We start from the raw sequence: 56,888 nt of genomic DNA on the forward strand, positions 1-56,888 counted from the left end.
CGAGTGAGTAAGATCCCTCAGAGACGATGAGGTTGATAGGTTCGGTGTGGAAGCGTGGTGACACGTGGAGCTTACGGATACTAATCGATCGAGGACTTAACTAAATTCTTTATTTGATGTCTTGTTTTCTCTTATTTAGTTTTTAAGGTATAAATTTAAAAAAACCTTGCATTTTTATTCGGAAATGCATATAATAAAACTTGTCCTTGTTTTTGAGGATTGTCTGGTAGCAATAGCGAAGAGGCCACACCTGTTCCCATGCCGAACACAGAAGTTAAGCTCTTCAGCGCCGATGGTAGTTGGGGCTTTGCCCCTGCAAGAGTAGGACGTCGCCAGGCAGATGAAAAAGAGTTAAAATACAGATAATGTATTTTAACTCTTTTTGTATATCTATAATAAATTATGGCTTGCTAACTTTTTTCAATAAAAAGGTAAGGATGTATATAGATAACGATGATATTGAAATGAATAAGTGCAATATCATCGTTTATTTTTATCTTCTATAGATATCAATAGAAGCAACTTACAAAGTAGGAACTTGATGGATACTATAAGGCGGTTTCTTGAATCCGGAATAATGGATTTAGAAACCTATAAAATAATTCGATTTTATTGTAAGAGATCATTGTAGTTACGGTGAATATATTGAAGACATGGTGGCTAGAGATAATACTGGAGTTCTGCGTGTAGAAATATATAGGATGCTGTAGAAATACCATTTAAAATCTCCTATTTAGTTTTTTTCGACATAAAACAACTTATTTTATCTTTGCTAAGTTAAAATCCGGTAAAGTTTGAGCTTTTCAAGGAGCGTGTCAAATCTTATACAAGTTTGGAAAAAGCAAGTCGTTTTACTGTTTTAATTTTATCCAGAAAATCTCTTTCATCATTATGAATTGTTTTCATATAGTTAATAAAAGGTTTAACAATCTTTTTAACAAGGAATAAACTCGAGAAGGGTATTTCCATAAAAAATTCTTATATAAGATTAGAAAATCGTGATGAAACGATTTATATATAGAAACAGATAGTAATTCTTAAAGGGGGGATAAACTTTGCAATCATGGGCAGATCAGCTATTAGGGGAAGACTTTTTATTAATTATTACAAGATTGCTTGTTGCATTAGTATTATCTGGTTTAATTGGTTTTGAACGGGAGATTAATAATCACTCTGCTGGGTTCCGCACGCATATTCTTGTTGGTGTAGGTGCTTGTTTAATGATGATTTTGTCCCTATTTGGGTTTAGTACATTTAATGAAGTAAATGATAATATTCGATTTGATCCTGCGCGTATCCCCTCTTATGTTATTAGTGGAATTGGATTCCTTGGAGCAGGAACGATTATTGTTTATGGTGGAACAGTCCGTGGGCTGACAACAGCAGCTTCTATCTGGGCTGTAGCTGGAATTGGCCTTGTTGTAGGATCAGGTATGTATAGTGTTGCTATTTTCACAACGCTTATTATATTAATCAGTCTGATTTTCCTCAATCATATTGAAAGAATATTTCCTAGGTCAAGGACTACCACGTTTATTGAATTGGTTGTTGATGAAACGATTCAAATCAATCAAGTAGTAGAGGTAATCGAAAAACAGCAATTTTCTATAACAAATATCGAGATTATAAGGCAAGAAAGCAGCTTAAGGAAATTCTATATAAAAATGGGTCGGAAAGATAAACAGAGTCTGATTACCATTTTTGAAGAGATTTCCCGATTTCAGGGAGTAAAAAACATCTCTGAATTAACGAAATAATGTCATTTCAAAAACCTTCCACAGATAATTTGTGGAAGGTTTTTGGTTTCGTTTTTGTTAATTTTGTCTAAGATATATACATAAGTTGTTTGCATCTCCTTCATTTTGGCGTATAATGAAACTATAGTCAAAGATAGTCAAAGTCAAAAGACAACGTGCTGGATAATTCATACAGAAAGGTGTAGGGCAGATGAGCAATATTTCGGATGTAATTGAACAGTATCTGAAAAAAGTTCTACAGGCGAAGGGGCAGAATGCAATTGAAATTAAGCGAAGTGAAATTGCAGATCAATTTCAGTGTGTTCCCTCGCAAATAAATTATGTAATTAATACGCGTTTTACTGTAGAAAAAGGGTATATAGTAGAAAGTAAGCGGGGTGGTGGAGGTTATATTCGTATCATGCGAATTAAGCATCAGGATAAGTCCGAACTTATTGATGAAATTATCCAGATGATTGATGGCTCTATTTCCCAGCGATCGTCTATTGATGTTTTAGAACGTTTATTAGAAGAAGCCATCATTACAAAGCGCGAGGCAAAGATTATGCTTAGTGCAATGGATCGTACGACATTAGCTTTTAAACTTCCATTACGAGATGAATTACGTGCTCGTATACTATCAAAAATGCTTTTGACCTTAAAGTATGCAGGTGAGTAAAGCAGTATTTTACAGATGATTTTGTAAAGAGGTTGTATGTAAAGGGGGAATAGATATTGGAATGTCAGGAATGTCATGAACGGCCAGCTACACTTCATGTAAAACAGGTAATTAATGGACAAGAAACTAAAGTAAGTATGTGTGAGACATGTGCTAAGAAAAAGGGGTATATCACTTATCCAGAGGAAGGCTATTCTCTTCATGATTTACTAACTGGTTTATTTAATTTTGACACGATAAAGATGACGAGCATGAGTGATAATCAATTAAACCAGGTAAAAGAATTGCAATGCTCGAAATGTGGAATGACATTTTCAAAGTTTAAGCAAGTTGGTAAGTTTGGCTGTGCCCATTGCTATGAGTCTTTTGCTTCCAAGCTAGAGCCAATTTTTCGTAGAGTACATTCCGGCAATACGAAGCATTTTGGCAAAATACCAAAACGTGCTGGAAGTGGCTTACAATTAAAAAAACAACTGAAAAGCTATCGAGAAGAGTTGCAACAATTAATTGAAGCAGAAGCTTTTGAAGAAGCTGCAAAAGTTCGGGATAAAATAAAAGCATTGGAAAAAGGGGATAAAGAGCCGGAAGCAGGTGATGGATCTTGAGCTTAGAGCATTTTATCAAAGAAGCACTTAGCCCCTGGATGCACGAACAAGGGCCTGATAATGATATTGTGATGAGTAGTAGAATTCGCTTAGCACGGAACTTTGCAAATGTTACGTATCCAATCCTTGCTGAACAGGAGAAATTGGATGATATTCGTAGTTTTTTTAAGAAGGAATATGAACATCAAACCTTCCAAAACTATAAGAATTTAGAATTTGTCTCAATTAAAGATTTGACACCTGTAGAAAAAAGCGTGCTTGTTGAAAAGCATTTAATTAGTCCTCATTTAGTAAAGCACGATGAGCATGCTGCTGTTATGATTTCACAAAATGAGCAAGTTTCAGTCATGATAAATGAAGAGGATCATATTCGTATTCAGCTTTATTTTCCTGGTTTACAGTTAAAAAAGGCATTGGAAGAAGCTTTTGATTTCGATGATTGGATTGAAGAGAAGGTAAATTATGCATACGATGAAACAAAAGGTTATTTAACTAGCTGTCCAACAAATGTAGGAACAGGAATGCGAGCGTCTGTTATGATGCATCTTCCCGCCTTATCGATGACAAAGCAAATTAATCGAATGATCCCAGCGATTAGTCAGCTTGGCCTTGTTGTTAGAGGGATTTATGGAGAGGGCAGTGAAGCGCTTGGTAACATTTTCCAAATATCCAACCAAATTACGCTTGGAAAGTCTGAGGAAGATATTGTAGAGGACTTAGAGAGTGTTGTGAATCAGTTAATCGATCATGAACGAGTCGCACGAAATTATATTATGAAGCGATCAGGTATAGAACTCGAGGATCGTATCTTTCGTTCCTACGGTGTACTGCAGTATAGCCGGAAAATTGAATCAAAAGAAGCTGCAAAATGTATTTCTAACGTGCGATTGGGCATAGACTTAGGTATTATAGAAAATACATCAGGAAATATACTAAATGAATTGATGGTTCTTACACAACCGGGTTTTCTTCAACAATATGCGAATAGAACTTTAAATGCAGGTGAACGTGATGTATTGCGTGCATCGCTCATACGCGAACGATTAAAATTGGAAAACTAGGAGGGAAATCCAGATGATGTTTGGACGATTTACAGAAAGAGCACAAAAAGTATTAGCATTATCACAAGAAGAAGCAGTACGACTTGGTCATAAGAATATTGGTACAGAACATATTTTATTAGGACTTGTCCGTGAAGGTGAAGGAATTGCGGCAAAAGCACTGCAGTCCCTAGGCCTTGAAGTCTCGAAAATTCAAGAAGAGGTAGAAAAATTAATCGGTGTCGATAAGCAGCCGATGCAATCGATTCACTATACCCCACGTGCAAAGAAGGTCGTTGAGTTATCACAGGATGAGGCAAGAAAGCTAGGCCACTCTTACGTAGGTACAGAGCATATTTTACTTGGGCTTATCCGCGAAGGTGAAGGTGTTGCTGCACGCGTATTGAATAACCTCGGTGTGAGCTTAAATAAAGCAAGACAGCAAGTGTTACAGCTATTAGGAAGCAATGAATCACAGGCGGGAAGACAAGGGCGTTCTGGACAACAATCGAGTGCAAGTACACCTACATTAGATTCGTTGGCACGAGACTTAACCGTTAGCGCAAAAGAGGGTAAAATTGACCCTGTAATCGGGCGTGCGAAGGAAATCGAACGGGTTATTCAAGTGTTGAGCCGTCGTACGAAAAATAATCCGGTATTAATTGGTGAGCCAGGTGTCGGTAAAACGGCTGTAGCTGAAGGTTTGGCACAGCAAATTATTGATAACGAGGTTCCAGAAACCCTTCGTGATAAGCGCGTGATGACATTAGATATGGGTACAGTTGTTGCGGGTACGAAATATCGTGGTGAATTTGAGGATCGTTTGAAAAAGGTGATGGAGGAAATCCGCCAAGCTGGAAATATCATTTTATTTATTGATGAACTTCATACATTAATTGGCGCTGGTGGAGCAGAAGGTGCAATTGATGCATCAAACATTTTAAAGCCATCCCTAGCTCGAGGTGAATTACAGTGTATCGGTGCAACAACACTTGATGAATATCGTAAATACATTGAAAAAGATGCTGCATTAGAACGAAGATTCCAACCGATTCAAGTCGATGAACCAACATTGGATGAAACCATTCAGATTCTGCACGGATTACGCGATCGCTATGAAGCACATCACCGTGTAACGATAACGGATGAAGCAATTGAAGCAGCAGCAACACTTTCTGATCGTTATATTACGGATCGGTTCCTTCCAGATAAGGCAATTGATTTAATTGACGAAGCAGGCTCTAAAGTACGCCTGAGCTCTTATACTGTTCCACCGAACTTGAAAGAACTTGAGCAGAAGCTTGAAGAAGTACGAAAAGAAAAAGACGCTGCTGTACAAAGCCAAGAATTTGAAAAGGCAGCATCTTTACGTGATTCAGAACAACGTTATCGTGAACAACTCGAAAAAACGAAAAATGAATGGAAAGAAAAGCAAGGACAAACCGATTCAGAGGTTACTGTTGAAGATATTGCAAGTGTTGTATCGATCTGGACGGGAGTACCTGTAGCGAAGCTAACGAAGGATGAGAGTGAGCGTCTCTTAAACATGGAAGAGATCTTGCATAATCGTGTGATTGGCCAAGGAGAGGCAGTAAATGCGATTTCGAAGGCTATTCGCCGAGCGCGTGCGGGCTTAAAAGATCCGAAGCGACCAATTGGCTCCTTTATTTTCCTAGGACCTACAGGTGTTGGTAAAACAGAACTTGCTCGAGCTTTAGCGGAAGTGATGTTTGCAGATGAAGATGCGATGATTCGTATAGACATGTCTGAATACATGGAAAGGCATGCGACGTCTCGTCTAGTTGGATCCCCTCCAGGATATGTTGGTTATGAGGAAGGTGGTCAGCTAACAGAAAAGGTGCGACGTAAGCCATACTCTGTCGTGCTTTTAGATGAAGTTGAAAAAGCACACCCTGAAGTATTTAATATTTTATTACAAGTGCTTGAGGATGGTCGTTTAACAGATTCCAAAGGAAGACTTGTTGACTTCCGTAATACGGTAATTATTATGACATCCAACGTTGGAGCAAGTGAGCTAAAACGGAATAAATATGTTGGCTTTAATATTGCTGATGAAGGAAAAGAATATAGCGATATGAAGTCAAAAGTAATGGAAGAATTGAAAAAAGCATTTCGTCCTGAATTTTTAAACCGAATTGATGAGACGATTGTATTCCATTCATTAGAGAAGAAGCATATGAAGGATATTGTGACACTTATGCTCGAACAATTGCAACGTCGCCTGAAGGATCAAGATATTCATTTATCATTGACTGATAAAGCGGTAGAAAAGGTTGCAAATGAAGGGTTCGATCCGGAATACGGTGCCCGTCCATTGCGCAGATCGATTCAGAAAAATATCGAAGACCTTCTATCTGAAGAGTTGCTGAAAGAAACAATTGATAAAGGGCAAGAGGTAAAAATCGGTTTAAATAATAAAGGAGATTTCATCGTCCTCTCGTAATGAGGAAAGCATAAAAGCGCGAATGCCGGTTAGTGAGGTAAAAACTGCGCACCGTAATGTTGACCTGTTTACGTTGTTATGGTAACTAAAGGTATCCAGGTAATTCAATTTTTATAAATTCAAGAGAAAGTAAAAAGCTAGAAGAGCAGTATCTTCTAGCTTTTCCTTCCATATTGAGGGGTGTTCTAAACCCTCTTTACCCTACTTTAAACACCCAATTCTAGTGGAAAGGGTACTAAACGACCCAGTTGTGGCATAAATAAGGAAATATGTTTCATAAATTGATAGGAAGCTGTAACCTATTTGGGCCAAAAATGTTTTACAATAGTAAGAGAAGGGGATAGTGATTTGGCTAAGCGAAAAACGAAGTATGTTTGTCAAGATTGTGGATATGAATCTGCGAAATGGATGGGCAAATGTCCTGGGTGTAATAATTGGAATACGATGGTGGAAGAAGTTGAAGCAACCACTGTCAGAGGAAAACAAGTAAGTGGTACACATGTCGTTAGTAAGCCAGAAAGGATTACTTCGATCGAGTCACAGAAAGAACCGCGTATCACCACAACGATGAAGGAATTCAATCGTGTGCTTGGTGGCGGTATTGTTCTCGGATCGCTTGTTTTAATTGGTGGTGATCCTGGGATTGGCAAATCTACCTTGTTATTACAAATCTCTTCACAGCTTGCAGGGAAGCAATTGCCAGTTCTGTACGTTTCTGGTGAGGAATCGATCCGCCAAACAAAGCTGCGTGCTGATCGACTAGGAGTAAAAGAGGATCTGCTATATGTCCTTTCTGAAACGAATTTGTTTGATATTCAAAAACAAATTGAGGAGATTCGCCCCTCATTTGTCGTAATTGACTCCATTCAAACGATTTTTAAGGAAGATGTAACGAGTGCTCCTGGTAGTGTTTCACAAGTACGAGAATGTACTGTTGATTTAATGAAGGTCGCAAAATCAAACGGCATTCCGATATTTATAGTTGGTCACGTGACGAAAGAAGGAGCGATAGCTGGTCCAAGACTGCTCGAGCATATGGTTGATGCCGTATTGTATTTTGAAGGAGAAAGGCATCATACGTATCGAATATTACGAGGTGTGAAGAATCGCTTTGGAAGTACGAATGAAATGGGTATTTTTGAGATGAAAGAAGAAGGCCTTCGAGAAGTAATGAACCCTTCGGAGATTTTTCTAGAAGAGCGTTCAGAAGGATCAGCAGGCTCTACTGTCGTTGCATCGATGGAAGGGACAAGACCTGTACTCGTTGAAATTCAAGCATTGATTTCTCCAACTAGCTTCGGTAATCCACGCCGCATGGCCACAGGAATTGATCATAACCGTGTTCCTTTATTGATGGCAGTTCTCGAAAAGCGTGTCGGCCTTATGCTGCAAAACCAGGATGCCTACATTAAGGTAGCTGGTGGTGTGAAGCTTGATGAACCTGCAATTGATCTAGCGCTAGCTGTAAGCATTGCTTCAAGCTTTCGGGATAAGCCGACGAATCCAGATGATATATTTATTGGAGAAGTTGGGCTTACTGGGGAGATCAGACGTGTGTCGCGTATCGAACAGCGTGTTCAAGAAGCAGCTAAGCTTGGCTTTAAACGTGTCATTTGTCCGGAAAACAATCTGGATGGCTGGACATACCCGAAAGGAATTCAAGTACATGGGGTTCGTACCGTACAACAAGCATTAGATATAGCGATGGCCCAGTGATTCTTAGCGATTTTTATCATAAAAATGACATATTTATACTGTGATTTGTGAAATACAATGCTTTTTTCGCCCATTTATGAGGGTTAAATTATAAATTTCTAGGCAATACTAAACATTAGGAGGTGACGATGTTGCTCAAAAAAATAGTGCATTTATTTTTTATTGTTCTAGGCGGTACTATAGGTTATCTATATGTACCAGAAATAATTCGGTTATTGAACATTACAAATTTGGATTGGGCAAGATCCCCATATTTAGGCATGATCATCGGTGCAATTATATTCTTTATTCTTTCTTATTGGCTGGCAGATTATATTGTTGACTTTTTGAGGTGGGTGGAAGACGCACTGATAAAGCTCCCAGCAGTTGATTTATTCTTTGGTAGTATCGGTTTAATTGTCGGATTGGTTATTGCTTACTTTGTTAACATGCCCTTACAAGATATTAATATTGAGGTTGTATCACAGGTTCTGCCACTCTTTATTATGATTGTTCTTGGTTACCTTGGTTTCCAAGTGGGTTTCAGGCGGAGAGATGAATTTGTCAATCTAATGAAAACAAATAAAAAGGACAAACGCCGACCTATTGAAGGTGACGATGTAGATGCAATCGTACCAAAGGCAAAAATTCTGGATACAAGTGTTATTATTGATGGTAGAATCGCAGATATTTGCCAAACGAACTTTTTAGAAGGAACCGTTATAATACCGCAATTTGTACTCGGGGAACTGCAGCATATTGCCGATTCCTCAGATACACTCAAACGTAATAGAGGCCGCCGTGGACTAGATGTATTGAATCGCATCCAAAAGGAATTGCCAGTGAAAGTCGAGATTTATGAAGGAGACTTTGAAGAAATTCCAGAGGTTGATAGTAAGCTAATTAAACTTGCGAAGGTAATTGATGGTATTGTTGTAACAAATGATTTTAATTTGAATAAAGTTTGTGATTTACAGGGTGTTAACGTGTTGAATATTAACGATCTTGCCAATGCTGTGAAGCCGGTTGTACTTCCAGGTGAAGAGCTAATTGTACAAGTAATTAAAGATGGGAAAGAGCATAATCAAGGGGTTGCCTATCTTGATGATGGTACAATGATAGTTGTGGAAGAAGGTCGGGATTATATCGGAAAAACGATCGAAGTAATTATTACAAGTGTACTGCAAACATCAGCTGGCCGGATGATCTTTGCAAAACCAAAATTACTTGAAAAAGCACTGTAAAAGAGGTATAACTGATTAAGGTGAAGTAAAGTGATAACATGAATGATATGTTATCACTTTTTCATATAGAGTGCGTGTTCAAAAGGGAGGATGAAAAGGACCGAGAAGTTAGAGGCGGCGTAGCTTTGAGCAGCGGAACGTATGGGTTTAATACGTGAGCAGTGGAAAAGCAAGCCAACGAAGAAATTCGATGTGTCATTTTTACCGGACTTTTTGAACAACCTTATAGACGTAAATTTATACTTATATCGGAATCCATAATTAAGAGAGGAGCAACACCATGAGTAAGGAAGTTCGTGTGCGTTATGCGCCAAGTCCGACAGGCCATCTGCATATTGGGAATGCACGTACAGCTTTATTTAACTATTTATATGCAAAACATTTTAACGGAAAGTTTATTATTCGTACAGAGGATACGGATGAAAAACGGAATGTAGCGGGTGGAGAAGAGAGCCAGTTGAAGTTTTTAAAATGGCTTGGATTAGAATGGGATGAAGGTGCTGATATTGGTGGTGACTATGGTCCATACCGTCAAACAGAGCGCTTAGATTTATATAATAAATATGTTAATGAACTACTGGAAAGAAACCTTGCCTATAAATGCTATATGTCAGAGGAAGAGCTTGAGGCTGAACGTGAGGAGCAACGTGAAAAAGGACAAGTACCTAAGTATTCTGGAGCCCACCGTAATTTAACGGAAGAGCAAATCGCGGCTTTCGAGGCGGAAGGTCGTAAGCCGAGTATCCGTGTTCGTGTTCCAGAGAACAAAACGTACATGTTCCAAGATATTGTTCGCGGCGAAATTACGTTTGAATCGAGTGATTTCGGTGACTGGGTTATTGTGAAGAAAAATGGTATCCCGACGTATAACTTTGCCGTAGCCATTGATGACCATCTGATGGAAATCACACATGTATTGCGTGGTGAGGAGCATATTTCCAACACACCGAAGCAAATGATGGTCTATGAAGCATTTGGCTGGGAAGCGCCAAAATATGGCCATATGACCCTGATTTTGAATGAGGAGCGTAAAAAGCTAAGCAAGCGTGATGAGCATATCCTTCAATTTATTGAGCAATATCGCAATCTAGGATACTTACCTGAAGCAATGTTTAATTTTATCAGCTTATTAGGCTGGTCTCCAGTTGGAGAGGAGGAGATCTTTTCTCAAGAAAAGCTAATTGAAATTTTTGATCCGGAACGTCTATCTACATCTGCAGCGATTTTTGACCAACAAAAACTGAAGTGGATGAACAACGAATACATCAAAGCGGCTGACATAGAAACGGTGATTGATCTAGCGATGCCGCATTTGATTGAATCTGGTAAATTACCGGAGGATATGGATGCAGATAAAAGAACGTGGGCAGAAAATGTGATTAGCTTATATCGTGAACAATTACGTTATGGTGCGGAGATTGTGGAACTAACGGAACTATTCTTTAATGACGAGATTTCCTATGATGACGAAGCGATGGAGGTCTTAAAAGGGGAACAAGTACCAGAAGTATTGCAAGTTTTTACAGATAAGCTGATCCATTTAGATGAGTTTAATAAAGATACAATTAAGGCACAATTTAAAGCAACACAGAAGGAAACTGGTCACCGTGGAAAGAAACTATTTATGCCAATCCGGATTGCGACAACTGGACAAATGCACGGTCCAGAGCTACCGTTTGCGATTGAGCTTTTAGGAAAGTCTGTTATTATCGCAAGGCTTGATAAAGTATTGAAGCAATTAGGAGCGTAATGGTTCACATTTCGCCGATTGTATAATATAGTATTACTAAATAAGTGAACGTTGAAAAGGGAAAGTAAGAATCGATCTGCTTATTCAGAGAGAATCACCAAGGGCTGTGAGTGATTTTAAGCATCGTTTCTGAAGTGCCCCTTGGAGTCTGTTATGGAAAATGAGTAGTCTTTAGTACATGACAGCGATACTCTCCCGTTACGAGAGCCAAAGTTGGAAGGATACGTCCTTCAAACAGAGTGGAACCGCGCTAATCTAGCGTCTCTGTGTATAAACTACACAGGGACGCTTTTTATTTTGGCAAAAAGTAAGGTATAAACGTTCCTTTCTGCGTAAGGCGGGATAAGGCATTCACTCTGGAATTAGCCAAAATAAAAAAGATTTTATGAAAGTAGAGAGCCCCATCTAAAAATCCCTTTTACGAAAGCCAATTTTACTAACTATAAAGGAGGAAGGCACATGGGAATTTTCAAAACAATGAAGGAAGATATGGATGTTGTGTTTGAACAGGATCCTGCTGCACGTACGTATATCGAAGTGATGCTAACGTATTCGGGTCTTCATGCCGTATGGGCACATCGAATTGCGCATCGTTTTTTCAAAAGAAGGCTTTTCTTTATTGCACGCGTCATTTCTCAGGCTAGCCGCTTCTTTACAGGAATTGAGATTCACCCAGGAGCAAAGATTGGGCGACGTCTTTTTATCGACCATGGTATGGGAGTAGTTATTGGAGAGACGTGTGAGATTGGGGATAATGTTACCATTTTTCAAGGAGTAACGCTTGGCGGTACTGGTAAAGAAAGAGGGAAACGACATCCAACAGTGAAAGATAATGCACTCATTTCTACAGGGGCAAAAGTGCTTGGGGCAATAACAATCGGTGAAAGCTCGAAGGTCGGAGGCGGTTCTGTTGTGTTAAAGGATGTGCCTGATCATTCAACGGTAGTTGGTGTTCCTGGGAGAGTTGTAATCCAGAATGGGGAAAGAGTAAGAAGGGACCTTGATCATCATAAGATTCCTGATCCTGTAGCTGATCGTTGTGAACATATGCAGGTGCAGATTGATGAACTGAAGGCTGAAATTGCAAAATTGAAACAAGGGAGTGTAAAACAATATGTCGATTAAGTTATATAATACATTATCGCGCAAGAAGGAAGATTTCACACCATTAGAAGAAGGAAAGGTTCGTATGTATGTATGCGGACCGACTGTATATAACTATATTCATATCGGTAATGCACGTCCGGCTATTGTTTTTGATACAGTAAGAAGGTATTTCGAATACAAAGGCTTTCAAGTTGACTATGTATTAAACTTTACCGATGTCGATGATAAAATAATTAAAACAGCAAATGAATTAGGGGAAGATGTTCCTGAGATAGCAAATAAATTTATACAGGCTTATCTAGAGGATGTTGGAGCTTTAGGTGTGAAAGAGGCAACACATAATCCACGTGTTATGGAAACGATGGAGGATATCATTCGTTTTATTGATGTGCTCGTTCAGAAAGGGTATGCCTATGCAGCAGAAGGAGACGTCTATTTTAAACCGAGAGCGTTTGAAGGATATGGAAAATTATCCCATCAGTCAATTGATGAGCTTCGCTCTGGTGCGCGAATCCAAGTTGGAGAGAAAAAGAATGATCCGCTTGATTTTGCATTATGGAAAGAAGCAAAGTCTGGAGAAATTGCTTGGGATTCACCGTGGGGGAAAGGCCGACCAGGCTGGCATATCGAATGCTCTGCAATGGCTAAGAAATACCTTGGAGATACGATTGACATTCATGCTGGTGGGCAGGATTTAACATTCCCGCATCACGAAAATGAAATTGCTCAGTCTGAAGCCATGACAGGTCATACATTTGCGAATTATTGGATGCATAATGGGTATATAAATATTAATAATGAAAAAATGTCGAAATCACTCGGAAATTTTGTTTTAACAAGAGATTTAATTGCAAAGCATAATCCGGAAGTGCTACGTTTCTTCATGCTAAGTGTGCATTATCGTAATCCGATTAATTTTACAGAGGAGCTTCTGGAAAGTGCTAAAAATAGCTATGACCGAATTAAAACGGCATACGAAAACTTAGAGCATCGCAAACCGACGAGTATGAACCTTGTTGATAATACAGAGGAATGGTTAACGAAAATAGCGGAAATGAAACATCGCTTTGAGCTGGAAATGGATGATGATTTCAATACAGCGAATGCAATTTCTGTCCTGTTTGATTTAGCAAAAGAAGCAAATGTCTATTTACAATCCAACCAAACATCAACAGAGGTAATTGATACATTTCAGGAAGTGCTCAAGACTTTACTAAATGTACTTGGGATTACTCTTGATACAGCAGATGAACTGTTAGACGAAGCGATTGAAGCGTTAATTGAAGAACGGAATGAAGCAAGGAAAAACCGTGATTTCGCTCGAGCAGATGAGATAAGAGATTTGTTAAAAGACAAAAATATCATATTGGAAGACACACCTCAAGGGGTTCGCTGGAAAAGAGGCTAATCATGAAGTTGGATCCAAAGCAATTGAAAAGCCTAGCACTCGCGTATATGGGAGATGCTATATATGAAACCCACGTCAGGGAGCATTTGCTTCAAAAAGGAACCGTAAAGCCGAACCAGCTACATCAAGAAGCGATTACTTTTGTTTCTGGAAAATCCCAAGCGGCTGTCATTCTTAACTGGGCAGCCAAAGCGGATTTTTTAAATGAGGAAGAACGGGCTGTTGTAGGGAGAGGGAGAAATGCTAAGTCTGGTTCTATTCCGAAAAACACAAGTGTACAAACCTATCGTTATAGTACGGCATTTGAAGCATTAATCGGCTATCACTATTTATCTGGAAACGAAACACGTCTTAAGGAACTGTTAGAAAGTGCGATTGAATTTGTAGAAGAGAGGAGTGGATAACATGGATCAAGAGTTAATAATTGGAAAAAATCCAGTAATGGAAGCATTAAAATCCGGCCGTTCTGTTAATAAAGTGGTTATATCGGAGCAATTGAATCCGAATGTGCAAAAGAAATTGCAACAAATGGCGAGAGAAGCTGGAACGATTGTACAAAAAGTGCCGAAATCAAAGCTTGAACAACTTGATTCCGGTAATCACCAAGGTGTGATTGCTTATGTTGCGTCCTATCAATATGCAACACTTGAAGATTTATTTCAGCGGGCAGAAGAAAGAAATGAAGACCCCTTCTTCATCATTTTGGATGAATTGGAGGATCCACATAATCTAGGATCTATCTTGCGGACTGCGGATGCAACAGGGGCGCATGGAGTCATCATTCCGAAGCGGCGCTCGGTAGGTTTAACCGCAACTGTTGCGAAAACAGCTGCAGGAGCGATGGAGCATATTCCAGTAGCGCGGGTGACGAATATCGCCAATACAATTGATGAATTAAAAGAAAGACAGGTATGGGTTGTCGGTACAGAAGCAGAAGCAACGGAGGACTATCGCAAGTTGGACGGGGCATTGCCAATCGCTCTCGTAATTGGCAATGAAGGAAAGGGTATTAGTCGTCTTGTTCGGAAGAAGTGTGATTGGACAGTAAGCTTACCAATGAAGGGAGCAGTATCTTCCTTGAACGCCTCAGTTGCCTGTAGTTTGCTTCTCTATGAGGTATATCGTAAAAGATACCCATTGGGTGATGTATAGATGGTCGTTCTTATTGTAGATGGCTATAATATTATTGGAGCATGGGAAGAGCTGCAACAACTAAAGGAAAAAGAAATTGGACAAGCTCGTGACCGTCTGGTTGAATGGATGGCTGAATACCAAGCGTATTCCGGCCATCGTGTCATTATCGTATTCGATGCGTACTATGTTAAAGGGATTTCAAGTAAATTAAAGCAATATAAAGTTGAAGTAATTTATACAAAGGAAAAGGAAACAGCTGATGAATGTATCGAAAAGCTTGTGAAAGAAGTAAAAAATGTGAAGACACAAGTATATGTAGCTACATCTGATTATGCAGAGCAGCGTACGATTTTCGGACAAGGAGCTCTTCGTAAGTCTGCTCGTGAACTATTTATTGAAATGCAGGACATTGAAAAGGAAATTGAAGTTAGCATTGAACTGCATAAAAAAATGCAACCACAATCTAAAATTAAGTTGGACGAAGAAATCCTTCAGAAATTTGAAAAGATGAGAAGGGGAGAAATATAGCATAAAAATAGTGTTCAAAAAGGGGGATGAAAAGACATGTCGGAAATTAGTCGAATGCCCTATTTCTCGGGGTGTTATTTTCGCCGGACTTTTTGAACAACTAAAAAGTTTGATTTTTGCGCTATTTCGACATATTTTGCATGTAAACGCTTCTTATTCATGTTGACGGTTCTGAAACGAGTACTGTATACTATGTCCTAAGTGACAACCGAGATAGTCAGGGGGCAATCTTAATGAGCGTCGAGCAAATAGTAAAAGACAATCGAAGTATTAGTAAGCTTGAAGATGACGATTTGCTGCAACTTGTTCGTCGAGGCGACAGTCGAGCGCTGGACATATTAATTAACAGGTACATTAATTTTGTCCGAGCAAAAGCACGAACGTATTTTTTAATTGGCGCAGATAAAGAGGACATCATTCAAGAAGGAATGATCGGATTATATAAAGCAATTCGCGATTATAATGGGGACAAGCTATCTTCATTTAAAGCATTTGCTGAGCTCTGTGTGACGCGTCAGATTATCACTGCAATTAAAACAGCGACAAGACAGAAGCATATTCCACTTAACTCCTATGTTTCCCTCGATAAGCCAATCTATGATGAAGAATCAGATCGCACATTGTTGGATGTAATTGCAGGATCGAAAGAGATTGATCCTCAAGAGCTTCTCATTAACAGAGAAAATTTCGGAGATATGGAAATGAAATTATCCGAATTATTAAGCGAGTTGGAAAGACAAGTGCTCCATTTGTATTTGGACGGAAGGTCATACCAGGAAATATCGATTGAATTGAAACGACATGTCAAATCGATTGATAATGCTTTGCAACGTGTAAAACGAAAGCTCGAACAACTGATGGATGTGACTGAAACACCATAAATAATCAAGATTTAGATTGGGAGAATAACAGAAAGCTAACCTTCACCGTTTTTGTTTAAAACATTTGATATTATTTGGCTCGCGGGTTGTTGAGACGTTGACACGTTATGGCAAAACGTGCTAAATTAGAACAAAAGGAAAATACCCTATGTGTGGGGTGAAATAGATGAGTAATAAAATCACGTTAGCGTGTGCAATTTGTTCAAGCAGAAATTATTCAACGAATAAGAATGTATCCACAAAGGCTACGAGATTAGAAGTACGTAAATATTGCAAAACATGTGGGCAACATACATTGCATCGTGAAACAAAGTAAGTGCGCATTTTAAGCGGAGTTTTTGGGGGGTACAAGCATGTTCAGATTCTTTAAAGATGTATCTAGAGAAATGAAAAAAGTTAGCTGGCCAAAAGGTAAAGAGCTGACCAATTATACCATTATCGTTATTTCAACCGTAGTATTTGTAGCACTATTCTTTTTTATTGTTGATTTAGGTATTTCTCAAGTTTTAAACTTATTTTGAATAAATGTGTTTAATTATGCTATAATGAAAAATAATATACCCTTTTAAAAACCCGGTCAAAGCGGGTTTTTTAAATTGGAGAAAATGGTAGACGATTCGTGATTGAATGATAAATCAAGCTGCTATAAAGTGTGTGTTCAAAAGAGGATAAAAAGGACCGAGAAGTTCGAGGTGTTGTAGCTCCTGATAGCGGAACGTATGGGTTTAATACGTGAGCAGACGTTCTTGCACGCGGGAAAAGTGTTTTTCTTTTGCAAGGAATGGAAAACCAAGCCAACGAGCTTCCGCAGGATGTGGTGACTTCGATGTTCGACACAGGACGTGTCGGTATTTAATCGAAGGTCTACTGTTCTCGATGTGTCATTTTTACCGGACTTTTTGAACAGCCTTATAAGGGAGGGAGCCCTGTATAAATGGAGAAAAATTGGTATGTTGTTCATACGTATTCCGGTTATGAAAATAAAGTAAAGATGAACTTGGAGAAACGTGTAGAAACAATGGGAATGGAAGATAAAATCTTCCGTGTAATCGTTCCAGAAGACGAGGAAACAGAAATTAAAAACGGTAAAAAGAAAGTCATGAAAAAGAAATCATTCCCTGGTTATGTATTAACAGAAATGATTATGACAGACGATTCCTGGTATGTTGTAAGAAACACGCCTGGCGTAACTGGTTTTGTTGGATCTAGCGGGCACGGTGCAAAACCGACACCATTACTTCCAGATGAAATTGATGTTGTTTTAAAGCGTATGGGTGTATCAGAACCGACCGTACAGGTTGATTTTGAAATCAAAGAAAATGTACGAGTTGCTGACGGCCCATTCACTGATTTCACAGGATCAATTGAGCACATTGATATGGACAAGCAAAAACTAAAAGTTCATGTTAATATGTTTGGTAGAGAAACCCCAGTTGAATTGGATTTCTCGCAGGTTGAAAAGCTGTCTTAAAATGAACTTCTAAAAAAAGAGACAATAAAACCTTGCATTATTTAGCATTTCATGCTAAAATTTTTTTGTTATTTATGCCCTGGATAGGGCGTTGATAAATGGAGTGGGAGGGTATACCAATACAATCATAGGACCCTATTACCACATCACGGACTTTAAGGAGGTGTGTCTCGTGGCTAAAAAAGTAATCAAGTTAGTGAAATTGCAAATCCCAGCTGGTAAAGCAAACCCAGCACCGCCAGTAGGACCGGCACTAGGTCAAGCAGGTGTTAATATCATGGGATTCTGTAAAGAATTCAATGCTCGTACACAAGATCAAGCGGGTTTAATTATTCCTGTTGAAATTACGGTATTTGAAGACCGTTCATTTACATTTATTACAAAGACTCCACCAGCAGCTGTTCTTTTGAAAAAAGCAGCAGGTCTTGAATCTGGTTCTGGTGAGCCTAACAAGAACAAGGTCGCTACATTGAAACGCGATCAAGTAAAAGAAATTGCGGAATCTAAAATGCCTGATTTAAACGCAGCTGATGTTGAAGCGGCAATGCGTATGGTTGAAGGTACTGCACGAAGCATGGGAATTGTTATCGAAGATTAATTTTTGCAAATAGGAAAGTGTAAAACTTTGCTATTTGTACAAGTGCAACTAAGGCATTTGCCTAACGCTTGGCGATTGCTGAGTTTTCTAATACGGTATAGGTTGCGGTTGGCTGACCATTCGCAACCTTTTTCGTGGGTGTGATGGACCTAGTTTTAGGTTCGTTACACGCTTTATAAAAGCTGTTTGCTTTTATAAGTGGGAGGTATTACCGTTATAACCACAATAGAGGAGGAAATAAAATGGCAAAAACAGGTAAGAAGTATCAAGAAAATGCAAAGCTTGTTGACCGTACAAATTTGTATGAAATTAAAGAAGCTGTTGCATTAGCGAAACAAACTGCTAAAGCAAACTTTGACGAAACAGTTGAAGCTGCATTCCGTCTTGGAGTAGATCCGAAGAAAGCAGATCAACAAATCCGTGGAGCAATGGTATTGCCACATGGAACTGGTAAAACACAACGCGTGCTTGTGTTCGCTAAAGGTGAAAAAGCAAAAGAAGCAGAAGCTGCAGGAGCAGATTATGTAGGAGAGACAGAATTCATTGAGAAAATCAACAAAGGTTGGTTTGAATTTGATGTTATTGTAGCGACTCCTGATATGATGGCTGAAGTAGGTAAGCTTGGACGTGTGTTAGGACCAAAAGGTCTAATGCCAAACCCTAAAACTGGAACAGTTACTTTTGAAGTAGAAAAAGCTGTTAAAGATATTAAAGCTGGTAAAGTAGAATACCGTGTAGATAAGTCCGCAAATATCCATGTTCCAATTGGAAAAATCTCATTTGAAGATGAGAAATTGGTTGAAAACTTCGTAGCACTTACAGAACAACTTGTGAAAGTAAAACCGCAAGCTGCTAAAGGTACGTACATGAAGAATGTTTCAATCGCTTCTACAATGGGACCTGGAATCAAAGTTGACGTATCTGATTTTCGTTAATTAGGTGTTGACTTTGTCGCAGTGTTCCGTTATACTAAATTGCGTCATAAAAAAATGAATATGTTATACCGTAGACAGTAGGTGCGGATTTCCGCTTAATATCCTGCCGAGGTTTGTTTATATACAGATGAGTTAATCTATGTTAATGTCCATTTGTTATATTAAGCTCCCATGTCTACGTGGGAGCTTTTCTTATATATCCCTGCGGTGTAATGATATGAAAGAAATGATAATAGGAGGTGGAACAATGTCTGCAGTAATTGAACAAAAGAAACAATTAGTTGAAGAAATCACAGAAAAATTCCGTGCTAGTCAAACTTCAATAGTGGTTGACTACCGTGGTCTTGATGTGGCAGAAGTTACAGCATTACGTAAAGAACTACGCGATGCGGGAATCGACTTTAAAGTTTACAAAAATACAATGACTCGCCGTGCTGTAGAAGCAGCTGAACTTTCAGGCTTGAACGATGTGTTGGTAGGACCAACAGCTATCGCTTTCAGTAACGATGATGTAGTAGCACCAGCAAGAATTCTTAATAACTTCATGAAAGAACATGAGGCATTAGAAATCAAAGGTGGCGTTATCGAAGGTCAAGTAGCTAGCCTTGAACAAATTCAAGAGCTTGCTGAGCTTCCAAACTACGAAGGTATGGTGTCTATGCTGCTTAGCGTGCTTCAAGCACCTATCCGTAACTTTGCTTACGTTACGAAAGCAGTTGCAGAACAAAAGGAAGAACAAGGCGCTTAATAATCGCCTGACGATATTACTAAATTAAACTAAAATATTAGGAGGAAAATATATCATGACTAAAGAAGAAATGATTGGCGCAATCAAAGAAATGTCCGTTTTAGAATTAAACGATCTTGTTAAAGCAATCGAAGAAGAATTTGGAGTAACTGCTGCTGCACCTGTAGCTGCTGCTGGTGCTGCTGGTGGAGCTGCTGTTGAAGAGCAAACTGAGTTTGATGTAGTACTTACAAGTGCTGGAGCATCAAAAATCAAAGTTGTTAAAGCTGTTCGTGAAATCACTGGTCTTGGTCTTAAAGACGCAAAAGACTTAGTAGATAACGCGCCAAAAGCAATTAAAGAAGGCGTAGCTAAAGAAGAAGCTGAAGAAGTTAAAGGTAAACTTGAAGAAGCTGGCGCTGAAGTAGAAGTTAAATAATTTTGCTAATAGAAAATGATAGAGCTCGTCGAATTTCGGCGGGCTTTTTATCACGCGTTAATGGAGTGAAGAACCCCAACCTCTAATTGCGAGGGGGATCTTGTGGTATGAACAGCCGTAATCTCCTGATTCTGTTTAACTAACATCCAGAAGGCTGACTGCCTGAATAAAGTTTCGCTTTATTATTGATGCGGTATTTTATTGCCGGATCAAAATAATTAAGAGTAATTCATGTCGATTGTATAAAAGAGAAGATCTTGATCTAACTACTTTCGGCATTTTCTTTTTTGTGCCTGTCGATGTATATGGTGCAAGAGAGGTATCTTCGATTGAATTAAGTTTTATATATTATCTGGAGGTAGTTTGCTTTCAGGTATCTTCTAATTTTAAATATAACTAAGAAGTAGGTGCCCAAATGTCTGAGCATTACTTTTCTAATAAACCTCAATCTAAAACTTTACCAAAAACATGGACGTACCAACTAAGAGGAAAAAAATATACGTTTACAAGTGATGTTGGCGTGTTTTCAAAAAACGAAGTCGATTTTGGTTCGAGACTTTTAATAGAGCAATTTCAGGAGCCAAGTGTTCCTGGCGATCTATTGGACCTTGGTTGTGGTTATGGTCCAATTGGAATCGCGCTTGCGAATGATTTTGTTAATCGCCAAGTTGTGATGGTGGATGTAAATGAGCGTGCGCTTGCGCTTGCTGAGAAAAATGCGGCTATCAATAATCAAATAAACACTGAGGTTATCCAAAGTGATCGTTTGTCAGGTTTGCCTGGACGGAAGTTCGCGGCCATCCTCACGAACCCGCCGATTCGAGCGGGAAAGCAAGTGGTTCATCAAATGTTTGAGGATTCGAAAAAAGCTTTGCTTCCGGATGGTCAATTATGGGTGGTTATTCAAAAGAAGCAAGGAGCACCTTCGGCGATGGATAAGATCGAGGACTTGTTTGGAAATGTAGATGTTGTTATCAAAAGTAAAGGATACTATATATTAAGAGCTTTAAATGTTTGACCACATAGAATTAGTGTGGTAAGATTGGAAGATGGTAACATGGGGATTCTTTTGTCAAGGGAATCTTTATAAAATATGGGACGTATATTTGATTGCTGAACGGCAACACTGGTAGAATCGGAAAAAATGCAGGGTTTTATAATAAAGCCTTTTTTCTAGTTTACCAAAATAAATGCTATGTGTACAACTAGTATTTGTTGTATTGCTTTCAAATGCTGGTGAAGGGTAAGAGATGTAAAACACTTCGACGGCACGCTGGCAAGCATGTTCCATGAATTTCAATGCTTTAAAATTTGTTCGGCATATTGCTGAGCGAAAAGTTTAGCTAGGTAGATAGGATAGTGAAAAGCTTACTATTTACATCAATGCAACGAAGGTATTTACTTAAATAATTTGTGAATGCCTAAGTTTTGAAAAGTTAGGTTCGAAAAACAAAACTGAGAATCACTTTTTCTCGTATTGTTTTTTTCTAAATATGATTCTCTTTTTGTCAGACAGCGACAAAAAGACACGATTTAAGGGGTGAAGCAGTTGACAGGTCAACTAGTTCAGTATGGACGGCACCGCCAGCGCAGGAGCTATGCACGTATCAGTGAAGTTTTAGAATTACCGAATCTAATCGAGATTCAAACCGCTTCATATGAATGGTTCCTCGAAGAAGGCTTAAGAGAGATGTTCCAGGATATTTCTCCAATTGAAGATTTTACAGGAAACCTATCACTTGAGTTTGTAGATTACAGTTTAGGTGAGCCGAAGTATCCTGTAGATGAATCAAAGGAAAGAGATGTTACGTACAATGCTCCGCTTCGCGTGAAGGTTCGTTTAATTAATAATGAAACCGGTGAAGTGAAAGAACAGGAAGTATTTATGGGAGATTTCCCACTTATGACAGATACAGGTACATTTATTATTAATGGAGCTGAACGAGTTATCGTTTCACAGCTCGTACGTTCACCTAGTGTCTACTTTAATGAAAAAATCGATAAAAATGGTAAGCGTGGTATTGCTGCTACCGTTATTCCGAATCGTGGTGCATGGCTTGAGTTCGAAACGGATGCGAAAGACATTGCATATGTCCGCATTGATCGTACACGTAAATTACCAATTACAGTATTGTTACGTGCATTAGGCTTTGGCACAGATCAGGAAATCGTCGATCTATTAGGCGAGAATGAATACTTACGAAATACACTTGAAAAAGATAATACAGAGACCACAGAAAAGGCATTATTGGAAATCTATGAGCGTTTACGCCCGGGTGAGCCACCTACAGTGGAGAATGCGAAAAGCTTACTAATTTCCCGTTTCTTTGATCCGAAGCGTTATGACCTTGCGCATGTTGGTCGTTACAAGATGAATAAAAAGCTTCATATTAAAAACCGTCTGTTCAATCAGATTTTGGCTGAGTCTATTGTTGATCCTGAAACAGGAGAGGTTTTAGCTGAAAAAGGTGAACGATTAGAACGGAAACTATTAGATAAAATTCTTCCGTATTTAGAAAGGGAAGAAGATCGTTTCGGCGAGCGAATTCTTGAACCGAACGATGGTATTTTAGAAGATGAAATCAATATTCAGTCCGTTAAGATTATGGATCCAACTGATCCGAGCGGTGAGCGTGAATTAACTGTAATCGGAAATGGCGGCGTAACAAAAGAAGTTAAAAATATAACGCCAGCAGACATTTTAGCTTCTATTAGCTATTTCTTTAATCTGCTTTACAAGGTTGGGGACACAGATGATATTGACCATCTTGGAAACCGCAGACTTCGTTCGGTTGGTGAGTTGTTGCAAAATCAATTCCGTATCGGATTATCTCGTATGGAGCGAGTTGTACGTGAAAGAATGTCAATTCAGGACACGTCAAGCGTAACTCCACAACAGTTAATTAATATTCGTCCAGTAATTGCTTCAATTAAAGAGTTCTTCGGTAGCTCTCAGCTTTCGCAATTTATGGATCAGACAAACCCATTAGGCGAATTGACGCATAAGCGTCGTCTATCAGCGCTAGGGCCAGGTGGTTTGACGCGTGAACGCGCTGGTTTCGAAGTGCGTGACGTTCACTATTCTCACTATGGTCGTATGTGTCCGATTGAAACGCCAGAGGGGCCAAACATTGGATTGATTAACTCTCTGTCAAGCTATGCAAAGGTAAATAAATTTGGTTTTATTGAATCGCCATACCGTCGTGTAGATCCGGAAACCGGTGAAGTAACGATGAAAATTGATTACCTAACAGCAGATGAACAAGATAACTATATCGTGGCACAAGCAAACGCGAAACTTGATGAGAACAATAAGTTTGTTGATGCTGAAGTGATCGCTCGTTTCCGTGAAGACAATATCATTGTTTCCCGTGATAAGATTGATTACATGGATGTATCGCCGAAACAGGTAGTTTCTGCTGCGACAGCTTGTATCCCGTTCTTGGAAAACGATGACTCTAACCGCGCATTGATGGGTGCGAACATGCAACGTCAGGCGGTTCCGTTAATGAAGCCTGAAGCACCAATTGTGGGCACTGGTATGGAGTATGTAAACGGGAAAGACTCTGGAGCTGCGGTAATTAGCCGTGGTGAGGGTGTTGTGGAACGTGTAGAAGCGAAGGAAATTGTTATTCGTCACATTTCGGAAGTTGACGGTAAAGAAGTTCAAGGTGATGTTGTTCACTATAAGCTGCAAAAATACAAACGTTCGAACCAAGGAACTTGTTATAATCAACGCCCTATCGTTAGTGAGGGTGACCGCGTAACAAAGGGTGAGGTACTTGCTGACGGGCCTTCAATGGAAGATGGAGAGCTTGCTTTAGGTCGTAACGTTCTTGTTGGATTTATGACTTGGGAAGGTTATAACTATGAGGATGCGATCATCATGAGTGAAAGACTCGTGAAAGACGATGTATATACATCCATCCACATTGAGGAATTTGAGTCCGAAGCCCGTGATACAAAGCTTGGACCGGAAGAAATAACAAGAGATATCCCGAACGTTGGGGAAGACGCACTGAAGAACCTGGATGAGTATGGAATTATCCGTGTCGGTGCAGAAGTAACCGATGGAGATATTCTAGTTGGTAAAGTAACACCTAAAGGGGTTACGGAATTATCTGCAGAGGAAAGACTATTGCATGCTATCTTTGGCGAGAAAGCTCGTGAAGTGCGTGATACGTCCTTACGTGTTCCACATGGTGGAGGCGGTATTGTACTGGATGTTAAAATCTTCAATCGTGAAGATGGAGACGAACTGCCACCAGGTGTTAACCAGTTGGTTCGTGCGTATATTGTACAAAAACGTAAAATCCATGAAGGGGATAAAATGGCCGGTCGTCACGGTAACAAAGGGGTTATCTCCAAAATTTTACCGGAAGAAGATATGCCGTTTTTACCAGATGGTACACCAATCGACATTATGCTTAACCCACTTGGCGTTCCGTCACGTATGAACATCGGACAAGTGTTTGAGTTACATTTAGGAATGGCTGCTAGACAGCTTGGTATCCATGTTGCAAGTCCTGTATTTGATGGAGCAACAGAAGAAGATGTATGGGAAACACTTGAAGAAGCTGGTATGCCAAGAGATGCGAAAACAATTCTTTATGACGGCAGAACTGGAGAAGCGTTTGATAACCGTGTGTCTGTAGGGGTCATGTACATGATCAAACTTGCGCACATGGTTGATGATAAGCTTCACGCACGTTCAACTGGACCTTACTCACTTGTAACACAGCAGCCACTTGGTGGTAAAGCACAATTTGGTGGACAGCGTTTTGGTGAGATGGAGGTTTGGGCATTAGAGGCTTACGGTGCGGCGTACACACTACAGGAAATTCTTACTGTGAAATCGGATGATACAGTAGGACGTGTGAAAACATACGAAGCAATTGTGAAAGGTGATAATGTTCCAGAACCAGGAGTACCAGAATCTTTCAAGGTACTAATCAAGGAATTACAAAGTCTTGGTATGGATGTTAAAATGCTTTCGAGCGATGAACAAGAAATCGATATGCGTGAACTAGAAGAGGAAGAAGTTCAGGCGGCAACAAAGCTTAATATCGATGTAGAAGAGAATTAATGACACAATCCAGAATTGGTTCCAGGGTCTTTTCAAGGGCCCTCTGAACCGTTCTGTTGTATATAATTATTTTTACATGAATCCAGAGGTAAAATTGCACATTAAAAAGGGAGGATTGCCCCTTGTTAGATGTAAATAATTTTGAGTATATGAAAATAGGTCTTGCTTCACCAGAAAAAATCCGTTCTTGGTCTTACGGTGAAGTGAAAAAACCAGAAACAATTAACTATCGTACGTTAAAGCCAGAAAAGGATGGCTTGTTCTGTGAGCGTATTTTTGGACCACAGAAGGACTGGGAATGTCATTGCGGGAAGTACAAACGCGTGCGCTATAAAGGCGTAGTTTGTGATCGTTGTGGTGTTGAAGTGACGAAGGCGAAAGTTCGCCGTGAACGCATGGGTCATATTGAACTTGCTGCACCTGTTTCCCATATCTGGTATTTTAAAGGAATTCCAAGTCGAATGGGCCTTGTGTTAGATATGTCTCCGCGTGCGTTGGAAGAGGTTATTTATTTCGCTGCGTATATCGTTACAGATCCAGGCGGCACTCCTTTGGAGAAAAAACAGTTATTATCGGAAAAAGAATACCGTGCTTATTATGATAAGTATGGCAATACATTTAAAGCACAAATGGGTGCAGAAGCGATTCGTAAGCTTCTTCAGGATATTGACCTTGAAAAAGAAGTAGATGCATTGAGAGAAGAACTAAAATCAGCACAAGGGCAACGAAGAACACGAGCAATCAAACGTTTAGAAGTGATGGAAGCATTCCGTCATTCTGGTAATGATACGAGTTGGATGGTATTAGATGTTCTTCCGGTTATACCACCAGAAATTCGTCCGATGGTACAATTGGATGGTGGACGTTTCGCAACTTCCGACTTGAACGACTTGTATCGCCGTGTAATTAATCGTAACAATCGTTTGAAACGCTTATTAGATCTTGGAGCACCAAGCATTATTGTGCAAAACGAAAAACGTATGCTTCAAGAAGCGGTTGATGCATTGATCGATAATGGTCGTCGCGGCCGTCCGGTTACAGGACCAGGTAATCGTCCATTGAAATCCTTATCTCACATGTTAAAAGGGAAGCAAGGACGTTTCCGTCAAAACTTACTTGGAAAACGTGTGGATTATTCCGGACGTTCCGTAATCGTTGTAGGTCCAAACCTAAAAATGTACCAATGTGGACTGCCTAGAGAGATGGCATTAGAGCTTTTCAAACCATTTATCATGAAAGAGCTCGTAGAACGAGGTCTTGCACATAACATTAAATCAGCTAAGCGTAAAATTGAACGTGTACATCCTGATGTATGGGATGTATTGGAAGATGTGATTAAGGAGCACCCTGTTCTCCTTAACCGAGCACCAACCTTGCACCGATTAGGTATCCAAGCATTTGAACCGACATTGGTAGATGGTCGTGCAATTCGTCTGCATCCACTAGTATGTACTGCTTATAACGCTGACTTTGATGGTGACCAAATGGCTGTTCACGTACCTTTATCAGCAGAAGCGCAAGCAGAAGCTCGTATTCTAATGCTTGCTGCTCAAAATATCTTAAACCCGAAAGACGGGAAACCGGTTGTAACACCGTCACAGGATATGGTATTAGGAAACTATTACTTGACGCTTGAGCGTGAAGATGCTGTCGGTGAAGGAAGTATCTTTAAAGATGCTAACGAAGCGTTTATTGCATATCAAAACGGTTATGTTCACTTGCATACGCGTGTGGGTGTAGATGCCTCTAGTCTTCATAACAAGACATTTACAGAGGAGCAAAACAGCCAAATAATGCTAACGACGGTTGGTAAGTTAATTTTCAATGAAATCTTACCAGAGTCATTCCCATATATTAATGAACCGTCCAAAACAAATCTTGAGGAAAAAACTCCAGAGCATTATTTTGTAGAACGCGGCGCTAATATTAAAGAGGAAATTAAAAAACGCGAAATAATCAAACCGTTTAAGAAAGGCTTCTTAGGCGATATTATCGCAGAAGTATTTAAACGATATAAAATCACGGAAACGTCTAAAATGCTTGACCGAATGAAGGATCTTGGATTTAGCTATTCAACAAAAGCTGGTATGACAGTTGGTATTTCGGATATCGTTGTATTGGCTGAAAAAGAAAAGATCTTAGATGAAGCACAAATAAAAGTAGACAAAGTACTAAAGCAATTCCGTCGTGGGTTGATTACCGAGGAAGAGCGCTATGATCGAGTTATTTCGATTTGGTCTCAAGCGAAAGATGTCATTCAAGATAAATTGATGGGTTCATTAAGTAATCGAAACCCAATCTTTATGATGAGTGATTCTGGAGCGAGGGGTAACGCTTCTAACTTTACACAGCTTGCAGGTATGCGTGGACTTATGGCCGACCCGGGTGGACGTATCATTGAGATCCCGATTAAATCAAGTTTCCGTGAAGGTTTAACAGTACTTGAGTACTTTATTTCAACACACGGTGCACGTAAGGGACTTGCGGATACAGCACTAAAAACTGCTGACTCTGGTTACTTAACAAGACGACTTGTTGATGTAGCACAGGATGTTATTATCCGTGAAGCAGATTGTGGAACTGATCGTGGCTTGTCCGTGTCTGCATTAGTCGATGGTTCGGAAGTCATTGAACCACTACTCGACCGTTTGATTGGCCGAACTGCTTTCATGAATGTAAAACATCCAGAAACAGGAGAGCTGATTGTCGGAAAGAACGATCTGATTACAGAAGACCAAGCGAAAGTAATTGTGGAAGCAGGTATTGAAGAGGTAACGATTCGAACTGCGTTTACATGTAATACGAAACATGGTGTTTGTCAGAAATGTTATGGCCGCAACCTAGCAACAGGTGCTGATGTGGAAGTAGGAGAAGCTGTAGGTATTATTGCAGCTCAATCGATCGGTGAGCCAGGTACACAGCTTACAATGCGTACGTTCCATACCGGTGGGGTTGCCGGAGACGATATTACACAAGGTTTACCGCGTATTCAAGAATTATTTGAAGCACGTAATCCAAAAGGGCAAGCAGTAATTACTGAAATTGATGGTACTGTTCTAGAATTTAAAGAGGTCAAGGATAAGCAAGAGGTTGTTATCCAAGGCGCTGTTGAGCAACGCTCGTATGCAGTTCCATACAACGCTCGCATGAAGGTTACAATCGGAGATACAGTTGTAGCCGGACAAGAGCTCACTGAAGGTTCTGTTGATCCAAAAGAACTCCTTCGTATAAAAGGTGTAGACGGTGTTCAAGATTACTTGCTTCGTGAAGTGCAACGCGTTTACCGTATGCAAGGGGTAGAAATTGGTGATAAGCACGTAGAAGTAATGGTTCGTCAAATGCTTCGTAAAGTTCGTGTTAATTCTGCTGGTGATACTGACGTTTTACCAGGTTCCTTACTTGAATTACACCAATTCAAAGATGCCAACCATACCGTGCTAAACACTGGCGGAGACCCGGCAACAGGTCGACCGGTATTACTTGGTATTACAAAAGCATCTCTTGAAACAGACTCATTCCTTTCTGCCGCATCATTCCAAGAAACAACTCGTGTTCTTACGGATGCAGCAATTAAAGGAAAGCGCGATGAATTACTCGGCTTAAAAGAAAATGTTATTATCGGTAAACTGGTTCCAGCAGGTACTGGAATGCAACAATACCGAAGCATTAAAGCAGATATGGATCGTCCAGAGGAAGCGCAAGTTGAAGAAGAAACAGAAACAGTTCAATAATAACGGCTGTTTTAAGTTAACGTGATGATTCTAGTCCGTTCCTGATTAAAGAACTGATAGAAGCTAAACAAGTAAAAAAATCGGGATCACCAAAAAATATAGCCATTTATATGTTGACATTAAAAAACGAGAATGGTACTATATTCAAGGTGCTCCCGTTATACTTGTTACTTTGGAGGATAGCAAAATGTCTTATGAAAAAGTGACAAAGCTCAAGTCAAGTATAATCGTTGGGAAGAAGCAAACACTGAAAGCCATGAAAAATGGTGAGGTAAGTGAAGTGTATATTGCTGAAGATGCTGACAAGCAATTAACACAAGAAGTAGTCAGTCTGGCAATTGAACAAGGTATACCATATCAGCGTGTGGATTCCATGAAAAAGCTTGGTGCCGCTTGTGGCATTAAGGTAGGTGCAGCAACAGTAGCGCTTAGGAAATAACTATTTTAGTGTGTCAAATCACTAAAATCTTATTTTTTACCTAAATATGAACCACCTGGATGTGTGGTATTACAATCGGTGTTCAGGAAGATCTGATTGCTGATTTTAATTTAATAATTTAATTTGGAAGGGAGGACATCAATAATGCCTACTATTAATCAGTTAGTCCGCAAAGGACGTGTTAGTAAAGTAAAGAAATCCGATTCACCAGCACTTAACAAAGGGTACAACAGTTTCAAAAAGAGACTTACGGACCAAAGCTCTCCACAAAAACGTGGTGTTTGTACACGTGTTGGTACACTAACTCCAAAGAAACCGAACTCTGCACTTCGTAAATATGCGCGTGTTCGTTTATCAAATAACATGGAAGTAACTGCATATATCCCAGGTATCGGACACAACTTACAAGAACATAGTGTTGTACTAATTCGTGGTGGTCGTGTAAAAGACTTACCAGGGGTACGTTACCACATCGTTCGTGGTGCGCTTGATACTGCAGGAGTAGAAGGACGTATGCAAGGACGTTCTAAATACGGTACGAAAAGACCAAAAGAGAAAAAATAAGCTTTAAAATATAATAGATAGGAAAGGAGGATACTAGTATGCCTCGTAAAGGACCAGTGCCAAAACGTGATGTATTGCCAGATCCGCTTTATAATTCAAAATTAGTAACTCGTTTGATCAATCAAATTATGATTGATGGTAAACGTGGGAAAGCACAAAAAATTCTTTATAATGCGTTTGAACTAGTTGCTGAAAGAAGCGGTCAAAACGCAATGGAAGTTTTTGAGCAAGCTATGAAAAACGTAATGCCTGTACTTGAAGTTCGTGCCCGCCGTGTTGGTGGTTCTAACTACCAAGTACCAGTTGAGGTTCGCCCTGAGCGTCGTCAAGCATTAGGATTACGTTACATCGTTAACTATTCACGTCTGCGTGGAGAGAAAACAATGGAAGAGCGTCTTGCTAATGAAATCTTGGATGCTTCTAACAACACAGGAGCTGCTGTTAAGAGACGTGAAGAAATGCATAAAATGGCAGAAGCGAACAAAGCATTCGCTCACTACCGTTGGTAATATAAATCTAACAAAAGCTTTTAAGAGGAAGGAGAAGAATACATGGCTAGAGAGTTCTCCTTGGAAAAGACGCGTAATATTGGGATTATGGCGCATATTGATGCAGGTAAAACCACTACTACTGAGCGTATTCTTTTCTATACAGGACGTATTCACAAGATTGGTGAAACACATGAAGGTGCTTCACAAATGGACTGGATGGAGCAGGAGCAGGAGCGTGGAATTACAATTACTTCCGCTGCAACAACTGCTGCTTGGAAAGAACACCGCATCAACATCATTGATACACCTGGACACGTAGATTTCACAGTTGAAGTTGAGCGTTCATTGCGTGTACTTGATGGAGCTGTTACAGTTCTTGATGCACAATCAGGTGTAGAACCACAAACAGAAACGGTATGGCGCCAAGCTACAACGTACGGTGTACCACGTATCGTTTTCATTAACAAAATGGATAAAACAGGTGCAGACTTCTTGTATTCTACTGGAACATTGAAAGATCGCTTGGGTGCAAACGCACATCCGGTTCAGATGCCAATCGGTGCTGAAGATCAATTCAGCGGCATTATCGATTTAATCACGATGGAAGCTTATTCTTATAAAGATGATTTGGGTACACTTTCTGAGTCAAGTGAGATCCCGGCAGAATTGGTAGAACAAGCTGAAGAATTACGTGGTAACTTAATCGAAGCTGTCTCTGAAACTGATGAAGAGCTGATGATGAAATACCTTGAAGGAGAAGAAATCTCTAACGAGGAATTAAAAGCAGCGATTCGTCAAGCAACACTAAATGTTGAATTCTACCCAGTATTCTGTGGTTCAGCATTTAAAAACAAAGGTGTTCAATTGATGCTTGATGGTGTTATTGACTATCTTCCAGCTCCAACAGATGTACCTCCAATCGAAGGTATCGTGCCTGGAACTGAAGAAGCTGTATCTCGTCCATCATCTGATGACGCACCATTCTCTGCTTTAGCATTTAAAGTTATGACAGATCCATTTGTTGGAAAGTTAACTTTCTTCCGCGTATACTCTGGAACGTTAGATTCAGGCTCTTACGTGAAGAACTCCGTTAAGGATAAGCGTGAACGTGTAGGACGTATCCTTCAAATGCACGCAAACTCCCGTGAAGAGATTTCTACTGCATATGCAGGTGAAATTGCTGCTGCGGTTGGATTAAAGGATACATCTACCGGGGATACACTATGTGATGAAAAAAATCTTGTTATTTTAGAGTCCATGGAATTCCCAGAACCAGTTATCTCGGTTGCTATTGAGCCAAAAACAAAAGCTGACCAAGATAAAATGGGTACTGCTTTAGCTAAATTAGCTGAAGAGGATCCAACATTCAGAACTGAAACAAATCCAGAAACTGGTCAAACAATTATCTCTGGTATGGGTGAGCTTCACCTTGATATTATTGTTGACCGTTTGAAGCGCGAATTTAAAGTAGAAGCAAACGTAGGTGCACCTCAGGTTGCATACCGTGAAACGTTCCGTCAAGCTGCTGAAGTTGAAGGTAAATTCGTACGTCAGTCTGGTGGACGCGGACAATTCGGTCACGTTTGGATCAAATTCGAGCCTAACGAAACAGGTGCTGGATTTGAATTTGAAAACAAAATCGTTGGTGGTGTAGTACCACGTGAATACATTCCTGCAGTTGAGCAAGGTGTATCAGAAGCGATGGATAACGGTGTATTAGCTGGATTCCCACTAATCGACGTAAAAGCAACATTATTCGATGGAAGCTATCATGATGTTGACTCCAACGAGATGGCATTTAAAGTAGCTGCATCAATGGCATTAAAAGCTGCTAAAAACAAATGTAATCCTGTCCTTCTAGAACCAATGATGCGAGTAGAAATCGTAATTCCGGAAGAGTACATGGGAGACATCATGGGTGATGTAACATCACGTCGTGGACGTATTGAAGGTATGGAAGCACGCGGAAACGCACAGCTTGTTAAAGGTTTTGTACCATTAGCAGAAATGTTTGGTTACGCAACTGCCCTACGTTCAAATACACAAGGTCGTGGAACATACACAATGACATTCGACCATTATGAAGAAGTGCCGAAAAGCATTTCTGAGGAAATTATCGAGAAAAACACAGGTAAATAATTGATTTTTTCCTTAATCTAACGTATAACAATTAGTATAAAGGCTAAGGGATAACTTGAAGTTGTTACTTCTTAGTTGATTATATAATTTTAAAAAAACACTTTTATTTATTTAAAGGAGGAACTATAAATGGCTAAAGAAAAATTCGATCGCTCCAAAAGCCACGTTAACGTTGGTACTTTAGGACACGTTGACCATGGTAAAACTACATTAACAGCTGCTATCACAACTGTACTTGCAAAACACGGTGGCGGGGAAGCTCGTGGCTATGACCAAATTGATGGTGCACCAGAAGAAAGAGAACGTGGTATCACAATCTCAACTTCTCACGTAGAATACGAAACTGAAACTCGTCACTATGCACACGTTGACTGCCCTGGTCACGCTGACTATGTTAAAAACATGATCACTGGTGCTGCACAAATGGACGGAGCTATCCTAGTAGTATCTGCTGCTGATGGCCCAATGCCACAAACTCGTGAGCACATCCTTTTATCTCGTAACGTTGGGGTACCAGCTTTCGTAGTATTCCTTAACAAAACAGATATGGTAGATGATGAAGAGCTTCTTGAATTAGTAGAAATGGAAGTTCGCGATCTATTAACTGAGTACGATTTCCCTGGTGATGATGTACCAGTAATTAAAGGTTCTGCACTTAAAGCTCTAGAAGGCGATGCAGAATACGAAGAAAAAATTCTTGAGTTAATGGCTGCAGTTGATGAGTATATCCCAACTCCAGAACGTGACAAAGAAAAACCTTTCATGATGCCTGTTGAGGATGTATTCTCAATCACTGGTCGTGGAACAGTTGCAACTGGTCGTGTTGAGCGTGGAGAAGTTAAAGTTGGAGATGAAGTTGAAATCATCGGTCTTGCTGAAGAAGCAAGCAAAACAACTGTAACAGGTGTTGAAATGTTCCGTAAGCTTCTTGACTATGCTGAAGCTGGTGACAACATTGGTGCACTACTACGTGGTGTGTCTCGTGATGACATCAACCGTGGTCAAGTACTAGCTAAGCCTGGTACAATTACACCACACACAAACTTCAAATCTGAAGTTTATGTATTATCAAAAGAAGAAGGCGGACGTCATACTCCATTCTTCTCAAACTATCGTCCGCAGTTCTATTTCCGTACAACTGACGTAACTGGAGTTATCCAACTTCCAGAAGGCGTTGAAATGGTAATGCCTGGCGATAACATTGAAATGACAGTTGAACTAATTTCACCAATCGCTATCGAAGAAGGAACTCGTTTCTCTATTCGTGAAGGTGGACGTACAGTAGGTTCAGGTGTTGTATCTACTATCCAAAAATAATAAGTTTTTCTATGAAAACAGGTGACGTGACGACGTTACCTGTTTTTTTGCATTTTGCACGCTTGCTTACCTTGCTATCGGAACATTGTACGCAAAATATATAAACTTCGAACTAATGTGTATTAAGAGATTGTACGTATACCGCTCCGGAAACACACTACGCTTTCCGCGGGTGACCCGTGAGCCTTCTTGAACTACGTTCTGCGAAGTCTCACTCTGGCCACGTATCCCGCAGGAGTCTTCGTGTGTTTCCTCCGCTAGTGCTGGTTCACTGGCTATACTAACATGGTTTATCAAAATAAAAATGTTGTTCTAACCAGTCCGGGTGAGCGTAGGGCGGTGACTCCTGTGGGAACAGCACGTGTCTGAAGACTCGCAGGAAGTGGTTTTCTTCCGGAGAGGCTGAAGCCGTGCCCACGGAAAGCATCCGACCGGAGCGATCCCGGACGGCGATTGTTCCACAGATTAAGCAAATAATCACTAGTTCGGATTTTCTTTCAAATACCAATCAAGTTTATCCAATATGCTATCTGTCAAAGAAACGCAAAAAACTTCTGTATATCTAAAAAACTTTCTAGAATAACTTGCAATCATTAGGGCACATATGTATAATATAGAAATGCGCAAACGACTATGTGAAAATAGTGGTTGCAAAAACTAGACATTTTTAGTATACTAATAATGTTGGTCATAAGGCGATGATGTGAAAGGTTGTTGGCACACCCGGCCCCTTTGCCATGGCGGGGTGCTAAGAAATTTTCGCGGAGAATGTCTATAATAATATGGGCGAGAAGGAGGGAAAATAATGGCAAAAGAGAAAATCAGAATTCGTTTGAAAGCATATGATCACCGTATTTTAGATCAATCTGCTGAAAAAATCGTAGATACTGCGAAACGTTCAGGTGCTAAAGTGTCTGGTCCGATTCCATTACCTACAGAGAAATCAATCTATACTGTACTTCGTGCGGTGCACAAGTATAAAGATTCTCGTGAACAATTCGAAATGCGTACACATAAACGCTTAATCGATATTGTTGAGCCAACACCAAAAACAGTTGATGCATTAATGCGTCTTGACTTACCATCTGGTGTGGACATTGAAATCAAATTATAAAATCGTGTTTAATATAGGAGGTGTAACGGATGACGAAAGGAATCTTAGGTCGTAAAATCGGCATGACTCAGCTTTTTTCTGAAAATGGAGAGTTAGTTCCAGTAACAGTAATACAGGCTGAGCCCAATGTAGTTTTGCAAAAAAGAACATTAGAAAATGATGGTTATGAAGCAATACAAATCGGTTTTGCTGATAAAAAGGAATCACGTACGAATAAAGCGGAAAAAGGTCATGCTGAAAAAGCAAGCACAGCCCCTAAGCGCTACGTTCGTGAAATCCGTAACGCAAATCTTGACGAGTATGAAGTAGGTCAAGAGATTAGTGTAGAAGCTTTCCAAGCTGGAGACAAAATTGATGTAACTGGAACTTCCAAAGGTAAAGGATTCCAAGGATCAATCAAACGTCACGGACAGAGTCGCGGACCAATGGGTCACGGATCTCATTTCCACAGATCTTCAGGTTCTATGGGTGCAGCAGCTTATCCAGCTCGTGTATTCAAAGGTAAAAAATTACCAGGACAAATGGGTTCTGAGCAAATCACAATCCAAAACCTTGAAGTAGTAAGTGTAGATGCAGAACGTAATCTACTATTAATTAAAGGTAATGTACCTGGTGCAAAGAAATCATATGTGAAAATCACAAGTGCATTAAAAGGTAACTAATCACACATACGAAGGGAGGATATGTCATGCCTAAAGTAGCACTTTTAAAACAAGATGGAAGTAATGCTGGAGAATTCGAATTAAACGATTCCGTTTTCGGTATTGAGCCAAATACACATGTATTACATGAAGCAGTAGTGATGCAACGCGCATCTATGCGTCAGGGTACTCACGCGGTAAAAAACCGCTCTGAAGTTCGCGGCGGTGGTCGTAAACCATGGCGTCAAAAAGGAACTGGTCGTGCTCGTCAAGGATCTATTCGCTCACCACAATGGGTTGGCGGTGGAACTGTGTTCGGACCAACTCCACGCAGCTACAGCTATAAACTACCAAAGAAAGTACGTCGTTTAGCACTTAAATCTGCATTGTCTTCTAAAGTAAAAGAAGATAGCTTAGTTGTTTTAGATAGCATTGCAATTGATGCTCCGAAAACAAAAGAAGTTATTAAAATGTTAGACGCGCTAAGCGTTAATGCAAAAGCATTGATCGTGACTGCTGAAACAGACGAAACAGTAATTCGTTCTGCTAACAACCTTCAATCTGTAAAGGTATTGACTGTTGATGAAATCAATGTACTCGACTTGCTTGCGCATGACAAGCTGATCATTACAAAAGATGCAGCTGAAAAAGCAGGGGAGGTGCTTGCATAATGAAAGACGCACGCGATATAATTAAACGCCCTGTCATTACAGAGAATTCCGCTGATTTAATGGCAGAGAAAAAATATACGTTTGAAGTATCCCCGAAAGCAAACAAAACTGAAATCAAAGATGCTGTTGAAGTTATCTTTGGTGTCAAAGTAGAAAAAGTTAACACAATGAATGTTAAAGGTAAGTTCAAGCGAATGGGTCGTTACGGCGGGTATCGCTCAGATCGCAAGAAAGCTATCGTACAGCTTACAGAAGACAGCAAAGAACTGGACTTCTTTGAAGCATAATCTAAAAAATTCGTGAAGGAGGGAAAAAGATGGCGATTAAAAAATTTAAACCAACCTCAAACGGTAGACGTAACATGTCTGTGCTAGATTTTGCAGAGATTACTACGGATACTCCGGAAAAATCCTTGTTGGCACCTTTAAGTAAACGTGGTGGTCGTAATAACCAAGGTAGATTAACTGTTCGTCATCAAGGTGGCGGTCATAAGCGTCAATATCGTATCATCGATTTCAAACGTGATAAAGATGGTATACCAGGACGCGTTGCTACAATTGAATATGATCCAAACCGTACAGCTAATATTGCTCTAATCCATTACGCAGATGGAGAAAAGCGTTATATCTTAGCTCCAAAAGGACTTAAAGTAGATCAAGTAATTGAATCAGGTGTAGATGCAGATATCAAAGTTGGTAATGCACTTCCACTTGTAAACATCCCAGTAGGTACAATCATTCACAACATTGAATTGAAGCCAGGACGCGGTGGACAAATCGCTCGTTCAGCTGGAGCGGAAGCTCAAATTCTTGGACGTGAAGAAAAATACACGCTTGTACGTCTAGCATCAGGCGAAGTTCGCATGATCCTTTCTACTTGCCGTGCATCCATTGGCCAAGTTGGTAACACGGAACATGAACTAGTTCGTGTAGGTAAAGCAGGTCGTTCACGCTGGAAAGGTATCCGCCCAACAGTTCGTGGATCTGTAATGAACCCTAACGATCACCCGCACGGTGGTGGTGAAGGACGCGCACCTATCGGACGTAAGTCACCAATGTCACCATGGGGTAAACCGACACTTGGTTACAAAACGCGTAAACGTAACAAACCATCTGATAAGTATATTGTTCGTAAACGTAAAAAATAAACGTAAAGTAAGGACGGGAACTAATGCCCGTCTGCAACTCTGGAAGGAGGTTTATTCATGGGTCGTAGCTTGAAAAAAGGACCTTTTGCAGATGACCATCTAATGAAGAAGATTGACAGCCTAAACGAAGGTGAAAAGAAACAAGTTATTAAGACTTGGTCACGTCGATCTACAATTTTCCCAACATTCATCGGTCACACAATTGCTGTTTATGACGGACGTAAACATGTACCAGTTTATATTACAGAAGATATGGTCGGACATAAATTAGGTGAATTCGCGCCAACTCGTACGTACAGAGGGCACGCTGCCGACGATAAGAAAACAAGACGCTAATAAGAGAGGAGGTACTAAGGCATGCAAGCTAAAGCCGTTGCGAAATCAGTTCGTATTGCTCCTCGTAAGGTTCGTTTAGTAGTTGATCTAATTCGAGGAAAAAATGTTGGCGAAGCAATTGCGATTCTACGCCACACACAACGCGGTGCTTCTCCAGTAGTAGAGAAAGTTCTAAAGTCTGCTGTAGCAAACGCAGAACATAACTATGAAATGGATGCAGATAATCTAGTGATTTCTGAAGCATTCGTAAATGAAGGTGCTACATTGAAACGTTTCCGTCCACGTGCACAAGGACGCGCAAGTAAAATTAACAAACGCACAAGCCACATTACAGTTGTGGTAACTGAAAAGAAGGAGGGATAGTCAGTGGGTCAAAAAGTGAATCCAACAGGTCTTCGCGTAGGTATCATTAAAGACTGGGAGTCAAAATGGTATGCTGGTAAAGACTATGCAGACTTACTACATGAAGATATTAAAATCAGAGAATATCTTGAAAACCGCTTAAGCACAGCTGCTGTTTCTTCTATCGAAATCGAACGTGCAGCTAACCGTGTTAATATTACAATTCATACTGGTAAGCCAGGAATGGTAATTGGTAAAGGCGGTTCAGAAGTTGAAGCTTTACGTAAATCATTAAATAGCTTGACAGGTAAAAGAGTTCACATCAATATCGTTGAAATCAAGAAAGTTGATCTAAACGCTAAATTGGTAGCTGACAACATTGCTCGTCAATTAGAAAACCGTATTTCTTTCCGTCGTGCTCAAAAGCAAGCAATTCAACGTGCAATGCGCGGAGGAGCTAAAGGAATTAAAACACAAGTATCCGGACGTCTTGGTGGAGCAGATATCGCTCGTGCGGAACATTATAACGAAGGAACAGTACCACTACACACTTTGCGTGCTGATATTGATTATGGTACAGCAGAAGCTGATACAACTTATGGTAAATTAGGTGTTAAAGTGTGGATCTATCGTGGAGAAGTCCTTCCAACTAAAAACAAATAAATAAGGGAGGGTGCTCATTACTATGTTAATGCCTAAACGTGTTAAATATCGTAGACAACATCGTGGTAAAATGAGAGGCCAAGCAAAAGGCGGTACAACAGTTGCTTTTGGTGAGTTTGGTTTACAAGCAACAGAGGCTTCTTGGATTACAAGCCGTCAAATTGAGGCAGCTCGTATTGCAATGACTCGTTACATGAAACGTGGTGGTAAAGTTTGGATCAAAATTTTCCCAGACAAACCATACACTGCTAAACCGCTCGAAGTTCGAATGGGTTCCGGGAAAGGTGCTCCTGAAGGATGGGTAGCAGTAGTTAAACCAGGAAAAATTATGTTTGAAATCGCAGGTGTATCCGAAGAGGTTGCTCGTGAAGCATTAAGACTTGCTTCTCACAAACTGCCGATTAAAACTAAATTTGTAAAACGTGAAGAAATTGGTGGTGAAAGCAATGAAGGCTAATGAAATAAGAGATCTAACCACTGCCGAAATTGAACAAAAAGTTAAATCATTAAAAGAAGAACTATTTAATTTGCGTTTCCAACTTGCTACAGGTCAGTTGGAAAACACTGCACGTATCCGTGAGGTACGTAAAGCAATCGCACGTATGAAAACTGTAGTACGTCAACGTGAATTAAGCGTAAATAACTGATTCTACAGAGAGGAGGTTAGCCTCAATGACTGAGCGTAATAATCGTAAAGTTTACACAGGACGTGTTGTTTCTGACAAAATGGATAAAACAATCACTGTTCTAGTTGAAACATATAAATTCCATAAATTATATGGAAAACGTGTTAAGTATTCGAAGAAATTCAAGGCGCATGATGAAAACAACCTTGCAAAAACAGGAGATGTTGTTCGTATCATGGAAACTCGACCACTATCAGCTACGAAGCGTTTTCGTCTAGTTGAAGTAACAGAAGAAGCCGTTATTATATAATTAAAGTTCGCTCGGAAGGTATCCGAAGGGAGGTCACAGTGTTATGATTCAACAAGAAACTCGTTTAAAAGTTGCAGATAACTCTGGTGCTCGTGAAGTATTAACCATCAAAGTATTGGGTGGATCAGGACGTAAAACTGCTAATATTGGTGATGTAATTGTTTGTACTGTAAAACAAGCAACACCAGGCGGCGTTGTCAAAAAAGGCGAAGTTGTAAAAGCGGTAGTTGTACGTAGTAAATCTGGTGCACGTCGTAAAGATGGATCTTATATCCGTTTTGATGAAAATGCTGCCGTAATTATCCGTGATGATAAAAGTCCAAGAGGAACACGTATTTTTGGACCAGTTGCGCGTGAATTACGTGATGCTAAATTCATGAAAATCGTATCTCTAGCTCCAGAAGTTCTATAATTGTTGTTCATATGAAGGTAAAAGACCATGAAGTTCGACGCAGATAAGCTCTGTATTCGGGATGGCAGTTACAATGATAACTCGTTAACTGTGATATTCAGGAAACGTAATGTTTCGAAGAACAATAAAGCATATCGCCAGAATTTCGATGTGTCATTTTTACCAACAGTTTCGAACAACATCGATAAGTAAGAATTACCTTGTCAAGGAGGTGCGTTAAGCATGCATGTAAAAAAAGGTGATAAAGTTAAAGTATTATCCGGTAAAGACCGCGGTAAAACAGGTACTATTTTAGAAGCATTTCCGAAGAAAGAGCGTGTGCTTGTAGAGGGTGTTAACATGATTCAAAAACACGCAAAGCCTTCTCAAGACAATCCGCAAGGCGGAATTCTTAACATAGAAGCTCCTATTCATGTTTCTAATGTAATGCCGATTGATCCAAAAACCGGTGAACCAACTCGTGTTGGACACGAAGTGCGAGACGGTAAGAAAGTCCGCATTGCGAAAAAATCCGGTGAAGCATTAGATAAATAATTTGTGCTGAAAGGAGGGCGCCACTATGAACGAATTAAAACAAAAATATCAAGATGAAATTTCACCATCTTTAATGAAAAAGTTTGAATATAAATCCGTAATGCAAGTACCAAAAATTGAAAAGATCGTGGTTAATATGGGTGTTGGTGATGCAGTTCAAAACTCAAAAGCATTAGATAGTGCAGTTGAAGAACTTGCATTACTATCAGGTCAAAAACCATTAATCACGCGTGCGAAAAAATCTATCGCTGGATTCCGTCTACGTGAAGGAATGCCAATCGGTGCGAAAGTAACCCTTCGCGGTGAGCGCATGTACGAATTCCTTCAAAAGTTAATTGCGGTATCACTTCCACGTGTACGTGACTTCCGTGGTGTTTCTAAAAAAGCTTTTGATGGTCGTGGGAATTACACTTTAGGTGTGAAAGAACAATTGATTTTCCCTGAAATCAATTACGATAAGGTAAGCAAAGTTCGTGGTATGGATATTGTTATTGTTACAACATCTAATACTGACGAAGAAGCTCGTGAACTACTAACTCAGCTAGGCATGCCTTTCCAAAAATAAGCTTACAGCTAACAAGGAGGGAAATTTGTGGCTAAAAAATCGATGATTGCGAAGCAAAAACGCCCGCAAAAATTCAAAGTACAAGAATACACACGCTGTGAACGTTGTGGTCGTCCGCATTCTGTAATTCGTAAATTTAAACTTTGCCGTATTTGTTTCCGTGAACTTGCCTATAAAGGTCAAATTCCTGGTGTCAAAAAAGCAAGCTGGTAAACCCCGATTCGGGAAGGAGGTAATTAGTAATGGTTATGACAGATCCAATCGCAGATATGCTTACTCGTATTAGAAATGCAAACATGGTTAAACATGAAAAATTAGAGCTTCCTGCTTCTAAAATGAAAAAAGAGATCGCTGATATCCTGAAACGTGAAGGTTTTGTTAAAGATTATGAATTCGTTGAAGATAACAAGCAAGGTGTTCTACGTATTTTCTTGAAATACGGTGTAAATGAAGAACGAGTAATCACAGGTATCAAACGTATCAGTAAACCAGGTCTACGTGTATATGCTAAATCTACAGAAGTACCACGCGTGCTTAACGGTTTAGGTATTGCTATCGTTTCAACATCTAAAGGTGTGTTATCTGACAAAGAAGCACGTTCACAAGCTGTTGGTGGCGAAGTTCTAGCATACGTCTGGTAATTATTATTTTTTAATGAGGAGGTGCATGGAATGTCTCGTATAGGACTTAAACCGATTGAAATTCCACAAGGTGTAGAAGTTAAACTTGACGGTGTTACAGTTACTGTTAAAGGACCTAAAGGTGAATTAACAAGAGATCTACACCAAGATATGAAAGTTAACATTGAAGAGAATGTAATTACAGTTGAACGTCCAAGTGACCATAAGGATCATCGTGCCTTGCACGGAACTACTCGTAGCTTGATCGCAAACATGGTTGATGGCGTAAGCAAAGGTTTCGAAAAATCACTTGAAATCATTGGTGTCGGATATCGTGCTCAAAAACAAGGAGACAAACTTGTAATTAACGCTGGATATTCACATCCAATCGAGATCGATCCAATTGAGGGAATCGAAATTGATGTTCCTAAAAACACAGAACTTACTGTAAAAGGTATTGATAAAGAATTAGTTGGTGCAGTTGCAGCTAACATCAGAGCAATCCGCTCACCAGAACCTTACAAAGGCAAAGGTATTCGCTATGCTGGTGAATATGTACGCCGTAAAGAGGGTAAAACTGCTAAGTAAGAATAGTTAATAGTTAGGCGAGAAAGGAGTGACCTAGATGATCACAAAACCTGCCAAAAATGTTGTACGTAAAAAAAGACATGGTCGCGTTCGTAAAAACCTTTTCGGAACTGCTGAGCGTCCTCGTCTAAACGTATATCGTTCAAATAAAAATATTTATGCACAATTAATAGATGATATTACTGGTGTAACGGTTGCGAGTGCTTCAACAGCTGATAAAGAGCTTAACATTGGAGCTGGATCGAACGTTGACACTGCTAAGAAAGTCGGAGAAGCAATTGCTAAGCGTGCTCAGGATAAAGGTTACAAATCAGTCGTTTTTGACCGTGGAGGATACCTGTATCATGGACGTGTAAAGGCATTAGCTGATGCTGCTAGAGAAGCAGGACTTGAATTTTAGTTGATAAGGAGGGGACCATTGGAATGAGAATTAACATTGATCCGAACAAATTAGATCTTGAAGAACGCGTTGTGACGGTCAACCGTGTTGCTAAAGTTGTTAAAGGTGGACGTCGTTTCCGCTTTGCAGCACTTGTCGTTGTTGGTGACAAGAATGGCCATGTTGGTTTTGGTACTGGTAAAGCACAAGAAGTACCTGAAGCTATCAAAAAAGCTGTTGATGATGCAAAGAAAAACTTAATTAAAGTACCAATCGTTGGAACAACAATTCCTCATGAAATTCATGGAAGATTTGGTTCTGGTAACGTACTAATGAAGCCAGCTACAGAAGGTACTGGAGTTATCTCTGGTGGACCGGTTCGTGCTGTCTTAGAATTAGCTGGTGTCGGTGATATTTTAACTAAATCACTTGGTGCAAATACACCAATTAATATGATTCGTGCAACATTAAATGGCTTAACAAACTTAAAAACAGCTGAGGACGTAGCAAAATTACGTGGAAAGTCTGTAGAAGAACTGTTAGGATAAGGAGGGAATCACTATGTCTAAAAAATTAGAAATCACCCTCACACGCAGTGTCATTGGTGGAACTGCTGTACAAAGAAATACTGTTCAAGCATTGGGCTTGAAAAAGATTCGTCAATCCGTTGTACTTGAAGATACTCCAGCCGTACGTGGTATGGTAAACCGAGTGTCCCACTTGTTGACAGTGAAAGAAATTTAATTTTACATTAGCGTAAAGAGGAGGTGCTCGCATGAAACTTCATGAATTGAAGGCGGCAGAAGGAACTCGCAAAGAGAGAAACCGTGTTGGTCGTGGAACGGCTTCTGGAAACGGAAAAACATCAGGTCGTGGACACAAAGGTCAAAAAGCTCGTTCAGGCGGCGGTGTACGTCCAGGATTCGAAGGTGGACAAATGCCTTTGTTCCAACGTCTACCAAAACGTGGATTCACAAATATCAACCGTAAAGATTACTCAATCGTAAACTTAGATACATTAAATCGTTTTGAAGAAGGCACTGAAATCACACCAGAGCTATTACTTGAAGAAGGTGTCGTAAGTAAGCTGAATGCTGGTATTAAAATACTAGCAAGTGGCACTATCGAAAAGAAACTGACAGTAAAAGCTCACAAGTTCTCAGCTTCAGCTAAAGAAGCAATCGAGGCAGCGGGCGGTCAAACTGAGGTGATCTAATGTTTCGTACAATCTCCAATTTTATGCGCGTAGCTGATATTAGACGGAAAATAATTTTCACATTATTAATGTTGATTGTCTTCCGTCTAGGCACTTTTATACCTGTTCCATTTACGGATAGAGCAGCTATTGATTTTATGAACCAACAAAATGTATTTGGGTTTCTAAACACCTTTGGTGGTGGAGCCCTTCAAAATTTCTCCATTTTTGCAATGGGAATTATGCCATACATTACAGCATCCATCATCATGCAATTATTGCAAATGGATGTTGTGCCTAAGTTCACCGAGTGGAAAAAACAAGGTGAAATGGGACGTAAAAAGATCGCACAGGTTACTCGCTATGGAACGATTGTGCTTGCATTTATTCAAGCAATTGCAATGTCAGTTGGATTTAATGCGATGGCTGGTGGTTTACTAATTGTAGACCCTAACTTTATGAAGTTTCTTGTCATTGCAATCACACTGACTGGTGGAACAGCATTCTTAATGTGGGTTGGTGAGCAAATTACCGCAAATGGCGTCGGTAACGGGATTTCGATCCTAATCTTCGCCGGAATCGTAGCAGCAGTACCAAATGGTGTAGGTCAACTATTCAGTCAGTATTTTGTTAATCCTGGCGATGAGTTGTTTATCAATATCATTATTGTACTATTAATTGCTTTGGTTGTTGTTGCAGTTACCGTTGGGGTTATATTTGTAAACCAAGCATTACGGAAAATACCAATCCAATATGCAAAAAAACTTGTTAATCGTTCTCCTGTTGGAGGGCAATCAACGCATTTGCCAATTAAAGTAAATGCTTCAGGGGTTATTCCTGTTATCTTTGCAATTGCATTTATGATGGCTCCAACAACGATTGCTGGTTTCTTTGAAGGCAATCAAGTAGCATCAACTATTATGTATCTATTTGATTATACGCAGCCAGTTGGTATGGTAGTATACGTAGCATTAATTATTGCTTTCACTTATTTCTATACCTTTGTTCAAGTAAACCCTGAACAGATGGCTGAAAACCTACAAAAACAAGGTGGGTATATCCCGGGGATTCGTCCGGGGAAAAATACAGAAACCTATCTAACACGTGTTTTGTATCGCTTAACATTTGTTGGAGCTATTTTCTTAGCAGCTGTTTCTGTGCTGCCTATTCTATTAGGTAGTCTTGCAAATCTGCCTACCGCAGTACAAATCGGTGGCACAAGCTTACTAATCGTTGTAGGGGTTGCATTACAGACAATGAAGCAATTAGAAAGCCAGCTAGTGAAGCGTCACTACAAAGGATTTATTAAGTAATTTCCTGCTGCCAATGAGAGCGAGGGGAAAATGTTGAATTTAATTTTAATGGGATTACCTGGTGCTGGTAAAGGTACACAGGCAGAGAAAATAAAAGAGAAATATAACATCCCTCATATTTCAACTGGGGATATGTTCCGTTTAGCAATCAAAGAAGGTACTGACCTTGGTTTGAAAGCTAAAGGATTTATGGATCAAGGTGAACTTGTTCCAGATGAAGTAACCATTGGAATTGTAAAAGAACGTTTAAGTAAAGCTGATTGTGAAAATGGTTTTCTTTTGGATGGATTTCCAAGAACAATTGCACAAGCAGAAGCTTTACAAGAACTTCTAACAGAGCTAAACCGAAAAATTAACTACGTATTACATGTAGATGTACCAGAAGAAAAATTGGTAGAGCGTTTAACAGGACGGAGAATTTGTCCTACATGTGGAACAACGTATCATGTTGTATACAACCCACCTAAAGTGGAAGGTGTATGTGACAAAGATGGTTCTACATTAATTCAACGGGAAGACGACCAACCAGAGACAGTTAAGAAACGTTTATCCGTTAATATAAAGCAAACAAAACCGTTACTTGATTTTTATCAAGATAAAGGATATCTTGTGACAGTAGATGGAGATCGAGATATCGATGAGGTCTTCCAAGATATTCAAGCAATTCTTGAGAAATAAGTTATTTATGTAACTTTTAACACAGAATAGATGCAATTCTATTCTTGAAAAGTTATAATATATGACGTAAGTAAACAGGGAATATACATGTATTACTTTATATAAACTGGCACAGGATGATAATAGTTATGCCCTGTCCTGTGGAACTTTTAAACTAAAGCCTAAGTGATGGTGATCGCTGTTGTGCAAAAAAATTCGGGTTCTCTGCTCGGTCAGATGGTTCGTATTAAGCAAGGACGTGAAGCAGGCCAATACGCAATAATCATTGGAGTTTTAGATGATCAGTTTGTCCTGTTAGCTGATGGGGAGAAGCGTAAAACGAATAGACCAAAGAAGAAGAATCTGCATCACGTTGAGATGGTGGATTATATTTCCCCAGAAGTCCAAAACAGCCTTCTAGAAACTGGTCGCGTCACAAATGGGAAATTGCGATTTGCCATAACCACATTTATAGGTAAAGTTGTGACTGATTTAAAGAAGGGAGATCTACACGATGGCGAAAGATGATGTAATTGAAGTAGAAGGTACTGTAACGGAAACATTGCCAAACGCAATGTTTAATGTTGAGCTTGAAAATGGCCATACGGTCTTAGCGCATGTATCTGGTAAAATCCGTATGCACTTCATCCGTATCTTACCGGGTGATAAGGTAACGGTTGAACTTTCTCCGTATGATTTAACCAGAGGACGAATTACGTACCGTTATAAATAAACGAGCTCCGATATAAAAGGAGGTAAAGATGATGAAAGTAAGAGCATCTGTAAAACCAATTTGTGAAAAATGCAAAGTCATCAAACGCAAAGGCAAAGTAATGGTGATTTGCGAAAATCCGAAGCATAAACAAAAACAAGGCTAACAGTAGGAGGTGCAAGTATAGATGGCACGTATTGCAGGTATTGATATTCCACGTGATAAACGTGTAGTAATTTCATTAACGTACATTTATGGAATTGGAAAAGTTACCGCACAGAAAGTCCTCAAAGAAGCAGGCGTTTCTGAAGACACTCGTGTACGTGATTTAACAGAAGACGAGTTAGGAAGAATCCGTCAAACGATTGATGCATACACAACTGAAGGTGACCTTCGTCGTGAAGTTTCCCTTAACATCAAACGTCTAATCGAAATCGGCTCTTATAGAGGTTTACGTCACCGTCGTGGATTACCAGTTCGTGGACAGAAAACGAAAAACAACTCACGCACACGTAAAGGCCCGCGTAAGACAATGGCTAACAAGAAAAAGTAATGTAAGGAGGTAAGCTAATCAATGGCACGTAATACTAATACACGTAAACGTCGTGTGAAAAAAAATATTGAAACAGGTATAGCACATATCCGTTCTACATTTAACAATACGATCGTTACCATTACAGACACACGAGGCAATGCTGTTGGCTGGAGCTCTGCAGGTGCATTAGGCTTTAAAGGTTCTAAAAAGTCAACACCATTCGCAGCACAAATGGCTGCTGAAACTGCAGCTAAATCAGCAGTCGAAAACGGCATGAAAACTTTGGAAGTAACAGTAAAAGGACCAGGCGCTGGACGTGAAGCAGCTATTCGTTCACTTCAAGCAGCAGGTCTAGAAGTTACAGCAATCGTGGATGTAACTCCTGTTCCTCACAATGGTTGCCGCCCACCAAAACGTCGTCGTGTTTAATTATACCGTATAGAATTTGTCACCCTGTCTATAATGGGTTATGATAGCTTAAAAATAAAGCAATAATCTAACAGCATCCGAGACAGAATCGTACGAAAGAAATACAGGTAGCGCAGAAACGCCAACTGCCTTAATTGAGGAATTTCGGTTAGACAATCAGTCTAGCCGGGGTTTCGACGTTTTAAAGGAGGGTTTTATTGAATGATCGAAATTGAAAAGCCGAAGATTGAAACGCTTGAAATTAGCGAGGATGCTACATTTGGGAAATTTGTAGTGGAGCCGCTTGAACGTGGATATGGTGCCACTCTTGGAAACTCCTTGCGTCGTATCTTATTATCCTCACTACCAGGTGCTGCTGTTACATCTGTTCAAATCGATGGAGCACTGCATGAGTTTTCAACGATTGATGGTGTTGTTGAGGATGTAACAACAATAATTTTGAATCTAAAAAAACTCGCTCTAAAAATCTATTCTGATGAGACGAAGACATTGGAAATTGATGTTCAAGGTGAGGGGAAAGTTACAGCTGCTGATTTAACTTATGATAGTGATGTAGAAGTAATGAACCCTGATTTGCATATTGCTACGCTAAACAGCAAAGGCAGCTTGCATATGAAGCTAACTGCTGAGCGTGGACGTGGTTATCGCCAAGCTGATGATAATAAAAATGATGAGCAACCAATCGGGGTAATTCCGATTGATTCCATTTTTACACCAGTTTCACGTGTTACGTATCAAGTTGAAAACACACGTGTCGGCCAAGTAGCAAACTATGATAAATTAACATTGGATGTTTCGACTGATGGAAGCATTCGTCCTGAAGAAGCTGTTTCTTTAGGCGCTAAAATTATTTCAGAACACCTTAATATCTTTGTAGGTTTAACAGATGAAGCGCAAAACGCTGAAATTATGGTGGAAAAAGAAGAAGATCAAAAAGAGAAAGTCATGGAAATGACAATCGAAGAACTTGATCTGTCTGTAAGATCTTACAATTGCCTAAAACGTGCTGGTATTAATACTGTTCAGGAGCTTGCTAACAAGTCTGAAGAGGATATGATGAAAGTGCGTAATTTGGGCCGTAAATCTTTGGAAGAAGTAAAAGTTAAATTAGCGGACCTAGGTTTAGGTTTACGCAATGATGACTGATTTATACAGTCACCTTTAGAGTTTCAGAAAAGGGAGGGATAGTCCGTGGCTAGAAAGTTAGGACGTACAACAGACAATCGTATGGCGCTACTTCGTAACCTTGCATCTGATTTAATTATTCATGAGCGGATTGAAACAACAGAAGCAAAAGCGAAAGAGCTTAAATCGATCGTAGATAAAATGATTACACTTGGGAAACGCGGTGATCTTCACGCACGTCGTCAGGCTGCAGCGTTCTTATATAACAAAGAAGCTAATGAAGAAAACAGTGTTCTTCAAAAACTTTTTGATGATGTTGCTGCTCGTTATGAAGACAGACAAGGTGGATACACACGTGTTCTTAAACTGGGTGAACGCCAAGGTGATGGAGCTAAAATGGCAATCATTGAATTGGTTTAATCAAGCAAAATGCGGCAAGGGCAGGACTCAATCTCTCTCGAGGTTAATCCAAGCCCTTTTTTTGTAGAATGAAAGGCGGAGGCGACTGTTCAGAAACGCACGCATAAGCAAGGCACCGAAAAGCGCATGGTTTTGGCGCTTGAAGTGTGAATTGCTTATGACGGGAGTTTCTAGGAGCCATAGCTGGATCTAGAAAGAAAAGTAAAGCGGGCTTGTTCGGAGACGCAGGACATAAGCAGGAGACCGCAGAGCGCATGGTCTGGGCGCTCGGAGTGTCTAATGCTTATGCTCCGTAGTCTCTAGCCCACGCGATACTAGACAGAGAATGCGCCAGGATACTGCACATTTTAAAGTAGACAATACATAATTCAATACATAAAACCAGGGCTATAGCAAGGTAGAGGAGGATTTTAGATGAGAAAAAAGATAATTGAGTTTAGAAATGTATCGTTTAGATATGGAGATGAGGGGCCCTGGGTGTTAAAAAACTGCTCTTTTGAAATCTATGAAAATGAGTGGGTAGCAATTATCGGACACAATGGATCAGGGAAATCGACAATAGCTAAGTTGTTAAACGGTTTGCTGTTTCCTCAAGAAGGAGAAATTATTATTGATGGCGAGGTAGTGAATGAGGAGTCCATCTGGAATATTCGTAAAGAAGTAGGAATGGTTTTTCAGAACCCAGACAACCAATTTGTTGGAGCGACCGTACAGGATGATGTTGCATTTGGAATGGAAAATCGCGGGGTTCCTCGTGAAGAAATGAAAAAGCGGATCATAGACACATTAGCAGCCGTTGGTATGCAGGACTATCGTTTAACAGAACCACATCGTCTGTCTGGTGGTCAGAAACAGCGGGTAGCGATTGCAAGTGTATTAGCAATTGCTCCAAAGGTTCTAATTCTAGATGAAGCAACCGCAATGCTTGACCCAAGCGGTCGTCAGGAGATCATGCAAACTGTAGCAAGTATTCAAGGCCGGGAAAAGTTATCATTAATAACCATAACACATGACCTGCAAGAGGTTGCCCAGGCTGATCGAGTTATTGTTATGAATAGTGGTGAAATTTGGAAAGAGCAGACACCTAGAGAGGTATTTTCACAAAAAGAAGCTCTAAGAGAAATTGGACTGGATGTTCCGTTTGTCGCTATTCTAGCAGGTGAATTGAAACAAGCAGGAGTAGCTATTTCTACCGAGCCGTTAAATCATAAAGAACTGTTGGAGGACCTATGGACATTACATTCGAGAACGTAACCTATATCTATCAACAAAACACACCCTTTGCACATAAAGCGATTGATGATCTGTCTTTTCAAATAAAATCGGGCTCATATGTTGCTATCATTGGTCACACTGGTTCTGGGAAATCAACATTAATTCAGCATCTCAACGGGCTTGCAATTCCAACAGAGGGTAAAGTATCCATTGGCAGCTATCACTTATCAAAGGAAGAGAAGCCAAAGGATATGAAAGAATTGCGCAGTAAGGTCGGCGTTGTATTCCAATATCCGGAGCATCAATTATTTGAAGAAACCGTTGCAAAAGATATTGCATTTGGCCCACAAAATTTTGGTGTATCAGAAGCAGAGATTCAAAATCGGATTAACGAAATTACCTCTGCAGTTGGACTTGATGAATCACTTCTAGAACGATCTCCCTTTGACCTCAGCGGTGGCCAAATGCGCCGCGTTGCGATTGCTGGAGTGCTCGCCGTGAAGCCTGATGTCCTTGTGCTTGATGAACCAACAGCAGGGCTTGATCCAAGAGGTCAAAAAGAAATTATGGATATGTTTTATAAACTCCATCAGGATCAAGGCTTAACCACTATACTTGTGACGCACAGTATGGAGGATGCTTTAAAATATGCTGACCATGTACTGATTTTAAATAAAGGAACAAAGTATATGGAAGGTTCTCCTGAGGAAGTTTTCAGCCAAAAGGAAGCACTTCAGCGTGTACAACTTGATGTCCCGGAAATAGTTCAATTCTTGGATGAATTCCAAGAGAGGTTTGGTACGTCAATTCCATTTAAAAAGCAATCGGTAAAAGAACTTGCAGAAGCGATTCAGCAGCAAATCAAGGGGGCTGAATCAACATGAATAACACCTTAATTATTGGACAATATGTGCCAGGGGATTCAATCGTACACAGACTTGATCCGAGAACAAAGATAACCATCATTTTCTTTTTTGTCTTTATCGTATTTTTTGCAAATAATGTAGCGGGATATAGCTTGCTAACCGTCTTTGCCCTAACGTGTATGCTTACCTCAAAGGTGCCAATACGGTTTATTATAAAAGGCCTAACACCGGTTTGGTTTTTAATTGTGTTTACCTTTATTTTGCACTTATTTGTTACGAAGGAAGGAACAGTCATACTCGACTTCTGGATTTTTGAATTTTATTCTGGTGGCGTGGTTCAAGGGTTTGCGATTTCAATTCGGTTCTTCTTGCTTATTCTTGTTACATCGTTATTAACACTCACAACGACACCGATTGAAATAACCGACGCTATTGAGGATATGCTGCACCCATTGAAACGATTTAAGTTTCCTGTTCATGAATTAGCATTAATGATGTCTATTTCCTTACGATTTATTCCAACGTTGATGCAAGAGACAGACAAGATTTCCAAGGCACAGGCATCTCGTGGCGTTGATTTCCGCACAGGGCCGATTAGAGAACGAATTAAAGCGATTGTCCCACTCCTTGTGCCGCTTTTTGTTAGTGCATTTAAGCGAGCAGAAGAGCTGGCAATGGCTATGGAAGCTCGTGGATATCAAGGTGGGGAAGGTCGAAGCAAGCTTCGGGAACTAAAAATTGAAAAACGTGATATTTTTGTTCTTATTTTATTTATTCTCGTAGTGGCGGGTTTAATCCTCGCACGTATGTATGGGTAAGGAAAGGCTGGAAGGCGATGCCAAGGTTAAAATGTAAGATTAAATATGATGGCTCCCGATTTTCAGGGTTTCAGAGACAACCCCAAAATCGGACCATACAGGGGTCTATTGAGGGCGTTTTGAAAAAGATGCATAAAGGGTTGGAAATCCATCTGCAAGCGTCAGGACGCACTGATACGGGTGTACATGCCATTGGTCAGGTAATTCACTTTGATTCACCATACACCATACCAGAGGAAAACTGGAAACGAGCTATGAATACACTGCTCCCCGATGATATATACATCGATGAGGTGGAAGAGGTCTCTGAAGACTTTCACGCAAGATATAGTGCAAAGGAGAAGGAGTATCACTACTTCGTTTGGAATGCAGAAGAACCGAATGTTTTTAAACGAAATTATTCCTACAATTTTCCGTATGCATTAGACATGGAAAAAATGCAGGAAGGCTGTACCTACTTAATGGGCACGCATGATTTCACAACCTTCTCATCAGCAAAATCGACAGCAAAGGGCAGTAAAATTCGTACACTTTACCAGGCTTCATGTCAAAAAAATGGTGATGAGATCGAGTTTGTTTTCAAAGGGAGCGGTTTCCTGTATAACATGGTACGCATTATGGTTAGTGTGTTATTAGATATTGGACAAGGAAAGCGAGAACCTAGCGATATTATTGTTTTACTAGAGAAAAAGAACCGTCAGCTAGTAGGAAAGACAATATCCCCACAAGGGCTCTATTTGTGGAATGTAACCTATGAAAAATAATATGTTGATTATCGTTTCTTTTTGCAAAATAAATTGCAAGTTAACTTGACAAATCTGTGTGATTTGGTATATTATGATTTATGGCATTTTATTTCTAAACCATGATTAGCCCCGGAATCTAATTATGTTAAGAATATAAAAATCGAATTAAAATTAAATCAAATAAAATGATTAAATATATGGAGGGAACTTATCATGCGCACAACTTTCATGGCGAATGAATCTAATATTGAACGCAAATGGCTCGTTGTGGATGCGGAAGGCCAACGTCTTGGTCGTCTGTCAAGTGAAGTTGCTGCAATCCTTCGCGGAAAGCATAAACCAACTTACACACCACATGCAGATACTGGTGACAATGTTATCATTATCAATGCAGAGAAAATCGAATTAACTGGAAACAAAATCAATGACAAAATGTACTACCGTCACTCAAACCACCCAGGTGGATTAAAAGAGCGCAACGCTGACGAAATGCGTACAAAATACCCTGAGCAAATGCTAGAGCTTGCTATCAAAGGGATGTTACCAAAAGGGCCATTAGGTCGTAAAATGGCTAAAAAATTGCACGTATTCAAAGGTGCAGAGCATAATCATCAAGCACAAAAACCAGAAGTTTATGAGCTTCGTGGGTAATTAAAAGGGAGGTAAAACAATTGGCACAAGTACAATACTATGGAACAGGTCGTCGTAAAAAATCAACTGCCCGTGTACGTTTAGTACCAGGTACAGGTAATGTTACAATCAATGGTCGTGATGCAAAAGACTATTTCCCATATGAAACACAACTTTTGATTCTTAACCAGCCATTGGCTGCAACAGAAACTCAAGGAACATATGACGTTTTAGTAAACGTTCATGGTGGAGGATTCACTGGTCAAGCTGGTGCTATCCGTCATGGTATCGCTCGCGCACTATTAGAAGCAGATCCAGAATACCGTTCAACTCTAAAACGCGAAGGTTACCTAACTCGTGACGCTCGTATGAAAGAACGTAAGAAATACGGTCTTAAAGGCGCACGTCGTGCACCTCAGTTCTCAAAACGTTAATAAACCTTATATACCAAGGGTTTTCCCTCTTTGCTTTTATGAAGCAGAGAGGGTTTTTTATATTCTAATTTAGAATTGAATACCCCTTAAATACCCCGAGCTTAAAACGTCATGTACTCCTGGAACATCTCTGCTGTTTTCTCCTTCGCTTCATCGGTAACATGCGTGTAAATATCCATCGTGGTTTTAATATCGGTATGACTGAGCCGGAATTGGACATCTTTGATAGAAGCACCGGCTGCAAACAACAAACTGGCTTTAAAACGAATCAAAATAAAGAAAACCGGCACGAAATGTACGGTGCGAGTGAGGTTATCCTACAAGGAGAAAAGGAAATAATAAATGTTTCAGATGAACCCCCTAAATCAAAAAAGAAATGTTGGATGCATTAGGGCTCCGGTGGTAAATAGTATGAACCTTCAAATAGGAGGTTTATTTTTTTTAACACTTCTTAACAGTTCAGTTCGAGTAATGAAACCAATATAAATAGTTATTTAGATGCTTTCATCTACATTAGAATTCTTTCAAAGTGTAATGCAAGGCCAAATTAAGTATTTTTAAAATTTCTAATATGAGGTAAAATAATAATCATAATGTAGGAAGGTAAAGAGGACAGGAAATACCTTTTAGGGGGAATTAGTTGAATAGGGACAACGAAATAGCAAAGCCGGATCATGAACCTGCTGCAAAAGCAAAGAGAAAAGGCATTATCATCAGTTTATTTATGATAATAATTGCAGGGTGGGCATTGCGATATATTTATCTCGAATACGAGATTCATATAGCAAAGGAAAAGGTGGGTAATTTATTTGAGGTGGTAGACGAAGATGAGGAAAAACCCAGCAAGATAAAAGACTCAACAAATCAGGCACTAATTAATGATGCACAGAATGCAGTCAATAACATTAATACAAATGGCGATGAAGAGGGTAGAAACGAGGGGGTTGTTTTTGCACTACAATCCGCTTTGGTAGTAGCCCAGGCGCAACTAATGAAGCGAGAAGGTGAGATTGAGTCAACGACATTCCCTGCCCCAGACCCCGAAGAGCAGCAACAATTGGTAGATTATCAACCGAATGAAGATGATGTTGTATCAACTTATGACGATGTGGAAAACAGAGATATACTTGAAGAGTTTATCGAAATCGCTGGAGAAAACGGAAAAAATGATGAAAGCGAAATCAGAATAGTAAAAAATGAAGGGAAAGACGGGGTGATTATTTACGATTTAAAATCAAGATATGATAAAAATGCCGACCAAGGATGGATTGATGTTACTCCAGATTTGAGTCACTATAATCCCCCGGAAGATTACGTACAAGAGATTTTCAATAATGCGTCTCAACAATGTGGATATATGTCAAAAGATGAAACGCAGGGGTTTTATAAATTGTATGAATGCAGAACTCATTGGGAATATCATCTTCTTCCTATTGATAAGAGCAAACTACCTTAGCGATTCTTTAGGGAATAATGATTCTTCCTAACTATAAATCTCCTTTGAATTCGGGTATAATAGATTATGTTGATTTATCCCACTAATTGGCAAATTAGGTAAATTATAAAAATAAACACATTAACAAAATCTAATGAACACCATCTAAAGAAAGTTTTAGAAAACCAGGGAGTGTTACGATGAAAAGAACAATGATATGGTTTTTAGGCACACTACTGATCTTAGCGAGCTGTGCGCCAAATATGGAGGAAGAAACATCACAAAAAACGGATAACGAACAGGAAGTATCAGTTCTAAGTAGTCAATCATCTAAAGAAACATACAGAATGATTGCTCCATATAAAACGAATGTGGCAAGGGGATTAATTACAAACCAGATCTCGAATCGTGTAGATATAGACGAAATAGAGGAAGGGCTGAAACATCACTCACAAGATGTATTTGATCCAAGTGAACTGTACTTTCAAGAGGGGCAATATTTAACGGAAGATATTATACTAAGTTGGATCACTGATTTAAATCCGGCCAGGGAAGATGACTGGGATGTAGAAACACATAGAAAAAACCCCCGTATTTTTTCACATGTTTTAGAACATAATTATTTAAGACAAGTTGGTGACAAAGAGGTTGAGTTGGCGGGAATCTCTATTGGGATTGCATTAAAGTCTGTCTATCATTTTCGAGTTCCTGTGAATGGTGATCCCTATAGTGAAGAGATTGAAATGAACGCCATGCTAGAAAAAGGGTATGAAGTAGCTCAAGTAGTCTTGGAGAACATGAGGGAAACGGAAGGACTTTCTGACATCCCCTTTATGTTTACCCTATATCGTGAGGAAGACCCATACTCTCCCGTACCTGGAAACTTTGTAGCCAAAACGAGCGTACCTGGTGGTAGTAATTCAATTGAGGATTGGGAAACCATTAATGAAGAACATATCCTTTTTCCTTCTTCTGAAGGGGAAAAAAAATATCCGGAAGAACATGAGATTTTGAAGCATTTCGGGAATGAAATCGCACAATATTTTCCGAATTATGTAGGAATAGTTGGGGATGGTTTCTATGTTGATGAAGAATTACAATCGTTAAAAATTGAGATTCCAATTGAAGCCAGTGGAAAAACGGAGCTAATTGGTTTTATGCAGTATGCATATGGTCTAGTACAGGACGTGTATGAAAATTAT

67 protein-coding genes, 2 rRNA genes, 1 pseudogene and 2 other annotated features (1 of these 72 running past the window's edge) are annotated in these 56,888 nt (G+C 39.8%); of the genes and pseudogenes, 69 read left to right on the forward strand and 1 reads right to left on the reverse strand.

What is annotated here, in order from left to right; translation table 11 throughout:
• The 67 genes from D1B32_RS17675 to rpsI all read left to right on the forward strand — a co-directional run.
• Window positions 1-104: ribosomal RNA gene (locus tag D1B32_RS17675) — 23S ribosomal RNA — on the forward strand; the annotation flags it as partial.
• A gap of 118 nt (window positions 105-222) precedes the next feature.
• A 5S ribosomal RNA gene (gene rrf, locus D1B32_RS17680) occupies window positions 223-338 on the forward strand.
• 717 nt (window positions 339-1,055) lie between these two features.
• A complete protein-coding gene (locus D1B32_RS17685) occupies window positions 1,056-1,757 on the forward strand; it encodes an MgtC/SapB family protein (RefSeq protein WP_240033832.1) in 702 nt (233 codons plus the stop codon).
• A gap of 190 nt (window positions 1,758-1,947) precedes the next feature.
• Window positions 1,948-2,415, forward strand: coding sequence for a CtsR family transcriptional regulator (locus D1B32_RS17690; RefSeq protein WP_095313606.1), 468 nt, complete (start codon window positions 1,948-1,950; stop codon window positions 2,413-2,415).
• Window positions 2,416-2,471: 56 nt separating this feature from the next.
• Window positions 2,472-3,020 carry a protein-arginine kinase activator protein McsA gene (locus D1B32_RS17695; protein WP_095313604.1) on the forward strand — a complete coding sequence of 183 codons (549 nt, stop codon included), beginning with the start codon at window positions 2,472-2,474 and terminating at the stop codon, window positions 3,018-3,020.
• Entirely contained in the window at window positions 3,017-4,081 is a 1,065-nt protein-coding gene (locus D1B32_RS17700; protein ID WP_095313602.1) for a protein-arginine kinase McsB, read from the forward strand. Before D1B32_RS17695 ends, D1B32_RS17700 begins: the two co-directional genes overlap by 4 nt.
• 13 nt (window positions 4,082-4,094) lie before the next feature.
• Complete coding sequence (gene clpC, locus D1B32_RS17705; RefSeq protein ID WP_095313600.1) at window positions 4,095-6,524, forward strand: ATP-dependent protease ATP-binding subunit ClpC; 2,430 nt, start codon at window positions 4,095-4,097, stop codon at window positions 6,522-6,524.
• A gap of 348 nt (window positions 6,525-6,872) precedes the next feature.
• Complete coding sequence (radA, locus tag D1B32_RS17710; RefSeq protein ID WP_118890037.1) at window positions 6,873-8,240, forward strand: DNA repair protein RadA; 1,368 nt, start codon at window positions 6,873-6,875, stop codon at window positions 8,238-8,240.
• A 131-nt stretch (window positions 8,241-8,371) separates the two neighbouring features.
• The gene (locus D1B32_RS17715) at window positions 8,372-9,463 is read left to right on the forward strand and encodes a PIN/TRAM domain-containing protein (RefSeq protein WP_095313611.1); all 1,092 of its coding nucleotides are present in this window, start codon (window positions 8,372-8,374) and stop codon (window positions 9,461-9,463) included.
• 280 nt (window positions 9,464-9,743) lie between these two features.
• Window positions 9,744-11,213 carry a glutamate--tRNA ligase gene (gltX, locus tag D1B32_RS17720; protein ID WP_095313596.1) on the forward strand — a complete coding sequence of 490 codons (1,470 nt, stop codon included), beginning with the start codon at window positions 9,744-9,746 and terminating at the stop codon, window positions 11,211-11,213.
• 42 nt (window positions 11,214-11,255) lie between these two features.
• Window positions 11,256-11,482 (forward strand) — a binding site (T-box leader).
• Between the two features lie 190 nt (window positions 11,483-11,672).
• Entirely contained in the window at window positions 11,673-12,338 is a 666-nt protein-coding gene (gene cysE, locus D1B32_RS17725) for a serine O-acetyltransferase (RefSeq protein WP_095313594.1), read from the forward strand.
• On the forward strand, window positions 12,328-13,728 hold the full coding sequence (gene cysS / locus D1B32_RS17730) for a cysteine--tRNA ligase (protein WP_118890038.1): 1,401 nt from the start codon (window positions 12,328-12,330) through the stop codon (window positions 13,726-13,728). The genes cysE and cysS overlap by 11 nt, the downstream gene beginning before the upstream one ends.
• Before the next feature lie 2 nt (window positions 13,729-13,730).
• Window positions 13,731-14,132, forward strand: coding sequence for a Mini-ribonuclease 3 (locus D1B32_RS17735; RefSeq protein WP_118890039.1), 402 nt, complete (start codon window positions 13,731-13,733; stop codon window positions 14,130-14,132).
• Between the two features lies 1 nt (window position 14,133).
• A complete protein-coding gene (rlmB, locus tag D1B32_RS17740; protein ID WP_118890040.1) occupies window positions 14,134-14,880 on the forward strand; it encodes a 23S rRNA (guanosine(2251)-2'-O)-methyltransferase RlmB in 747 nt (248 codons plus the stop codon).
• On the forward strand, window positions 14,881-15,390 hold the full coding sequence (locus D1B32_RS17745; protein WP_095313586.1) for an NYN domain-containing protein: 510 nt from the start codon (window positions 14,881-14,883) through the stop codon (window positions 15,388-15,390).
• A 233-nt stretch (window positions 15,391-15,623) separates the two neighbouring features.
• Entirely contained in the window at window positions 15,624-16,271 is a 648-nt protein-coding gene (sigH, locus tag D1B32_RS17750; RefSeq protein ID WP_095313584.1) for an RNA polymerase sporulation sigma factor SigH, read from the forward strand.
• Between the two features lie 166 nt (window positions 16,272-16,437).
• A complete protein-coding gene (rpmG, locus tag D1B32_RS17755; protein WP_118890041.1) occupies window positions 16,438-16,587 on the forward strand; it encodes a 50S ribosomal protein L33 in 150 nt (49 codons plus the stop codon).
• Window positions 16,588-16,624: 37 nt separating this feature from the next.
• Entirely contained in the window at window positions 16,625-16,792 is a 168-nt protein-coding gene (gene secE / locus D1B32_RS17760; protein ID WP_095313580.1) for a preprotein translocase subunit SecE, read from the forward strand.
• Window positions 16,793-17,205: 413 nt separating this feature from the next.
• Window positions 17,206-17,742 (forward strand): transcription termination/antitermination protein NusG, encoded by a 537-nt coding sequence (gene nusG, locus D1B32_RS17765; protein ID WP_095313578.1) that lies wholly within the window; start codon window positions 17,206-17,208, stop codon window positions 17,740-17,742.
• Window positions 17,743-17,914: 172 nt separating this feature from the next.
• On the forward strand, window positions 17,915-18,340 hold the full coding sequence (gene rplK / locus D1B32_RS17770) for a 50S ribosomal protein L11 (protein ID WP_144029223.1): 426 nt from the start codon (window positions 17,915-17,917) through the stop codon (window positions 18,338-18,340).
• Window positions 18,341-18,582: 242 nt separating this feature from the next.
• On the forward strand, window positions 18,583-19,275 hold the full coding sequence (rplA, locus tag D1B32_RS17775; RefSeq protein WP_095313576.1) for a 50S ribosomal protein L1: 693 nt from the start codon (window positions 18,583-18,585) through the stop codon (window positions 19,273-19,275).
• Window positions 19,276-19,325: 50 nt separating this feature from the next.
• Window positions 19,326-19,477 (forward strand) — a sequence feature (ribosomal protein L10 leader region).
• A gap of 45 nt (window positions 19,478-19,522) precedes the next feature.
• Window positions 19,523-20,023: a 50S ribosomal protein L10 gene (rplJ, locus tag D1B32_RS17780; RefSeq protein WP_095313574.1), complete on the forward strand. Its 501-nt coding sequence runs from the start codon at window positions 19,523-19,525 to the stop codon at window positions 20,021-20,023.
• Between the two features lie 55 nt (window positions 20,024-20,078).
• On the forward strand, window positions 20,079-20,441 hold the full coding sequence (gene rplL, locus D1B32_RS17785) for a 50S ribosomal protein L7/L12 (RefSeq protein ID WP_118890042.1): 363 nt from the start codon (window positions 20,079-20,081) through the stop codon (window positions 20,439-20,441).
• Between the two features lie 415 nt (window positions 20,442-20,856).
• On the forward strand, window positions 20,857-21,459 hold the full coding sequence (locus tag D1B32_RS17790) for a class I SAM-dependent methyltransferase (RefSeq protein WP_118890043.1): 603 nt from the start codon (window positions 20,857-20,859) through the stop codon (window positions 21,457-21,459).
• A gap of 531 nt (window positions 21,460-21,990) precedes the next feature.
• Window positions 21,991-25,527 (forward strand): DNA-directed RNA polymerase subunit beta, encoded by a 3,537-nt coding sequence (gene rpoB, locus D1B32_RS17795; protein WP_118890044.1) that lies wholly within the window; start codon window positions 21,991-21,993, stop codon window positions 25,525-25,527.
• Between the two features lie 122 nt (window positions 25,528-25,649).
• Window positions 25,650-29,258, forward strand: a complete 3,609-nt coding sequence (gene rpoC, locus D1B32_RS17800; RefSeq protein WP_095313568.1) for a DNA-directed RNA polymerase subunit beta' — start codon at window positions 25,650-25,652, stop codon at window positions 29,256-29,258.
• Between the two features lie 187 nt (window positions 29,259-29,445).
• Window positions 29,446-29,697, forward strand: a complete 252-nt coding sequence (locus D1B32_RS17805; protein WP_095313566.1) for a 50S ribosomal protein L7ae-like protein — start codon at window positions 29,446-29,448, stop codon at window positions 29,695-29,697.
• Window positions 29,698-29,841: 144 nt separating this feature from the next.
• On the forward strand, window positions 29,842-30,261 hold the full coding sequence (gene rpsL / locus D1B32_RS17810) for a 30S ribosomal protein S12 (protein ID WP_095313564.1): 420 nt from the start codon (window positions 29,842-29,844) through the stop codon (window positions 30,259-30,261).
• A gap of 38 nt (window positions 30,262-30,299) precedes the next feature.
• Entirely contained in the window at window positions 30,300-30,770 is a 471-nt protein-coding gene (gene rpsG / locus D1B32_RS17815) for a 30S ribosomal protein S7 (protein WP_095313562.1), read from the forward strand.
• Window positions 30,771-30,812: 42 nt separating this feature from the next.
• Window positions 30,813-32,891, forward strand: coding sequence for an elongation factor G (fusA, locus tag D1B32_RS17820; protein ID WP_118890045.1), 2,079 nt, complete (start codon window positions 30,813-30,815; stop codon window positions 32,889-32,891).
• A 129-nt stretch (window positions 32,892-33,020) separates the two neighbouring features.
• A complete protein-coding gene (gene tuf / locus D1B32_RS17825; protein ID WP_118890046.1) occupies window positions 33,021-34,208 on the forward strand; it encodes an elongation factor Tu in 1,188 nt (395 codons plus the stop codon).
• A gap of 805 nt (window positions 34,209-35,013) precedes the next feature.
• A complete protein-coding gene (gene rpsJ / locus D1B32_RS17830) occupies window positions 35,014-35,322 on the forward strand; it encodes a 30S ribosomal protein S10 (protein WP_095313553.1) in 309 nt (102 codons plus the stop codon).
• A 29-nt stretch (window positions 35,323-35,351) separates the two neighbouring features.
• The gene (gene rplC, locus D1B32_RS17835) at window positions 35,352-35,984 is read left to right on the forward strand and encodes a 50S ribosomal protein L3 (protein WP_095313552.1); all 633 of its coding nucleotides are present in this window, start codon (window positions 35,352-35,354) and stop codon (window positions 35,982-35,984) included.
• Between the two features lie 26 nt (window positions 35,985-36,010).
• Entirely contained in the window at window positions 36,011-36,634 is a 624-nt protein-coding gene (gene rplD, locus D1B32_RS17840; protein WP_095313550.1) for a 50S ribosomal protein L4, read from the forward strand.
• A complete protein-coding gene (rplW, locus tag D1B32_RS17845) occupies window positions 36,634-36,921 on the forward strand; it encodes a 50S ribosomal protein L23 (protein ID WP_095313549.1) in 288 nt (95 codons plus the stop codon). The genes rplD and rplW overlap by 1 nt, the downstream gene beginning before the upstream one ends.
• 29 nt (window positions 36,922-36,950) lie before the next feature.
• A complete protein-coding gene (gene rplB / locus D1B32_RS17850) occupies window positions 36,951-37,781 on the forward strand; it encodes a 50S ribosomal protein L2 (protein ID WP_095313547.1) in 831 nt (276 codons plus the stop codon).
• A gap of 57 nt (window positions 37,782-37,838) precedes the next feature.
• Window positions 37,839-38,117 (forward strand): 30S ribosomal protein S19, encoded by a 279-nt coding sequence (gene rpsS, locus D1B32_RS17855; RefSeq protein ID WP_095313546.1) that lies wholly within the window; start codon window positions 37,839-37,841, stop codon window positions 38,115-38,117.
• Between the two features lie 21 nt (window positions 38,118-38,138).
• Window positions 38,139-38,480 (forward strand): 50S ribosomal protein L22, encoded by a 342-nt coding sequence (gene rplV / locus D1B32_RS17860; protein WP_095313544.1) that lies wholly within the window; start codon window positions 38,139-38,141, stop codon window positions 38,478-38,480.
• 3 nt (window positions 38,481-38,483) lie between these two features.
• Complete coding sequence (gene rpsC / locus D1B32_RS17865; RefSeq protein ID WP_095313542.1) at window positions 38,484-39,122, forward strand: 30S ribosomal protein S3; 639 nt, start codon at window positions 38,484-38,486, stop codon at window positions 39,120-39,122.
• A gap of 22 nt (window positions 39,123-39,144) precedes the next feature.
• Window positions 39,145-39,579: a 50S ribosomal protein L16 gene (gene rplP / locus D1B32_RS17870; RefSeq protein ID WP_026680240.1), complete on the forward strand. Its 435-nt coding sequence runs from the start codon at window positions 39,145-39,147 to the stop codon at window positions 39,577-39,579.
• Window positions 39,569-39,769, forward strand: coding sequence for a 50S ribosomal protein L29 (gene rpmC / locus D1B32_RS17875; RefSeq protein WP_087975050.1), 201 nt, complete (start codon window positions 39,569-39,571; stop codon window positions 39,767-39,769). Before rplP ends, rpmC begins: the two co-directional genes overlap by 11 nt.
• Before the next feature lie 25 nt (window positions 39,770-39,794).
• Window positions 39,795-40,058, forward strand: coding sequence for a 30S ribosomal protein S17 (gene rpsQ / locus D1B32_RS17880; RefSeq protein ID WP_095313540.1), 264 nt, complete (start codon window positions 39,795-39,797; stop codon window positions 40,056-40,058).
• 43 nt (window positions 40,059-40,101) lie between these two features.
• Entirely contained in the window at window positions 40,102-40,470 is a 369-nt protein-coding gene (gene rplN / locus D1B32_RS17885) for a 50S ribosomal protein L14 (protein ID WP_095313539.1), read from the forward strand.
• A gap of 222 nt (window positions 40,471-40,692) precedes the next feature.
• Window positions 40,693-41,004: a 50S ribosomal protein L24 gene (rplX, locus tag D1B32_RS17890; protein WP_118890047.1), complete on the forward strand. Its 312-nt coding sequence runs from the start codon at window positions 40,693-40,695 to the stop codon at window positions 41,002-41,004.
• A 25-nt stretch (window positions 41,005-41,029) separates the two neighbouring features.
• Complete coding sequence (gene rplE / locus D1B32_RS17895) at window positions 41,030-41,569, forward strand: 50S ribosomal protein L5 (RefSeq protein ID WP_095313535.1); 540 nt, start codon at window positions 41,030-41,032, stop codon at window positions 41,567-41,569.
• Between the two features lie 27 nt (window positions 41,570-41,596).
• On the forward strand, window positions 41,597-41,782 hold the full coding sequence (gene rpsN, locus D1B32_RS17900) for a 30S ribosomal protein S14 (RefSeq protein ID WP_011064535.1): 186 nt from the start codon (window positions 41,597-41,599) through the stop codon (window positions 41,780-41,782).
• A 29-nt stretch (window positions 41,783-41,811) separates the two neighbouring features.
• Window positions 41,812-42,210, forward strand: a complete 399-nt coding sequence (rpsH, locus tag D1B32_RS17905; RefSeq protein ID WP_095313533.1) for a 30S ribosomal protein S8 — start codon at window positions 41,812-41,814, stop codon at window positions 42,208-42,210.
• A 30-nt stretch (window positions 42,211-42,240) separates the two neighbouring features.
• The gene (rplF, locus tag D1B32_RS17910; protein WP_095313531.1) at window positions 42,241-42,777 is read left to right on the forward strand and encodes a 50S ribosomal protein L6; all 537 of its coding nucleotides are present in this window, start codon (window positions 42,241-42,243) and stop codon (window positions 42,775-42,777) included.
• 37 nt (window positions 42,778-42,814) lie between these two features.
• The gene (rplR, locus tag D1B32_RS17915) at window positions 42,815-43,177 is read left to right on the forward strand and encodes a 50S ribosomal protein L18 (protein WP_095313530.1); all 363 of its coding nucleotides are present in this window, start codon (window positions 42,815-42,817) and stop codon (window positions 43,175-43,177) included.
• Between the two features lie 23 nt (window positions 43,178-43,200).
• Window positions 43,201-43,704: a 30S ribosomal protein S5 gene (gene rpsE, locus D1B32_RS17920; RefSeq protein WP_095313528.1), complete on the forward strand. Its 504-nt coding sequence runs from the start codon at window positions 43,201-43,203 to the stop codon at window positions 43,702-43,704.
• Window positions 43,705-43,717: 13 nt separating this feature from the next.
• On the forward strand, window positions 43,718-43,900 hold the full coding sequence (gene rpmD / locus D1B32_RS17925) for a 50S ribosomal protein L30 (RefSeq protein ID WP_095313526.1): 183 nt from the start codon (window positions 43,718-43,720) through the stop codon (window positions 43,898-43,900).
• Window positions 43,901-43,931: 31 nt separating this feature from the next.
• Window positions 43,932-44,372 (forward strand): 50S ribosomal protein L15, encoded by a 441-nt coding sequence (gene rplO, locus D1B32_RS17930; RefSeq protein ID WP_095313524.1) that lies wholly within the window; start codon window positions 43,932-43,934, stop codon window positions 44,370-44,372.
• On the forward strand, window positions 44,372-45,664 hold the full coding sequence (secY, locus tag D1B32_RS17935; RefSeq protein ID WP_095313523.1) for a preprotein translocase subunit SecY: 1,293 nt from the start codon (window positions 44,372-44,374) through the stop codon (window positions 45,662-45,664). Before rplO ends, secY begins: the two co-directional genes overlap by 1 nt.
• A gap of 33 nt (window positions 45,665-45,697) precedes the next feature.
• A complete protein-coding gene (locus tag D1B32_RS17940) occupies window positions 45,698-46,342 on the forward strand; it encodes an adenylate kinase (protein ID WP_095313521.1) in 645 nt (214 codons plus the stop codon).
• 216 nt (window positions 46,343-46,558) lie between these two features.
• Complete coding sequence (locus D1B32_RS17945; RefSeq protein WP_379600929.1) at window positions 46,559-46,849, forward strand: RNA-binding protein; 291 nt, start codon at window positions 46,559-46,561, stop codon at window positions 46,847-46,849.
• Window positions 46,836-47,054, forward strand: a complete 219-nt coding sequence (gene infA, locus D1B32_RS17950; RefSeq protein ID WP_010095735.1) for a translation initiation factor IF-1 — start codon at window positions 46,836-46,838, stop codon at window positions 47,052-47,054. Before D1B32_RS17945 ends, infA begins: the two co-directional genes overlap by 14 nt.
• 31 nt (window positions 47,055-47,085) lie before the next feature.
• Complete coding sequence (gene rpmJ / locus D1B32_RS17955; RefSeq protein WP_010095733.1) at window positions 47,086-47,199, forward strand: 50S ribosomal protein L36; 114 nt, start codon at window positions 47,086-47,088, stop codon at window positions 47,197-47,199.
• 21 nt (window positions 47,200-47,220) lie between these two features.
• Window positions 47,221-47,586, forward strand: coding sequence for a 30S ribosomal protein S13 (rpsM, locus tag D1B32_RS17960; protein ID WP_095313517.1), 366 nt, complete (start codon window positions 47,221-47,223; stop codon window positions 47,584-47,586).
• Between the two features lie 21 nt (window positions 47,587-47,607).
• Window positions 47,608-47,997 (forward strand): 30S ribosomal protein S11, encoded by a 390-nt coding sequence (gene rpsK / locus D1B32_RS17965; RefSeq protein ID WP_095313515.1) that lies wholly within the window; start codon window positions 47,608-47,610, stop codon window positions 47,995-47,997.
• 201 nt (window positions 47,998-48,198) lie between these two features.
• A complete protein-coding gene (locus D1B32_RS17970; protein WP_095313513.1) occupies window positions 48,199-49,143 on the forward strand; it encodes a DNA-directed RNA polymerase subunit alpha in 945 nt (314 codons plus the stop codon).
• Window positions 49,144-49,188: 45 nt separating this feature from the next.
• Window positions 49,189-49,542: a 50S ribosomal protein L17 gene (gene rplQ / locus D1B32_RS17975; protein WP_095313508.1), complete on the forward strand. Its 354-nt coding sequence runs from the start codon at window positions 49,189-49,191 to the stop codon at window positions 49,540-49,542.
• 414 nt (window positions 49,543-49,956) lie between these two features.
• Window positions 49,957-50,796 carry an energy-coupling factor ABC transporter ATP-binding protein gene (locus tag D1B32_RS17980; RefSeq protein WP_095313506.1) on the forward strand — a complete coding sequence of 280 codons (840 nt, stop codon included), beginning with the start codon at window positions 49,957-49,959 and terminating at the stop codon, window positions 50,794-50,796.
• Entirely contained in the window at window positions 50,772-51,641 is an 870-nt protein-coding gene (locus tag D1B32_RS17985) for an energy-coupling factor ABC transporter ATP-binding protein (RefSeq protein ID WP_118890048.1), read from the forward strand. Before D1B32_RS17980 ends, D1B32_RS17985 begins: the two co-directional genes overlap by 25 nt.
• On the forward strand, window positions 51,638-52,441 hold the full coding sequence (locus tag D1B32_RS17990) for an energy-coupling factor transporter transmembrane component T family protein (protein ID WP_118890049.1): 804 nt from the start codon (window positions 51,638-51,640) through the stop codon (window positions 52,439-52,441). The genes D1B32_RS17985 and D1B32_RS17990 overlap by 4 nt, the downstream gene beginning before the upstream one ends.
• A gap of 17 nt (window positions 52,442-52,458) precedes the next feature.
• Window positions 52,459-53,205 carry a tRNA pseudouridine(38-40) synthase TruA gene (truA, locus tag D1B32_RS17995; protein WP_095313501.1) on the forward strand — a complete coding sequence of 249 codons (747 nt, stop codon included), beginning with the start codon at window positions 52,459-52,461 and terminating at the stop codon, window positions 53,203-53,205.
• A 195-nt stretch (window positions 53,206-53,400) separates the two neighbouring features.
• Window positions 53,401-53,838 (forward strand): 50S ribosomal protein L13, encoded by a 438-nt coding sequence (gene rplM, locus D1B32_RS18000; RefSeq protein WP_095313500.1) that lies wholly within the window; start codon window positions 53,401-53,403, stop codon window positions 53,836-53,838.
• A gap of 20 nt (window positions 53,839-53,858) precedes the next feature.
• Window positions 53,859-54,251 carry a 30S ribosomal protein S9 gene (rpsI, locus tag D1B32_RS18005; RefSeq protein WP_095313499.1) on the forward strand — a complete coding sequence of 131 codons (393 nt, stop codon included), beginning with the start codon at window positions 53,859-53,861 and terminating at the stop codon, window positions 54,249-54,251.
• 101 nt (window positions 54,252-54,352) lie between these two features.
• On the opposite strand, the pseudogene D1B32_RS24165 reads toward rpsI, so the two are convergent.
• Window positions 54,353-54,508, reverse strand: a pseudogene (locus tag D1B32_RS24165) (site-specific integrase); the annotation flags it as partial.
• Window positions 54,509-54,891: 383 nt separating this feature from the next.
• On the opposite strand from D1B32_RS24165, the gene D1B32_RS18015 reads away from it, so the two are divergent.
• On the forward strand, window positions 54,892-55,707 hold the full coding sequence (locus D1B32_RS18015) for a hypothetical protein (protein WP_118890050.1): 816 nt from the start codon (window positions 54,892-54,894) through the stop codon (window positions 55,705-55,707).
• A 179-nt stretch (window positions 55,708-55,886) separates the two neighbouring features.
• Window positions 55,887-56,888: the 5' portion of a CamS family sex pheromone protein gene (locus D1B32_RS18020; protein ID WP_118890051.1), read on the forward strand. It continues 99 nt past the right edge of the window; 1,002 of the gene's 1,101 nt are visible here — the first part of the coding sequence; the start codon lies at window positions 55,887-55,889; the stop codon falls past the right edge of the window.

Origin of the sequence: Oceanobacillus profundus (assembly GCF_003515705.1) — a bacterium.
Taxonomy (GTDB): domain Bacteria; phylum Bacillota; class Bacilli; order Bacillales; family Amphibacillaceae; genus Oceanobacillus; species Oceanobacillus profundus.

Excerpts from the sequence above, each read along its gene's own strand:
- D1B32_RS17690 (WP_095313606.1), top strand. The coding sequence starts at position 1,948 with ATGAGCAATATTTCGGATGTAATTGAACAGTATCTGAAAAAAGTTCTA.
- clpC (WP_095313600.1), top strand. The coding sequence starts at position 4,095 with ATGATGTTTGGACGATTTACAGAAAGAGCACAAAAAGTATTAGCATTA.
- gltX (WP_095313596.1), top strand. The coding sequence starts at position 9,744 with ATGAGTAAGGAAGTTCGTGTGCGTTATGCGCCAAGTCCGACAGGCCAT.
- cysE (WP_095313594.1), top strand. The coding sequence starts at position 11,673 with ATGGGAATTTTCAAAACAATGAAGGAAGATATGGATGTTGTGTTTGAA.
- cysS (WP_118890038.1), top strand. The coding sequence starts at position 12,328 with ATGTCGATTAAGTTATATAATACATTATCGCGCAAGAAGGAAGATTTC.
- D1B32_RS17735 (WP_118890039.1), top strand. The coding sequence starts at position 13,731 with ATGAAGTTGGATCCAAAGCAATTGAAAAGCCTAGCACTCGCGTATATG.
- rlmB (WP_118890040.1), top strand. The coding sequence starts at position 14,134 with ATGGATCAAGAGTTAATAATTGGAAAAAATCCAGTAATGGAAGCATTA.
- D1B32_RS17745 (WP_095313586.1), top strand. The coding sequence starts at position 14,881 with ATGGTCGTTCTTATTGTAGATGGCTATAATATTATTGGAGCATGGGAA.
- sigH (WP_095313584.1), top strand. The coding sequence starts at position 15,624 with ATGAGCGTCGAGCAAATAGTAAAAGACAATCGAAGTATTAGTAAGCTT.
- rpmG (WP_118890041.1), top strand. The coding sequence starts at position 16,438 with ATGAGTAATAAAATCACGTTAGCGTGTGCAATTTGTTCAAGCAGAAAT.
- secE (WP_095313580.1), top strand. The coding sequence starts at position 16,625 with ATGTTCAGATTCTTTAAAGATGTATCTAGAGAAATGAAAAAAGTTAGC.
- nusG (WP_095313578.1), top strand. The coding sequence starts at position 17,206 with ATGGAGAAAAATTGGTATGTTGTTCATACGTATTCCGGTTATGAAAAT.
- rplA (WP_095313576.1), top strand. The coding sequence starts at position 18,583 with ATGGCAAAAACAGGTAAGAAGTATCAAGAAAATGCAAAGCTTGTTGAC.
- rplJ (WP_095313574.1), top strand. The coding sequence starts at position 19,523 with ATGTCTGCAGTAATTGAACAAAAGAAACAATTAGTTGAAGAAATCACA.
- rplL (WP_118890042.1), top strand. The coding sequence starts at position 20,079 with ATGACTAAAGAAGAAATGATTGGCGCAATCAAAGAAATGTCCGTTTTA.
- D1B32_RS17790 (WP_118890043.1), top strand. The coding sequence starts at position 20,857 with ATGTCTGAGCATTACTTTTCTAATAAACCTCAATCTAAAACTTTACCA.
- D1B32_RS17805 (WP_095313566.1), top strand. The coding sequence starts at position 29,446 with ATGTCTTATGAAAAAGTGACAAAGCTCAAGTCAAGTATAATCGTTGGG.
- rpsL (WP_095313564.1), top strand. The coding sequence starts at position 29,842 with ATGCCTACTATTAATCAGTTAGTCCGCAAAGGACGTGTTAGTAAAGTA.
- rpsG (WP_095313562.1), top strand. The coding sequence starts at position 30,300 with ATGCCTCGTAAAGGACCAGTGCCAAAACGTGATGTATTGCCAGATCCG.
- fusA (WP_118890045.1), top strand. The coding sequence starts at position 30,813 with ATGGCTAGAGAGTTCTCCTTGGAAAAGACGCGTAATATTGGGATTATG.
- tuf (WP_118890046.1), top strand. The coding sequence starts at position 33,021 with ATGGCTAAAGAAAAATTCGATCGCTCCAAAAGCCACGTTAACGTTGGT.
- rpsJ (WP_095313553.1), top strand. The coding sequence starts at position 35,014 with ATGGCAAAAGAGAAAATCAGAATTCGTTTGAAAGCATATGATCACCGT.
- rplC (WP_095313552.1), top strand. The coding sequence starts at position 35,352 with ATGACGAAAGGAATCTTAGGTCGTAAAATCGGCATGACTCAGCTTTTT.
- rplD (WP_095313550.1), top strand. The coding sequence starts at position 36,011 with ATGCCTAAAGTAGCACTTTTAAAACAAGATGGAAGTAATGCTGGAGAA.
- rplW (WP_095313549.1), top strand. The coding sequence starts at position 36,634 with ATGAAAGACGCACGCGATATAATTAAACGCCCTGTCATTACAGAGAAT.
- rplB (WP_095313547.1), top strand. The coding sequence starts at position 36,951 with ATGGCGATTAAAAAATTTAAACCAACCTCAAACGGTAGACGTAACATG.
- rpsS (WP_095313546.1), top strand. The coding sequence starts at position 37,839 with ATGGGTCGTAGCTTGAAAAAAGGACCTTTTGCAGATGACCATCTAATG.
- rplV (WP_095313544.1), top strand. The coding sequence starts at position 38,139 with ATGCAAGCTAAAGCCGTTGCGAAATCAGTTCGTATTGCTCCTCGTAAG.
- rplP (WP_026680240.1), top strand. The coding sequence starts at position 39,145 with ATGTTAATGCCTAAACGTGTTAAATATCGTAGACAACATCGTGGTAAA.
- rpmC (WP_087975050.1), top strand. The coding sequence starts at position 39,569 with ATGAAGGCTAATGAAATAAGAGATCTAACCACTGCCGAAATTGAACAA.
- rpsQ (WP_095313540.1), top strand. The coding sequence starts at position 39,795 with ATGACTGAGCGTAATAATCGTAAAGTTTACACAGGACGTGTTGTTTCT.
- rplN (WP_095313539.1), top strand. The coding sequence starts at position 40,102 with ATGATTCAACAAGAAACTCGTTTAAAAGTTGCAGATAACTCTGGTGCT.
- rplX (WP_118890047.1), top strand. The coding sequence starts at position 40,693 with ATGCATGTAAAAAAAGGTGATAAAGTTAAAGTATTATCCGGTAAAGAC.
- rplE (WP_095313535.1), top strand. The coding sequence starts at position 41,030 with ATGAACGAATTAAAACAAAAATATCAAGATGAAATTTCACCATCTTTA.
- rpsH (WP_095313533.1), top strand. The coding sequence starts at position 41,812 with ATGGTTATGACAGATCCAATCGCAGATATGCTTACTCGTATTAGAAAT.
- rplF (WP_095313531.1), top strand. The coding sequence starts at position 42,241 with ATGTCTCGTATAGGACTTAAACCGATTGAAATTCCACAAGGTGTAGAA.
- rplR (WP_095313530.1), top strand. The coding sequence starts at position 42,815 with ATGATCACAAAACCTGCCAAAAATGTTGTACGTAAAAAAAGACATGGT.
- rpsE (WP_095313528.1), top strand. The coding sequence starts at position 43,201 with ATGAGAATTAACATTGATCCGAACAAATTAGATCTTGAAGAACGCGTT.
- rpmD (WP_095313526.1), top strand. The coding sequence starts at position 43,718 with ATGTCTAAAAAATTAGAAATCACCCTCACACGCAGTGTCATTGGTGGA.
- rplO (WP_095313524.1), top strand. The coding sequence starts at position 43,932 with ATGAAACTTCATGAATTGAAGGCGGCAGAAGGAACTCGCAAAGAGAGA.
- secY (WP_095313523.1), top strand. The coding sequence starts at position 44,372 with ATGTTTCGTACAATCTCCAATTTTATGCGCGTAGCTGATATTAGACGG.
- D1B32_RS17945 (WP_379600929.1), top strand. The coding sequence starts at position 46,559 with ATGGTTCGTATTAAGCAAGGACGTGAAGCAGGCCAATACGCAATAATC.
- infA (WP_010095735.1), top strand. The coding sequence starts at position 46,836 with ATGGCGAAAGATGATGTAATTGAAGTAGAAGGTACTGTAACGGAAACA.
- rpmJ (WP_010095733.1), top strand. The coding sequence starts at position 47,086 with ATGAAAGTAAGAGCATCTGTAAAACCAATTTGTGAAAAATGCAAAGTC.
- rpsM (WP_095313517.1), top strand. The coding sequence starts at position 47,221 with ATGGCACGTATTGCAGGTATTGATATTCCACGTGATAAACGTGTAGTA.
- rpsK (WP_095313515.1), top strand. The coding sequence starts at position 47,608 with ATGGCACGTAATACTAATACACGTAAACGTCGTGTGAAAAAAAATATT.
- D1B32_RS17970 (WP_095313513.1), top strand. The coding sequence starts at position 48,199 with ATGATCGAAATTGAAAAGCCGAAGATTGAAACGCTTGAAATTAGCGAG.
- D1B32_RS17980 (WP_095313506.1), top strand. The coding sequence starts at position 49,957 with ATGAGAAAAAAGATAATTGAGTTTAGAAATGTATCGTTTAGATATGGA.
- D1B32_RS17985 (WP_118890048.1), top strand. The coding sequence starts at position 50,772 with ATGGACATTACATTCGAGAACGTAACCTATATCTATCAACAAAACACA.
- D1B32_RS17990 (WP_118890049.1), top strand. The coding sequence starts at position 51,638 with ATGAATAACACCTTAATTATTGGACAATATGTGCCAGGGGATTCAATC.
- truA (WP_095313501.1), top strand. The coding sequence starts at position 52,459 with ATGCCAAGGTTAAAATGTAAGATTAAATATGATGGCTCCCGATTTTCA.
- rplM (WP_095313500.1), top strand. The coding sequence starts at position 53,401 with ATGCGCACAACTTTCATGGCGAATGAATCTAATATTGAACGCAAATGG.